The organism is Pseudoalteromonas sp. NCIMB 1079, from assembly GCF_040567695.1.
GTDB classification, from domain to species: domain Bacteria; phylum Pseudomonadota; class Gammaproteobacteria; order Enterobacterales; family Alteromonadaceae; genus Pseudoalteromonas; species Pseudoalteromonas distincta.
In genome coordinates this window covers 2537543-2595213 of sequence record NZ_JBEWZA010000001.1, presented here as the reverse complement: position 1 = coordinate 2595213, position 57671 = coordinate 2537543, and the positions used below count along the sequence as shown (strand labels likewise).

60 protein-coding genes and 2 pseudogenes (2 of these 62 running past the window's edge) are annotated in these 57671 nt (G+C 41.6%); 47 read left to right on the top strand and 15 right to left on the bottom strand.

Translation table 11 applies throughout. The annotated features are described in order from the left end of the window. The 10 genes and pseudogenes from ssb to ABX891_RS11915 form a co-directional block, all read right to left on the bottom strand. On the bottom strand, positions 1 to 320 hold the 5' portion of the coding sequence (gene ssb, locus ABX891_RS11960; protein WP_354629602.1) for a single-stranded DNA-binding protein. Its footprint begins 316 nt before the window's first position; only the first 320 of its 636 coding nucleotides appear in the window; its start codon is at positions 318 to 320; the stop codon falls past the left edge of the window. A 10-nt stretch (positions 321 to 330) separates the two neighbouring features. Then, the gene (locus ABX891_RS11955; protein WP_354630137.1) at positions 331 to 594 is read right to left on the bottom strand and encodes a DNA translocase FtsK; all 264 of its coding nucleotides are present in this window, start codon (positions 592 to 594) and stop codon (positions 331 to 333) included. 3 nt (positions 595 to 597) lie between these two features. Next, a pseudogene (gene rdgC / locus ABX891_RS11950) lies at positions 598 to 1482 on the bottom strand (recombination-associated protein RdgC); the annotation flags it as partial. A 151-nt stretch (positions 1483 to 1633) separates the two neighbouring features. Beyond that, on the bottom strand, positions 1634 to 2392 hold the full coding sequence (locus ABX891_RS11945; RefSeq protein ID WP_354629601.1) for a hypothetical protein: 759 nt from the start codon (positions 2390 to 2392) through the stop codon (positions 1634 to 1636). Positions 2393 to 2401: 9 nt separating this feature from the next. Beyond that, positions 2402 to 2641, bottom strand: coding sequence for a DUF1317 family protein (locus ABX891_RS11940; RefSeq protein ID WP_354629600.1), 240 nt, complete (start codon positions 2639 to 2641; stop codon positions 2402 to 2404). A gap of 58 nt (positions 2642 to 2699) precedes the next feature. Next, the gene (locus ABX891_RS11935; protein ID WP_354629599.1) at positions 2700 to 3923 is read right to left on the bottom strand and encodes a hypothetical protein; all 1224 of its coding nucleotides are present in this window, start codon (positions 3921 to 3923) and stop codon (positions 2700 to 2702) included. Between the two features lie 3 nt (positions 3924 to 3926). Beyond that, complete coding sequence (locus ABX891_RS11930; protein ID WP_354629598.1) at positions 3927 to 4865, bottom strand: Rad52/Rad22 family DNA repair protein; 939 nt, start codon at positions 4863 to 4865, stop codon at positions 3927 to 3929. A 4-nt stretch (positions 4866 to 4869) separates the two neighbouring features. Next, positions 4870 to 5163 (bottom strand): hypothetical protein, encoded by a 294-nt coding sequence (locus ABX891_RS11925; RefSeq protein WP_354629597.1) that lies wholly within the window; start codon positions 5161 to 5163, stop codon positions 4870 to 4872. 151 nt (positions 5164 to 5314) lie between these two features. Beyond that, entirely contained in the window at positions 5315 to 5761 is a 447-nt protein-coding gene (locus tag ABX891_RS11920) for a hypothetical protein (protein ID WP_354629596.1), read from the bottom strand. A gap of 6 nt (positions 5762 to 5767) precedes the next feature. Then, entirely contained in the window at positions 5768 to 6445 is a 678-nt protein-coding gene (locus tag ABX891_RS11915) for a LexA family protein (protein WP_354629595.1), read from the bottom strand. Positions 6446 to 6757: 312 nt separating this feature from the next. Between ABX891_RS11915 and ABX891_RS11910 the strand changes: the two genes are divergently transcribed. From ABX891_RS11910 to ABX891_RS11855, 12 genes are all read left to right on the top strand, one after another. Further along, positions 6758 to 7294: a phage regulatory CII family protein gene (locus ABX891_RS11910; RefSeq protein ID WP_354629594.1), complete on the top strand. Its 537-nt coding sequence runs from the start codon at positions 6758 to 6760 to the stop codon at positions 7292 to 7294. Beyond that, entirely contained in the window at positions 7294 to 7512 is a 219-nt protein-coding gene (locus tag ABX891_RS11905) for a TraR/DksA C4-type zinc finger protein (protein WP_354629593.1), read from the top strand. Before ABX891_RS11910 ends, ABX891_RS11905 begins: the two co-directional genes overlap by 1 nt. 59 nt (positions 7513 to 7571) lie before the next feature. Then, positions 7572 to 8483 (top strand): replication protein, encoded by a 912-nt coding sequence (locus ABX891_RS11900; protein ID WP_354629592.1) that lies wholly within the window; start codon positions 7572 to 7574, stop codon positions 8481 to 8483. Next, on the top strand, positions 8483 to 9052 hold the full coding sequence (locus tag ABX891_RS11895) for a hypothetical protein (protein WP_290192437.1): 570 nt from the start codon (positions 8483 to 8485) through the stop codon (positions 9050 to 9052). Before ABX891_RS11900 ends, ABX891_RS11895 begins: the two co-directional genes overlap by 1 nt. 3 nt (positions 9053 to 9055) lie before the next feature. After that, complete coding sequence (locus ABX891_RS11890; RefSeq protein WP_354629591.1) at positions 9056 to 9487, top strand: hypothetical protein; 432 nt, start codon at positions 9056 to 9058, stop codon at positions 9485 to 9487. Positions 9488 to 9496: 9 nt separating this feature from the next. Continuing rightward, a complete protein-coding gene (locus ABX891_RS11885; protein ID WP_354629590.1) occupies positions 9497 to 9835 on the top strand; it encodes a hypothetical protein in 339 nt (112 codons plus the stop codon). Next, entirely contained in the window at positions 9835 to 10287 is a 453-nt protein-coding gene (locus ABX891_RS11880; protein ID WP_354629589.1) for a recombination protein NinB, read from the top strand. The genes ABX891_RS11885 and ABX891_RS11880 overlap by 1 nt, the downstream gene beginning before the upstream one ends. Further along, positions 10274 to 10576, top strand: a complete 303-nt coding sequence (locus ABX891_RS11875) for a DUF1364 domain-containing protein (protein ID WP_354629588.1) — start codon at positions 10274 to 10276, stop codon at positions 10574 to 10576. The genes ABX891_RS11880 and ABX891_RS11875 overlap by 14 nt, the downstream gene beginning before the upstream one ends. Further along, on the top strand, positions 10573 to 11013 hold the full coding sequence (locus tag ABX891_RS11870; RefSeq protein ID WP_354629587.1) for a hypothetical protein: 441 nt from the start codon (positions 10573 to 10575) through the stop codon (positions 11011 to 11013). The genes ABX891_RS11875 and ABX891_RS11870 overlap by 4 nt, the downstream gene beginning before the upstream one ends. Then, positions 11006 to 11200: a hypothetical protein gene (locus tag ABX891_RS11865; RefSeq protein WP_354629586.1), complete on the top strand. Its 195-nt coding sequence runs from the start codon at positions 11006 to 11008 to the stop codon at positions 11198 to 11200. Before ABX891_RS11870 ends, ABX891_RS11865 begins: the two co-directional genes overlap by 8 nt. 1 nt (position 11201) lies before the next feature. Further along, positions 11202 to 11762, top strand: coding sequence for a hypothetical protein (locus ABX891_RS11860; RefSeq protein WP_354629585.1), 561 nt, complete (start codon positions 11202 to 11204; stop codon positions 11760 to 11762). A 488-nt stretch (positions 11763 to 12250) separates the two neighbouring features. After that, on the top strand, positions 12251 to 12628 hold the full coding sequence (locus ABX891_RS11855; protein WP_354629584.1) for a hypothetical protein: 378 nt from the start codon (positions 12251 to 12253) through the stop codon (positions 12626 to 12628). A gap of 33 nt (positions 12629 to 12661) precedes the next feature. Here ABX891_RS11855 and ABX891_RS11850 read toward each other — a convergent pair. Beyond that, positions 12662 to 12868 (bottom strand): annotated as a pseudogene (locus tag ABX891_RS11850) (IS110 family transposase); the annotation flags it as partial. A gap of 323 nt (positions 12869 to 13191) precedes the next feature. Between ABX891_RS11850 and ABX891_RS11845 the strand changes: the two are divergent. From ABX891_RS11845 to adk, 33 genes are all read left to right on the top strand, one after another. Continuing rightward, on the top strand, positions 13192 to 13680 hold the full coding sequence (locus ABX891_RS11845; RefSeq protein WP_354629583.1) for a hypothetical protein: 489 nt from the start codon (positions 13192 to 13194) through the stop codon (positions 13678 to 13680). Between the two features lie 306 nt (positions 13681 to 13986). Beyond that, positions 13987 to 14169, top strand: a complete 183-nt coding sequence (locus tag ABX891_RS11840; RefSeq protein WP_354629582.1) for a hypothetical protein — start codon at positions 13987 to 13989, stop codon at positions 14167 to 14169. Beyond that, a complete protein-coding gene (locus ABX891_RS11835) occupies positions 14169 to 14909 on the top strand; it encodes a hypothetical protein (protein ID WP_182734374.1) in 741 nt (246 codons plus the stop codon). Before ABX891_RS11840 ends, ABX891_RS11835 begins: the two co-directional genes overlap by 1 nt. Positions 14910 to 14917: 8 nt before the next feature. Next, positions 14918 to 15298 carry a LexA family protein gene (locus ABX891_RS11830; RefSeq protein ID WP_182734378.1) on the top strand — a complete coding sequence of 127 codons (381 nt, stop codon included), beginning with the start codon at positions 14918 to 14920 and terminating at the stop codon, positions 15296 to 15298. 51 nt (positions 15299 to 15349) lie between these two features. Further along, positions 15350 to 15634: a hypothetical protein gene (locus tag ABX891_RS11825; RefSeq protein ID WP_182734380.1), complete on the top strand. Its 285-nt coding sequence runs from the start codon at positions 15350 to 15352 to the stop codon at positions 15632 to 15634. A 146-nt stretch (positions 15635 to 15780) separates the two neighbouring features. Then, positions 15781 to 16335 carry a hypothetical protein gene (locus ABX891_RS11820; protein WP_354629581.1) on the top strand — a complete coding sequence of 185 codons (555 nt, stop codon included), beginning with the start codon at positions 15781 to 15783 and terminating at the stop codon, positions 16333 to 16335. Between the two features lie 65 nt (positions 16336 to 16400). Then, positions 16401 to 16826, top strand: a complete 426-nt coding sequence (locus ABX891_RS11815) for a DUF5675 family protein (RefSeq protein ID WP_354629580.1) — start codon at positions 16401 to 16403, stop codon at positions 16824 to 16826. After that, the gene (locus ABX891_RS11810; protein WP_354629579.1) at positions 16823 to 17326 is read left to right on the top strand and encodes a hypothetical protein; all 504 of its coding nucleotides are present in this window, start codon (positions 16823 to 16825) and stop codon (positions 17324 to 17326) included. The genes ABX891_RS11815 and ABX891_RS11810 overlap by 4 nt, the downstream gene beginning before the upstream one ends. Then, complete coding sequence (locus ABX891_RS11805) at positions 17319 to 17660, top strand: phage holin family protein (RefSeq protein ID WP_182734388.1); 342 nt, start codon at positions 17319 to 17321, stop codon at positions 17658 to 17660. Before ABX891_RS11810 ends, ABX891_RS11805 begins: the two co-directional genes overlap by 8 nt. Further along, positions 17660 to 18373: a hypothetical protein gene (locus tag ABX891_RS11800; RefSeq protein ID WP_354629578.1), complete on the top strand. Its 714-nt coding sequence runs from the start codon at positions 17660 to 17662 to the stop codon at positions 18371 to 18373. Before ABX891_RS11805 ends, ABX891_RS11800 begins: the two co-directional genes overlap by 1 nt. After that, positions 18373 to 20106, top strand: a complete 1734-nt coding sequence (locus tag ABX891_RS11795) for a terminase large subunit (protein WP_354629577.1) — start codon at positions 18373 to 18375, stop codon at positions 20104 to 20106. The genes ABX891_RS11800 and ABX891_RS11795 overlap by 1 nt, the downstream gene beginning before the upstream one ends. Positions 20107 to 20109: 3 nt before the next feature. Next, positions 20110 to 22206 (top strand): portal protein, encoded by a 2097-nt coding sequence (locus ABX891_RS11790; protein WP_354629576.1) that lies wholly within the window; start codon positions 20110 to 20112, stop codon positions 22204 to 22206. 2 nt (positions 22207 to 22208) lie between these two features. Then, on the top strand, positions 22209 to 22607 hold the full coding sequence (locus tag ABX891_RS11785) for a RyR domain-containing protein (protein ID WP_354629575.1): 399 nt from the start codon (positions 22209 to 22211) through the stop codon (positions 22605 to 22607). Continuing rightward, positions 22604 to 22804: a crAss001_48 related protein gene (locus tag ABX891_RS11780; RefSeq protein WP_354629574.1), complete on the top strand. Its 201-nt coding sequence runs from the start codon at positions 22604 to 22606 to the stop codon at positions 22802 to 22804. The genes ABX891_RS11785 and ABX891_RS11780 overlap by 4 nt, the downstream gene beginning before the upstream one ends. A 67-nt stretch (positions 22805 to 22871) precedes the next feature. After that, a complete protein-coding gene (locus tag ABX891_RS11775) occupies positions 22872 to 23966 on the top strand; it encodes a hypothetical protein (RefSeq protein WP_354629573.1) in 1095 nt (364 codons plus the stop codon). Between the two features lie 9 nt (positions 23967 to 23975). Next, complete coding sequence (locus ABX891_RS11770) at positions 23976 to 25190, top strand: N4-gp56 family major capsid protein (protein ID WP_354629572.1); 1215 nt, start codon at positions 23976 to 23978, stop codon at positions 25188 to 25190. Between the two features lie 58 nt (positions 25191 to 25248). Then, positions 25249 to 25629, top strand: coding sequence for a hypothetical protein (locus tag ABX891_RS11765; RefSeq protein WP_354629571.1), 381 nt, complete (start codon positions 25249 to 25251; stop codon positions 25627 to 25629). Between the two features lie 65 nt (positions 25630 to 25694). Further along, the gene (locus ABX891_RS11760; protein ID WP_354629570.1) at positions 25695 to 26150 is read left to right on the top strand and encodes a hypothetical protein; all 456 of its coding nucleotides are present in this window, start codon (positions 25695 to 25697) and stop codon (positions 26148 to 26150) included. A gap of 2 nt (positions 26151 to 26152) precedes the next feature. Continuing rightward, entirely contained in the window at positions 26153 to 26713 is a 561-nt protein-coding gene (locus ABX891_RS11755; RefSeq protein ID WP_354629569.1) for a hypothetical protein, read from the top strand. Further along, entirely contained in the window at positions 26713 to 27366 is a 654-nt protein-coding gene (locus ABX891_RS11750; RefSeq protein ID WP_354629568.1) for a phage adaptor protein, read from the top strand. Before ABX891_RS11755 ends, ABX891_RS11750 begins: the two co-directional genes overlap by 1 nt. Before the next feature lies 1 nt (position 27367). After that, on the top strand, positions 27368 to 28435 hold the full coding sequence (locus ABX891_RS11745; protein WP_354629567.1) for a hypothetical protein: 1068 nt from the start codon (positions 27368 to 27370) through the stop codon (positions 28433 to 28435). Next, positions 28435 to 29127, top strand: a complete 693-nt coding sequence (locus tag ABX891_RS11740) for a DUF4376 domain-containing protein (RefSeq protein WP_354629566.1) — start codon at positions 28435 to 28437, stop codon at positions 29125 to 29127. Before ABX891_RS11745 ends, ABX891_RS11740 begins: the two co-directional genes overlap by 1 nt. 1 nt (position 29128) lies before the next feature. Then, positions 29129 to 29539, top strand: a complete 411-nt coding sequence (locus ABX891_RS11735) for a YiiX/YebB-like N1pC/P60 family cysteine hydrolase (protein WP_354629565.1) — start codon at positions 29129 to 29131, stop codon at positions 29537 to 29539. A 50-nt stretch (positions 29540 to 29589) separates the two neighbouring features. Beyond that, positions 29590 to 31200 carry a hypothetical protein gene (locus ABX891_RS11730; RefSeq protein WP_354629564.1) on the top strand — a complete coding sequence of 537 codons (1611 nt, stop codon included), beginning with the start codon at positions 29590 to 29592 and terminating at the stop codon, positions 31198 to 31200. Further along, positions 31200 to 35339, top strand: a complete 4140-nt coding sequence (locus ABX891_RS11725) for a phage tail tip fiber protein (protein ID WP_354629563.1) — start codon at positions 31200 to 31202, stop codon at positions 35337 to 35339. The genes ABX891_RS11730 and ABX891_RS11725 overlap by 1 nt, the downstream gene beginning before the upstream one ends. Before the next feature lie 38 nt (positions 35340 to 35377). Then, positions 35378 to 35794 carry a hypothetical protein gene (locus ABX891_RS11720; protein ID WP_354629562.1) on the top strand — a complete coding sequence of 139 codons (417 nt, stop codon included), beginning with the start codon at positions 35378 to 35380 and terminating at the stop codon, positions 35792 to 35794. A 5-nt stretch (positions 35795 to 35799) separates the two neighbouring features. Continuing rightward, positions 35800 to 36432: a hypothetical protein gene (locus ABX891_RS11715; protein ID WP_354629561.1), complete on the top strand. Its 633-nt coding sequence runs from the start codon at positions 35800 to 35802 to the stop codon at positions 36430 to 36432. A gap of 9 nt (positions 36433 to 36441) precedes the next feature. Next, positions 36442 to 36876 carry a hypothetical protein gene (locus ABX891_RS11710; protein ID WP_354629560.1) on the top strand — a complete coding sequence of 145 codons (435 nt, stop codon included), beginning with the start codon at positions 36442 to 36444 and terminating at the stop codon, positions 36874 to 36876. Further along, on the top strand, positions 36876 to 37112 hold the full coding sequence (locus ABX891_RS11705) for a hypothetical protein (protein ID WP_354629559.1): 237 nt from the start codon (positions 36876 to 36878) through the stop codon (positions 37110 to 37112). Before ABX891_RS11710 ends, ABX891_RS11705 begins: the two co-directional genes overlap by 1 nt. A 10-nt stretch (positions 37113 to 37122) precedes the next feature. After that, the gene (locus ABX891_RS11700; protein WP_354629558.1) at positions 37123 to 38298 is read left to right on the top strand and encodes a hypothetical protein; all 1176 of its coding nucleotides are present in this window, start codon (positions 37123 to 37125) and stop codon (positions 38296 to 38298) included. A 1-nt stretch (position 38299) separates the two neighbouring features. After that, positions 38300 to 46813 carry an LPD38 domain-containing protein gene (locus tag ABX891_RS11695; RefSeq protein WP_354629557.1) on the top strand — a complete coding sequence of 2838 codons (8514 nt, stop codon included), beginning with the start codon at positions 38300 to 38302 and terminating at the stop codon, positions 46811 to 46813. 457 nt (positions 46814 to 47270) lie between these two features. Continuing rightward, complete coding sequence (htpG, locus tag ABX891_RS11690) at positions 47271 to 49187, top strand: molecular chaperone HtpG (protein WP_354629556.1); 1917 nt, start codon at positions 47271 to 47273, stop codon at positions 49185 to 49187. A gap of 191 nt (positions 49188 to 49378) precedes the next feature. Next, complete coding sequence (adk, locus tag ABX891_RS11685; RefSeq protein WP_024605322.1) at positions 49379 to 50023, top strand: adenylate kinase; 645 nt, start codon at positions 49379 to 49381, stop codon at positions 50021 to 50023. An 88-nt stretch (positions 50024 to 50111) separates the two neighbouring features. On the opposite strand, the gene tpx is transcribed toward adk, so the two are convergent. Continuing rightward, positions 50112 to 50693 carry a thiol peroxidase gene (tpx, locus tag ABX891_RS11680; protein WP_354629555.1) on the bottom strand — a complete coding sequence of 194 codons (582 nt, stop codon included), beginning with the start codon at positions 50691 to 50693 and terminating at the stop codon, positions 50112 to 50114. A gap of 232 nt (positions 50694 to 50925) precedes the next feature. Between tpx and ABX891_RS11675 the strand changes: the two genes are divergently transcribed. Together ABX891_RS11675 and ABX891_RS11670 are read left to right on the top strand one after the other, a co-directional pair. Further along, positions 50926 to 51930 carry a response regulator gene (locus tag ABX891_RS11675; RefSeq protein ID WP_354629554.1) on the top strand — a complete coding sequence of 335 codons (1005 nt, stop codon included), beginning with the start codon at positions 50926 to 50928 and terminating at the stop codon, positions 51928 to 51930. 3 nt (positions 51931 to 51933) lie between these two features. Further along, complete coding sequence (locus ABX891_RS11670) at positions 51934 to 52905, top strand: sensor domain-containing diguanylate cyclase (RefSeq protein WP_197098503.1); 972 nt, start codon at positions 51934 to 51936, stop codon at positions 52903 to 52905. Between the two features lie 115 nt (positions 52906 to 53020). Here ABX891_RS11670 and ABX891_RS11665 read toward each other — a convergent pair whose 3' ends face one another. The 3 genes in view from ABX891_RS11665 to ABX891_RS11655 are tightly spaced (at most 31 nt apart) and all read right to left on the bottom strand, a layout consistent with a single transcriptional unit that may run on beyond the window. Then, positions 53021 to 54535 carry a SpoVR family protein gene (locus ABX891_RS11665; RefSeq protein WP_354629553.1) on the bottom strand — a complete coding sequence of 505 codons (1515 nt, stop codon included), beginning with the start codon at positions 54533 to 54535 and terminating at the stop codon, positions 53021 to 53023. A gap of 19 nt (positions 54536 to 54554) precedes the next feature. Then, positions 54555 to 55838: a YeaH/YhbH family protein gene (locus tag ABX891_RS11660; RefSeq protein ID WP_354629552.1), complete on the bottom strand. Its 1284-nt coding sequence runs from the start codon at positions 55836 to 55838 to the stop codon at positions 54555 to 54557. Positions 55839 to 55869: 31 nt separating this feature from the next. Then, a protein-coding gene (locus ABX891_RS11655; protein WP_007375848.1) for a PrkA family serine protein kinase crosses the window boundary here: on the bottom strand, positions 55870 to 57671 show its 3' portion. Its footprint extends 121 nt past the window's final position; the window shows 1802 of its 1923 coding nt (coding positions 122–1923); its start codon lies beyond the right edge, outside the window; it ends in the stop codon at positions 55870 to 55872.

Below are 57671 nucleotides of genomic sequence, written 5' to 3'. Positions count from 1 at the left end.
GTGAAGCCATCAACAACAATCTCTGTGGTGTACTTTTCCTGCCCTTGCTGGTCGGTCCACTTGCGAGTTTGTAATTTACCCTCAACGTAAATTTGTGAACCTTTGCGGCAGTATTCGCCCACAACTTCCGCTAATTTTCCAAAGAAAATAACGCGGTGCCATTCGGTTTTGTCTACCATTTGGCCTGTGTTTTTATCCTTGTAGCTGTCACTAGTTGCAAGGCTGATTTTTGCTACTGGATTGCCGTTAGGCATGTAACGCACATCAGGATCTTCGCCTAAGTTGCCAATAAGAATTGCTCGATTTATACCTCTAGCCATGATTTACTCCTTATTTAATTAAAACAGTGCGCTGGCCTTTATAGTCAGGCGCACTAACTATGCCGTTATCTTCAAGTTGCTCAATTAATCGCGCAGCGCGGTTGTAACCTATTCTAAATTTGCGCTGTGTTCGTGATATGGATACCTGGCCTTGCTCTATGGCAAACGCTTTTGCTTCTTCATAAAATGCGTCATTGCCGTTGCTGTCTTTATGCTTTGCATTGTGTTCGGCAATTAATGACTCGTTCCCATCGTCTTGTTCGCTACTACTCAAACCGCTATCAATAAGCTCGGTAACCAGTTGAACGATTTCGCCAGCGACTAAACAAAAGTCAGCATCAAGTTTGATAGGCATATCTTCATTAGGTATGTCGGCATTTTCTTCTTTGATGGTGTCTGAGTAATTAACTTGCTTAATAGCGCCATCGTTTTGAAGGTTAAACTTAATTCTATCGCTCCAATTAAGCGCTAGCTTGGTAACTCGCTTACCTTGCTCTAAGTGTGTTTTAACTTCATCACCATCAAGCTCATGGCCTTTAAGCTTCACACTTGAGCCGCTATCATCTGCGTGTTGCATTTCTGCGTCAGAGCCAATAGCAAAGCCTTTAGGGGTGCTAAAGTTAGTAAGCCAATCTGTTAAAAATACGTCTAGATCGTGGTTAGCAAATGCCGGTGTTATTGGTAATGAGCCAAGTGATTTGCGTAGTAGGGCGGCTAGTTCTTCTGCTTTATTAAAGCTTGAGCTGTTAATCACTAGCAGGCCGCTATCCATATCAATGAAAGCGTATTGCAAGTTTGATTTAGTAAACGCCTGTGGCAATAGCGTGTGTAAGGCATTTTCTTTTAATTCGTCACGCTCTTTTTTTCTTACTGTGCGGTTTTCTTCAAGCTCAATTTGCTCTACTTTTTCAGCTACCATTTCGTTAATAACGGAAGCTGGTAGGATCTTTTCTTCACGCTTGGCGCAAACTAAAATTCTACGGTTAGAAAAATGCGCTAGTGACTCGCCATGTTTGCCAAACGCTTTAGTCCAACCAAAAGTTGATAACTCTTGCTGTCCGCAATGACGAAAAGTATCTTGCTCAAGCGCTTTGTTAAATTCTTCGCATTTAAATTCAGCATCTTGCTTGAATTTGTAAATTACTAGATTTGTGAAAAACATATAAAAACCTACTTAGTTGTTATTAAAACGATGATGGCAACCACTAAAACGCGAACGCTGTTTGCTGCTACCATCTTTATAAAATCTCTGCGCTTCTGCTTTTCCTGTGCGCTTGAGCTGTTTCCGTTTATTGCCATGTAGTCGTGCATCATTAATAGTGATCCCAACGTGTTTCGTAATCGTCAGCATCAAGCCCTTGGTCTAGCTCTATCTGACCTTTCATTGCGTACACATTGAAAAGTATTTTTTCCATGTTATATAAGCGGCCCATAGCTAATGACTCGCCAGCCTTTTTATCATCAACTTTAATGCTCAAAATTTCGTACTTGCCCGTTTCCTCGCCTTTACTTAGATGCAAGTCAAAGGCGCAGTTATACTTTTCCTTGTCTGCTTCTTTATCTATGTAGACTGATAACCAACGGCTACTATTGGAATATGAATCTTCTTCTATAATTAGCGTTATCTCACCTTCTGGCTCGTTATCCTCTTGCGCTTCTTTAACTAGCGAATCAACAATGTAAGAAAGCGTTATTTTTTCTGGCACTTCGGCTAATATTTCTGCAAGCTCTTTATCTAGCACCTCGGTTAAACGTGAGTCGTAGAATCCTTGCGCCGCAGTTTTCAGGCGGTTTAAAACAAAGTCGTGATAAGTTGGCAAGTCGTCTAAACTTTCAATTTGCGGCATAATTGCCTTGGTCATTTTTTCTTTTAGCGCCTTGCCTAAATCGCTGTAGCTACGAAAAACATTTTCTGCAGTATCTTCGATAAGCGAATCGACCTTTTTGCTTATTGCCACTTCTAGCGCACCAGCTTGAATTTTTTCATTTAAAATACGGCCAAACATTTCTTGAACTGTTGTGCTGCTTGGATCGATTGTTGGTTCAAATACTTTTTCTTCGTTGTTGCTCATTTTAAATCCTTACGCTGCGCGCTTAACTTTTGCTACTAATGGGATACCGCCGGCGGCTTCAATTATGTTGTGTATCTTTTTACACACGTTATAGGCTTCAATTCTATTGCGAGTGAATTTACAGCCAGGCAACGTCCAGCCTTCTGAGCCCTGGAGCTTAGACGCTTTAACGATGGCTAGGCCAAACTGAATATCATCACAGCGTAAATGCTCGACCATTCTTAATTGTGGAGCTCTTGAATCTTTCATATAAACCTCGGTTAAAAGAGCTGCGCCCGTAGGCGCTTGCTCGGTCGGAGTTGGAAACTTATGCTGCGTGCGCTTTGTTTAAGCGCTGCTCTAATACTTCGATGTAGCTTTCTGCTATGTCTAATTGGTCACAAACACGGTCTAGCTCGTCATTGTCTGCGCGGTCCTGGCTGCTAGGCCATAATGAAAGAGGCGTATAACCTGTAGGCGCGCTTGTATTTTCAAACACTGCTGACTTAAACTCATTGCCAAGCAAAGGCTCGTCTTGGTCTAACATGCGGTTTACTTCGGTTAGCGCTTCATGCTCTTGCTGTTCAATAGGTGCGCTTTGCTCAACCGGTTCTTGGCTTACTTGAGCTTGCGGCTCTGGCGCTGCAGTGACGGCTACAGACTCAAGTTGTATCTTTTGTTGGTGCATCATTTTTAGCTGTTGAATAACTTGAGCTAACACTTGAATAACTTCATCAAGGCGATTACCAAATTTTTCATTGGTAGGCGTGAACTGGTCTAACTTCTCAATGCGAGCGGCTATCTCTGCGCTAGATTTATCGAAGTAATTCATTGGATCATTGCGAAGGTTGTTAATGCGTTCGCCAATTTCTTGCGCTTGCTTTTGTAAGCGCTCTTGCTGTGCAATGGCTTCTTGCTGAATGCGTAACTGCTCGCGCTCTGCTGCTACCGCTTCTGCTGCTTTAGCCGCTTGATACATGCTGTTAAGCGCTTCAATAATGTTTTTCTTGGTGTCGATAGCTTCGTGAATAAGCTCTTTGTCGAACGCTTCGGTATCAACAAGATCAACGGCCTCGATTGTGTCAGCAATAAACTGTGAACCTTGATTTTTGCATTGGTCAACAAAGCTGCTCATTTGCGCTATTTCTTCACGCTGCTTATTTAAAAATACTTCACGCTCTTTTGCGATGCGTGCGGCTTCTTCTTTGCGGCGTTTATCTTCTGTTTCAAACGCTTCAATGTAAGGAGTGTAAATTTTATCAATGTCACCGATCAGCTTGTCGGCATACTCTTTAACTTCGGCGCAATAAGCCTTACGCTTCTCGTCTATCGCTTTTGTAATTTTGTTGCGCTCAGTTCTGATTTTGCGCGCTTCTTTAAAGTCATCATCATTGCTCATATCAAGCTTTAACTTACGTGGGTACTGCTTGCGTAAATCTTTAAGCGTGGTTTCTGTTACGCTTTCAGAAAAAACAAACGGTATAATTTGAGTTGATTCAACTAACTCAACTAATTCGCCGTTAACTTCTTTTTCAATTTTATTGACAGTCATTTTCTATACTCCGTTTTTAAGTTTGTTTAGCGCCTCTGTATGCGCTTGGTTGACTTGAGCTACAAAGTTACTGCTATCTACTTTGGTTGCTCGACAATGACCTTTTAGCTCTTGTAATAAGTGCTTATGGTTCAAATTTAATACTGATTCGTTTTCCGCAGTTACAATGCGATCTTTGATAGATTGATTAAGCCAGGCGTGAAACTTCTTGTTTTCGTTCAAGGTGTTTTCTTGCTCTTTAGCTTCAAGCTCTGCTTTTTTGCGATCTTTTATTTCAATTGCTTTATCGCGTATATCAATGCGATTAACGACAGCGGCAAATTTATAAGCCTGCTCGTAATGTTCGCGCAGTGTTAATAAGCTGGTTGCTTGCTCGATAGCATCTAGGTACTTATCAAACTTAGCTTTAGGTAGCGCCCAATCAGGTAATTCAGGCGGGAACCACTCTGCACTCATGCGAGGGCCGTTTTTATTGCTCTTATTAAGCGGTATGTTGATAAACTCGCCGTTAGCTACAAATCGGCTTTCAACCGGTGCACATGTTGCAAACTCGGTGTCAAGTGAGTAAAGGTAGCGACCAATGCCAAATTGCACCGCTGTACGCTTCATAGCGCCAGATAAAGCACCTTTTAACGATTCAATTTGCGAATACTCTGAACCGTCCCATTTAGTGATCCAGTTATCGCCAAAGCGAACACTTAAACCACACAAGTAGCCTTTGCCGCCCGCGGCTTCTTTATATTCGTTTTTCCATCCATCAATGCCGACAACATCGTCTAAGCGTTGTTGAATGGCGCGGTTAGTGATGTAAGGGATAACCATTACCCAAGGCTTACTCTTGCCAGATACGCCACTTTGTTGAACGCGCCATTCAATATCGTGCGCTTCAAATGGGTCGGCTAATAAGCGTTGGATCTCTGCTGATGTTTTTGCGTTGCTCATTGGTCTAGCTCGCTAGTAGAGTAGGTAGGGTGTAAGTGCCTATGCGCTTGCTTTCTCTTGTCGCATCAAGCACTTTTTTTAATTCTGTTGCCGCATTTTCTTCGTTAAGCATTGTTAAGAAAGACTTTTCACACTTGCCGTCAACATAAATAAAAACACTAATAGATGGGTCATTTGCATTAGTAACAACGTTTACATGCACGCGACTTCTAAAGTTGAATGATTCAGCCGTAAGCGTTGCTATAAGCGTTTTTACTTCAAGTGATAATCGACTAGGTATTTGAGAATTGTTATCCATTCTTGCCTCAATGTTTTCTTTTGGAAACTTTCAAGCAAGTTTACACAAGGAAACCGAAAGGTCAACAAAAAAGTTTCTTAAAGTTAACTTTGAGGTGAAAAAAAAGCGCCTTTGTGTGGCGCTGTGTATTTTTGTTAGGCTTTAAGGTAGGTTATTTAATTATATTTCTTTTTAAAGCTTCTTCTAAAAGCTCTCTTTCTTTCTCGCTCAAATCACCGGTTACGCACTGTTCTAATGATTTTAGTGCCAAGCCACTAAGATTACGCGCCTCGCAATTGTTAGCAGGCTCATCCAGCTGCTGCATGATCATCTTATTGTATTTATCATTCACTGCTTCAAGCTTATCTCTTTCGCTTAAGGCATGGCCTGACAAGATGACAAAAGATATAAATAAACTTAAGTTTTGGAATAGATGATAGTTAAATTTACTCTTAAATATTAGGGGTAATGAGGCCACTAAAATTGGGGTAGCCACCATTGCAAAAGAGGAGCCAAGCCAAGCGGTCGCCGCCTCAATAGAGTTTAGGTTGAAGTTGTTTATAATTAGCGAACTGGCAAGAGGAGCGGCTATGCCTACAAATATTTTATCTTTCATCATTAAGCCTCAAAAGTCCTGTATCACTTGCTTAACAACGCCGACTATTGTGCAGTTTCCGTTGATAGGCATTGTCGGATAGCTAGAATTGAAAGGCTTTAAGTATTTAGATCCGCCGTCTATAACAAGCTGCTTTAGTGTCGCTTCTTCGCTGTCGTCAAGCATAGCGACAACCACTTTACCATGTTCAGCTTGGAGATTCGGATCAACAATGATAACGGACCCTTCCGGTATAGATTTGCCACCGCTGCTACTGGTCATGCTGTCGCCTTTTACACGCAGCGCAAAAGAATTTTCGCTTACATTTGCCGTGTGCTGGTAGTAAGTCGTACCTAGATTTTCCCTAATCATGCTCACATCAATTTCTTTCCACTTGCCAGCCTGAACCCATGATATAAGGGGCGCTTTGCCTCTTAGGTCTGGACCTAATTCCAATTCAATATTTTTTTCCGGTGATCCTTTCCCTTCAATTAACCAGGAAACATTGCAGCGCAAAAAAGCAGCAAGTTTAACTGCGTTCTGACCTTTTGGCGTGTTTAGCCCGTTCACCCATTTACTAACAGTGCTTTTAGTTATTCCTAACCGCCTATGAATATCAGCCGCTTTTATGCCGCATTTTTTCATTTGGTTGTTGAGTCGATCTTCAAATGACATATTTTTTATTTCTGAGTTTATATAAGTAAACATAATAGTCTTATTTTGGTTTCTTTTGGTTGACATAAGCAGCGAGCAAGGCGTACACTTTTGGAAACTATTAATGTATAAGGTTCCCAATATGAGAACGTGTGACGCTATCGACTATTTCAACGGAGATCGCAAAGCACTAGGCGAGGCTTTCAGATTTCCAGCAAACAAAGCAACAATTAGCAAGTGGTTTAAAGCTGGCTTCCTTCCTTATGGCCGCGCATTAGAGCTTGAGAAGGAGACCAAAGGGAAGCTAAAGGTTGACTACTCTTGCTACCCAACCGAACAACAAACCGCAGCATAGGAAAACTATAAATGCTTTTATCTAAAAATAGTACGTGCAAAAGCTCACCAAGTACCCGTTGCCCAATGGCGGCGGCAGCTAGCTATGTAAGCGATCACAATATATCTGATATTGCTCGCAAGATTGGTGTTGGTGAAAAAATACTAATCAACAAGCTAAACGACAACTGTGACTCGCACCACCTTAATTTGCAGCAGGCGGTTGCGATTGGTGATGTAACAAATGATCACCGAGTTTTAAATGCGTGGGCTTACAGCCTTGGCAAAACAATTATTGACCTGCCGGACGTAGGACTTTCAGAAGAAGAGTTTGCCGATCAGGTTTTGAAAGTTGGCGAAGCTAGCGGCGGTTATTGCAAGGCAATTCGACTGGCTAGAGAGGACGGCATTATTGAACAGTCGGAATTTAACGATATACAGAGCAAAGCGCTTGAGGCGATTGTGTCTATTTTGCATGTAACAGCAGAGCTTGAGCAAATGGTTCGCCCTGGCCCATCCACAAACCCACCAAACAGCCCTGCAAAAACAAATTTAAAGGTTGCTTCGTAATGGCTGATCACGCAGACGTAGCGCAATTAGAAATAGAACAAGCAGAGTCACGCTTGATTGCCAACTTAAAGCAGCCGGAAGTTACTCCGACAGATGATTGCATTGAATGCGGTAATGAAATTCAAGAGGCCCGTAGAAAGGCTATTAAGACCAATTTATGTATTGGTTGTGCAGAAATGCGCGAGTTACGTAGTAGAAACTACGCAACTCGCAGGTAAAACAAAACCCGCATCAGCTTAGGAGGCACGATAGCGGGTTTCAATTTAGCGAGATAATTATGAACAATTTAGCAGAAGTTTACAAGTTCCCTGATAAACGAGGGGACGAAATTAATCAACATGACACAGGTGGTTATGTGAAAGCAGATATTGAGCAAGGTTATGACAGGCTAGCCCAAAAGCTAACTGACACACTTGCAAATCCACCGGTAAAGCTAAGCGCACGCGAGTATCAAATTGTATTTGCTGTGATCAGTAAAACGTACCGCTGGCAGAAAAAAAATGACTGGATCACGAATACGCAAATTAGCAACTTGACCGGAATTGACAGCACAAATATCGGGAAAATAATTAAAGGTTTAATTGCTAAAAAAGTGTTATTTCGTGATGGCAAAAACACTGGAATTAACCCTGTTGTTAGTGAGTGGCAGGAAATAGGAACTAGTCAAAAACAACTAAAAACTAGTCAAAAACGACTAGTTAAAAATACCCCTAAAACTAGTCAAAAACGACTAGCTAACTCGTCAAAAACGACTAAAAAACTAGTCGAAAATGACTGCCACATAAGAAAAAAAACTAATACAAAAGATAATATAAAAAAAATAAACAAAAAAAGTCTGCTTGAATCTTTAGATTTTTCTACTTGGCCAGCCATGCCTAGCAATCAAATTTTTGATGACTGGATTGCTATGCGTAAATCCAAAAAAGCGAGCGTTAGTCAAACCGTGATTAACAACTTTGGGGCTCAGTTTCAAATTGCTTTTCAAAACGGGCTCAGTGTCGATGAGTGTTTATCCGAGTGCATAACGCGAAACTGGCAGGGTTTTAAATATTCTTGGATAGCTAACGCGAACCAAACTCAATATTCAAACACTGACCAACGTCAATCAAACAACATTGGCGATCAGCTGGCTTACTTGCAGGACTCACTTTCTCACATTCCTTCACCACATGACGACGAGGTGTTGTGATGAATAACCAGTTACCAACAATCCAGCATGGCGATAAGCCACAAGCAAACAGCGTGCTTATTAAAATCATTGGTGACGAAGTGTTACCAGGACTTAAAGCTTACTACCCAAACAGCGATTTTAATTGGCGCGGTAACCTAGCGTTATTTGCAAATGAGTACGCTAGCCAGCTTTACGGTATGGGGATTGTTGCTAAGCACGTTCGCATGGCGCTTGATGCTGCCCGATTAAGATCAGCAACGGAACGACACGCACCAAATCCTATCGAATTTAAAATTTTATGCTTGCAGGCACGCGGAATGCCAACACTAGAACAGTGTATTGCTGAAATGAACGAGCAGCGCATTAAAAATTACGGCAAGGATAAAGAATGGTCGGAGCCTTTAGTTTATTGGCTTAACCAGCAAATCGCAGCAGCTCGCGCAACGCTAGCGGATAGCTCATGGCAAAAGATGGCTAAGGACCGATATACAAAACTTGCTGATAAGTACGGCAAGAATGAGTTAAGTCCGATACCGCTAAAAATCGAGTTTAACGAGCCACCGGCTTACTTGAAGTATGTGGGTTAATTCATGGCTAAATCATACGAGCAAGATCAAAAAGAATTTATTAGAGCGCTAAAAGAAATTTTAGGTGTTCACTATCAATCGGCCCTGGCAGATGCGAAGCAAGCAAAGGCCGCAGCTTTACAGGGAATTAAAAACCCGACACCAAAGCAATTAGGCTTTGCAACAGCAGAAGCTAATCGCGCAATGGCAAAAGCAGCTAAAGCGTGTGGAGTTGATAGCGTACCGCAGTACATCAAGGACCAAAAAGAGGCCGCAAAAAACAAACATGCACAGCGTAACAAGTCGCACAGCCAAAACAGGCAAGCGGCTAATCGTATGCAAGACGTTAAAGCGAGCCCTGGCAACTTCACATCAAAGAAGGTGCCGGCTAATCAAGGTTTCTCACTTAACGAGCAGCTAGAAAAAACATTCAACAATGCAAGAAAAACAGCTTAGGAGCTAATTATGACTATCAAAAAAAGCACACTTACTCAGTTATCACCAGCCGGCGAGGTTTTTTGTGATGGGTTTATCTCAAACTCAAAAGCGCAGGCATCAAAAGCGATTAAGGACGGCGCAGCGGTAAACCATGATGCAGCATTTGCCAGCTTAACTAAGTCCGCCGCTGTATTAGCTGAAAAAAATTGCTTAGACCGTCAAGTGCGTGATGCGCTTATATCAATTGGCGCACACATTTTAGTGCAAGCTCAAAAAGAATTAGTGCAAGCTCAAAAAGAAGCAGTAGCAGCACAAGAGAGCGAGACAAAGGCCGAACCAGCTAAAAAAGCAGATAAGGCCGCGTAATGGCAAAGAAAGTAGTAACCACTACTAACGCCCAATACTTCATGCCTCAAATAGGGCAGGCGGTAAGGGCGCTTTTAAAGCAAGGCAAAAACGTTGTCATTGAGTTTAAAGAGCATAAAGCTAAGCGCTCTTTAGCTCAAAACAGACTGCTTTGGATGTGGAACCAGATAATTGCTGATTATTTTCGTGAGCACTACGGGCAAGAAAATAGCTCAGAGGACGTACACGAAGTATTTGTGCGTAGAAAGTTTGGTGTAAAAGTTATTCAAGCCGGCAACGAGGAACCAATTATCGTGCGCAAGCGAACGCGCAAGCTAAGCACAAAAGAGTTTTGCGAGTATCTAAATTGGTTAGAGCAATACTGCGCTGAATATTTAGAGCTTTTACTACCACAGCCGGACGATTTATATCACTTGGCTATGTACGGGGAGACAAATAATGTCAGTCATTAGTAAAAAAATAAGAAATAGTGCACGCGGCCAGCAATGCCAAGTGCGTATACCTGGCGTATGCAACCGCAACCCTGAAACCGTAATACTTGCACACGTTGGCAAAGGCTCAGGTATGGGCCAGAAGTGTGATGATATTCACGCAACTTACGCATGCTCAGCGTGTCACGATGTAATTGATGGCAGAGTGCGAATAGGGGATCCAAGAATAAACCGGCTCTATGCCTATGAAGCCATGGTTAGAACGCAAAAGCTTTTACTAGAGCAAGAATTGATACAGGTGGCTAAATGAATTTAACGATAGGCATTGATCCCGACTTTGTAAAAAGCGGTGTTGCTGTTGTCCAGGGCAAAACAATCATTCACCTTGAGTCGCTAAGCTTTGTCGATATGTTTGAATACATAGCCGCAGCAGGGCCAAAAGAGAATATTTTAATAAAATTAGAGAACCCAAGCGCTATAAAGCCTCTTTTTGGTAAGAAGGTTCAAAACAGCCGCGCTGTACGCGAAAAGATATGCCAGGACGTAGGTAAGTGTAAAGCGACAGGCTCACTAATTCAGCAAGTATTAGAAAGCCAGGGCTATCAAGTAAAACTGATTACACCACTAAAAGGCCCGGTAAAGCGAGAAGCTAAAAAAAGCGATAAGTATTTCAACCAAATTACAGGTTGGAAGGGCAGAAGTAACGAAGATAAGCGCGATGCCGCTTTGGTGGCGCTTTATGGATGATAAACCGCTACAACTAAGAATGACTCACGCACAGCATGTTTATGGGTGGATGCTAAAGCGGGGCGGGATTGAAACTTACGACTTATCTTGGCCGTGTTTAGCGCTTGAAGGTTTACTTGCTAAACCCGCAGATTTTAAGGCTCACAGCGAAGTTACCGCTATATTTAAACGCATGGGAGTGAGATAATATGCAACCAATTAAGCTACTTGCAAAGCTTACAACTAAAACGCTTAACCTCACTGGTACATTTGGTGGAAGTGGACAAGATGTTATTGATTGGCGAACGGCAGCCCATGCTTTAGCAGGTTTGCCATCTTGCCAAACTAATTGGGCTTACTTTCGCTATGTGGGTGAAGAAACGCGACTTAACCGTGTTGTACGCTCGCTTACTATGCACATAACGTTATTCGTAAAGATAAAGCATTACAAAGTTAAACCGGAAACACTAAACGGTATAGTAATGGCTGCGATACATGAATTTGTGCAACCTGTATGTGGTGAGTGTGATGGTAGTGGTTTAGTGCCAGGGCAAAAGGCGAATAACCTAAACGCTGAAATATGTATTAAATGCCATGGCCGGGGCAGAAAGACAGTATCAACCCGCAGTAGATGCAAGATTATAGGTATCGGGCATAAAAGCTACACTGATAGCCATGATGACATTACGAAAGAGCTACTGCGTTTAATAGCCTGCTGGGAAAGCGATATATTTAAGAATATACGCGTAAAAATGGAGGACGTTGCTTAGTGTAAGGTATTTGGTTGGAGTTAGTTCTAATCTAAACATTGCGTACTAAGAGTATTTCCGCAAATTAAAGTGCGCAATGTGCGCACTCCTAAGTTGTTGATATTTTTATAATAATAAAAAATTAACTATACTTGCTACGCATATGAGCGATTAAATACGTATAATGCGCAGCTTTAAGTTGGAGTCGCTTAAATCTGTTTTCTTGTTCATTTGATGAATAAGTTTGGGTTTCATTAATTTTTTGGGGTTACCCAGGCAGCTATGAGCGAGAACTGGTCATTTATAGTTAATTGCCATTAGCTAAGTAAGACTGAGAGGATACTTTTCTCTTTTTTACATGTTTATATAAACTACAGAAAGCATAATATTTATAACTGGCAATAACTTAAACTGTTTGTTATTAATGTAAGTTCACAAAATAAGGACGTTTTCGCGGTAAAATGGGGAAAGTGTCCTCTGATAAAGTTGTTAAATTACTTTGGAGTAATATGGAACTCAAAGATTTTATTAAAGAGGCAATTAAAGATATTTCTGAGGCAATTGTTGAGTGTAATGACGATTTAAATGAAATAGGTACAATTGTAAATCCAAGAAGAGTCTTAATTGAAAAAAATGCTAAAGACAATTTAATCGGTTATATGACGACCCCTCGTGATGATCCTGATCCGAACTATTTAAGACCTGTTCATATGATTAGTTTTGATATGTCAGTTTCTACTACTACGAAAAAAGATGGGAAAGAGGGGATTGGTGTAAATGTGGTGGGTATTAAACTGGGCAAAGATAAAACGGATACGAATTCCGATAATACAGCGAGTCGTTTAAGTTTTTCAGTGCCAATTGCACTCCCAACGCATAAAGCATAATTTAACAACACGTCCTTAGGTGGACAGCAAGCGCTAAAGCTCATTTTCCACCGCAAATTTTAACAGCGGTGATCCTTTACTTTTCAATGCGGTTAAGTAAGTCGATTCATCGTAGGACGTATGTGTTTTTCAGCACCTAAATAGGATTCGTATCCACTTAAATGCCAATGATCTGATGATGGTATTATGAGGTTTTCCTTATGCTTCTTGCTGCCGATAATATGCTTTTGCCCAAAATGAATCACGGAAGAAGCTGAGTTATGTAGACAAAATGAAAGTAAATACGTAATGGCAACTGTATTGCCTTGTTAATAATATAGAAAAGCTGCAAAACACGATGCATTAAGGGGAAGCCCTTTTAACCTAAAATAAAGCCACTGAAGTACCCGTAACATCTTAAAAAACGCCAATTAAAACAACAGTAAACCCTTTTTATATTCTGCATAACAGTACAGTAATAGGTTGAACCAAAATAAGAATTCAGCTATGGTTCATCAATAAAAACAAGTTATTCTACAGGCTCGTTAGATTATCAATCAAAATATGGAGATAAAAGGTAGTATATGAAAATTAGAGTAGGATTTATTATTTGTTCACTTATTCTTTCAAGTAATGCTATGGCAAATGGAAACCCTGATTTTACTGCTTTTGCTTTAAAGCAAGCAAATTCAAAAGGGTTTTATGGTTGCGATACAGCAATAAAAACCACGTTTCAATTTGCTTCGGGTACTGATATAAGAGTTTTTACAGATCAATTTGATGAAACTAAAAGTGATTCATTAAAGCTCACTGGTATATATGGTTCAAAAGGAGACACTGTTTATTTAGAGGCTGAATACAGAGTAAAGGACTCTAAATGTTATGTTACCAAAACATCTATGATTACTTCTTTAAAATCATGCACTGCATATGCAAGTGAAATGAAAGAGTTTAATTTTGTGGCAGAAACAGGTGACTACATAGTGTTGCAAAACAAAGGCAAAGTTCCTATGTTTCTTAAACCATTAGCTACTTCTTGCGTTGTCACATTTCAAAATACGCTAACTTTTTAAAAATAATCTAGCAGAGATTATGGCGTCAATAGTTAATTTATAACTTTTGGCGTTTCCCATAAAACACCACCTCTACGGAAAACATTTAATTTTTTACGTTCAATGTCCTCAAATGAAAAACTGAATGTCATAGCTCTGATTAACTGCGAAAATAGTAAACTTAACTTTAGGCTAACTTTTTCTATGACGATGCCAATATAATCGGTTTATTAGAATAATTACCGCTAAGTTTATGATATAAAAATGAAGAATATAAATTCTAGCGATTCGCTTATACAGAATAGAGCATGAAGTAAGGATATAACCATGCAAGATAAACTCACCAACATAGAAGTTCAGCCTGTAGGGTGTGGCGAACATTGTCATTTTACACTGCGCATAGACACTAATTCAGAACATCTCGAAGCATATTTCAATAAAAATGACACAAAGGTAACGCTTGCTTATAAGCTTAGGGGTTTGGCTGATAAAATAGAGGGCGAAGAGTAGTGGAAAAGTTAGGTTCTTGGGTTAAATGTGTATCGTTTGTTTACGTATTGATTCTTTTTTTACTTCTATTTTTGTATGACGCTTTTGTTCCTACTGGTTCATGGGGGTCATTTAGTGATGTAGCCATTGCTGCTTTCACGTTTTTAATATCTTTAGCGACTTCTTTGCTATTCATTGCGGCTTGGTTTGCAGGTAAATCATGGAAGGTTGAAAGGGAGTTTGACCAAGCTTCAGAGGTTATTGGAAAATTTGTTCACTTGTACTCCCATTACTTAGATGCAAGGGATTTACAAGTTAAAACATTTATTTACCTAGATGAAATTAAAGATTCAAATTTAACAGAAGCTGAGTTATATGAAAAGCATAGTGGAAATAAGATTGAGTTAAATAAGGCTATTGATAAGCTAAGATCTCAACTAGCAGCTAAATCGAAAGCAATGGCAAGGGCAGAGCAAGATTATCAAAAGGTCATACTTACTATAGATGCTTTAGAAAAAGACATTTTAATTATAAGTATACATTTTGAAAGGTCCAAGGCTTTAATTTTGCAAGAAAAACTTCATGACCTAAGAAAAGTCACAGTCAACTTCCATGATAATTTTAATAAGAGGTTTGCAATTATATCCAAGTCACTTCTTGGCACAGAAAGAAGTTTACCTAAATTGATTGAACCTGAATCTTTTAAAAAATATGAACAGTTTGATGATTTTTTAGATGTTTTATTTAATAGAGATGATTAGAGGAAAGTATGGCTCTAATAATTAGTAACTTGAACAAGTTGAATAACTACACCGACTTACCTAGCGGCGTATCAGGCTTAATCGAAAAGAATAAAGATGCTACTTTTTACGGTATAGCTAGCGGCCGCTCAATGGAAGGTGTAGGTATATTTGATGGTGATGTGCTTTTGATTGATAGAAGCTTGAACGTTGAGCCTGGTGACGTAATAGTTGCTGTACTAAACGGTCAGTATGTTTGCAAAGTAGCAGACCTTAAAAACAATCAATTACTGTCTGCAAGTGATGAATACGAACCTTACGTACTCAAAGGTGGTGACGAATTCACTTTAGAAGGTGTTGTAGCCAGCTCTGTGCGCATGCATCGAGGAAGTATAAAAAATACTATTTAAGGTAAAGCTATGTTGTTTAAAGTAGAAGTTTGGAATGAGAATAGAGACAGTATGCAAACCGTGGAATTAGGGTTTGTGCTTTGTGGCTGGGGAATTGGTGGAACTGGATCTATATGGGACAACAAAGACGCTAGCCCTGATGGTGATGAGTTATTTAAAATGTTACGTAGTAACTTTTATACATACCTACCAGAGCAAGCTCCCGATGTTTTATTAAGTATATGGGAGTCTATTGATTTAGGGAAAATAGATTACGAAGAAGCGGAAGCACGTTTAGCTCAATTGTTTAATTGGATTAATCATTGTCATATATCAAAACCAAGGTGGGATGATTAACTTGCAACCCCCCCAATACTGATATACTATTTCCCATATTGAAGAAATCCGCTTAGTTTATGACTGAGCGGATTTTTTTTGTGTCTATATTCTTTAGTTAAAATTACCATGCTACTATTTATCCTTCAGTTAATTAAAGGGATAGTATGCAGAAAATAGATTTTATAACCTTTGTTGCCGTTATCTTATGTATTTTTGCTGGGGTTATTATAGGGCAAAGCTTTACTTTTGAAGTGAAGCTAAGTGATCTAATAGCTCTTACAGCAACACTTATCACTTTTTCATTTGCCTACTTTGGGTTCAAGTCGAATAATGCTCAGTATTTAAATTCGATTACGCCGATAATCAATAAGTATGAATCTGGACATAGCAATAATTATACATATGCTATTTTTGTTAATAATCATGGAACTGGCCCGGCACTCAATTTCAATGTTGACATTTTGATAGACAATGATAAATATTCATTAGCAGGCTTTCTAAATTTATTAGTTGCGCATTGCGGGAATATGGAAACTAGGTATAGTCATCCTGCAGTATTAGCAGCAAGTAAAGAGCATGAGGTTTTAAGCCTTAAAGCAAAAGATCAACTTCAGTACATTAAAGTACATGATATGTTGAAAAAATCAGAATTCATCATACAGTTTACTTCAATCCAGAAACATGAATTCGAAGAAAAGTTTTTATTAGGCTTTCAATAGAAATACTCCTATTTAACACGCCCGCTTTTAGCGGGCTTTTTTATGCGTGAAACAAAAGGCCAGCTATGAAACTTGTACTTAAACGCTTTCCAACTCCTAACGGTATATTTGGCACGTTTGGTGAGTTGTATGTAGGTGATGAGTTTATTTGTTACACAGTCGAACGCGAGTGGAATAACAATAAACCTTCCGTTTCCTGTGTTCCTTGTGGAATCTATGAGCTAGTGCCTCACGAAAGTCCAAAGCATGGAATGTGCTACGCGCTACAGCAACAAAGTTTAGGCGTAACTATCTACGGACCGTCATTACGCACACACATTCTTATTCATGTTGCAAACAAAGCAACCGAATTGGCAGGCTGCATTGCACCAGGAAAAGGCCTTGGCACTGTTGGCGATGAGTGGGCAGTTTTAAATAGTGCTGGCGCATTCAATGAGCTAATGATTTTGCTTGATGGTAAGCCTGCAACATTGGAGATAGTAAACGCATGAGCAATATATTAACTAAAGCCGTTGATTTTTTTAGTGGCGGCTTGGGTTCGTCAGTTGTTCAGGCTGTTAAGGATTATTACCCACCAAGCATGAGCGAGCAGGAAAAGGCTGAATTAGATTTACGTATCAAAACTTCGGTTGATGAAAATGCATTAAAAGTTCAAGAGTTAGTTATCCAGGAGCAAACGATTTTTAACAATCGCATTGCTGAACTGGAAGGTACTGCTAAAGATTTAAAAGCAGTGCCGTTACTTGGTCCCTTAATGCTTTTTTTACGCGGTTGTCAGCGCCCTATTTGGGGTTATGCAACTCTGTACATGGACTTTAAAGTTTTCAGTGGCAGTTGGGGGGCATTAAGCGAACAGCAGGAAGGTGCTCTTTATATAATCAATTTACTTGTGCTTGGATTTTTGTTTGGTGAGAGAGCAATTAAAAACGTAACACCGCTTATTGAGCGCATGATAAAAGCCAAGACAGTTAAGGAAAAAGACAATGCCTAACGAAACAGGGCCAATATTAAAGGGTTTGATTGACTTGGGCCTTGGTTACGTTTGGTTTCTATTGCTTGCCATTTGGGGTGGTACAGTGAATTACATTAATCGTAGAAAAAGCGATAAATTACCTTTTAGCGTTGTTGAACTTATAGGTGAATGGGCTGTTAGCGGCTTTGCAGGAATAATTACAGTATTGATATGTCAGGAAATGGGCATGTCAGCCACTATTACAGCTGCTACTGCAGGTATATCAGGGCACATGGGTGGTAGGTCAATCTTTTTGCTAGAGCGCTATTTTCAACAGCGCATTGGCATCAAGGGCGGTAACGGTGACAAGTAGTGTCAAAATGGGACGATTTAAGCGAGCTATTTCTAAACGAGCATGAGCTAACCGGTATTGGACCACGTGACTTTTGCGAATCTAATGGGATTAACTACGCCACTGCTAGGCGTTACATAAAGCTACCTAAAGCTAATTTAAAAAACATACCAAAAGCTAAAGAGCGTAAAACTAAGGAAGGAAAGCAAAAGCCGGGTGTTAAGCCCGGCAGTAGAAATCTGCATTTAGTTAAGCATGGCGGATACACAAAGTATTTCAATAACGATATTAACGAACTCGTTGAAGCCACATCATTAGAGGATGAGCTAGACCTCTGTAGATCACGCATTCATTTAGTAATGGATGCTATTCATGGTATTCAAAAGCTATTAGATGATCCCGACACTAATAACGAAGCAAGAACGCGGCTCTATGAGTCAATGTTTAAGGCTGAGAATGCACTTGATAGGAACGTTCAGCGCGTTGAGTCGATAATTAAAACGCTGTCTAGCCTTGAAACAGATACGTTGGCACGCGGCAAGTTGATTGCTGAAACGTCACGCATTAAACAACAAACACAAGCGCTGGTTAACGCAACCAAGCGCGGCAAATATCAAGCAGAAATTTCAGAGCATGAAGCAGCTAAAGCACGCAAAGAAGCTGGCGGCACTAGTAAGCTTGATGATTTCATTGATAAGCGCACAGGCGGTTTAGATACCGTGGTTAGTCAGTAATGCAACCCAAACTAGCTAAATACCCTAAAAGCACCTGGTTAACACCAGAAGAACGCTTTGAACTAGACGAAGTTGAGCTATTAGAGCGTTGCGAGCCATACCTTGATTGTTGGTGGTGGCGAATAAACAACTTATACATCATTGCGGACGAGAAAGGCCGTGAAGTTTTATTTCGTTGTCGTATAGCGCAAACCGTGTTGTTTATGACGATGTGGTTTTTAAACATCATCTTAAAAGCGCGTCAATTGGGGTTTAGTACAGCAATACAAGTTTTTATCCTGGATCATGCCATGTTTAACGACAACAGGCAGTGCGGGGTAATCGCCCAGGGCAAGGACGAAGCGGGGGCAATATTCTCATCAAAGATATTGTATCCCTACGAGCGACTACCAAGTTGGTTAAAAACAGGTAAGCGCTCAGTTAAAAGTAAAACTGGCACCGGCATTAAGTTTAATAATGATTCATGGATTCGAGTTGCTGTTTCTTTCCGTTCGGGAACACTGCAGGTTTTGCATGTATCTGAATACGGCAAAATATGCGCTAACTACCCATTACGAGCAGACGAGGTTCAATCGGGCTCACTGAATGCGGTACATGAAGATTCTTATATTTTTATAGAGTCAACAGCAGAAGGCGCAAGCGGCAATTTCTTTGATATGTCAGTCGATGCGATGGAACTATTAGCGTCAGGTATAGATTTAGGTCAGCAGGACTTTAAATTTCATTTTTATCCTTGGTTTGATGATCCTAAGTATGTAGCCGCAGTACCACCAAGCGGTTTAAAGCTATCAAAGGAAAAAGCCAAATACTTCAAAGCGGTTGAAAAAGCTAACGGCGTAACGCTCACAGACGAGCAAATTAGTTGGTACATAGGCAAGGAACGCAACCAAAAAGGAAAAATGAAGCAGGAATACCCATCTACACCGATGGAGGCATTCTTAACATCAGGCCGCAAAGTGTTTGATAGCGAAGATTTGATGCGCGTTGAAGGTAGATGCGTTAAGCCATTACTTGTTTATGATCTTGAGCCATACACCGGCAAGCGTAAAAAAATGAACGGCAAGGTTAACTTAAGCGCCAAAGGTGGCGATACGCTGGCTCAATCAACACTTGGTTACCTTCTTGTGTGGGAATTGCCGGACGAAAACGAAGATTACGCCATAGGAAGTGACGTAGCAGAAGGACTTGAACACGGAGATAGAAGCTCATTAGACGTTGTTGCCAGATCGGACGGGCGACAGGTAGCACATTGGTTCGGTCATATAGACCCTAAGCGGTTTGCACACATAAACAAGCATATCGGACTTATGTATAACAAGGCCTATATCGGCATTGAGCGAAACAATCACGGTCATGCAACACTTCAAGAGCTTGTTGAGATTTACCCAACCAGCCGGATTTACACGGAAGAACACATTGATCGTGAAGATACGGACGAAGAAACACGCAAGGTAGGCTGGCATACAAGCGCACAATCAAAGCCAATTTTAACGAGTGGACTTGATGAACTGCTTACTCACGATAAAGACGGCATTGTTTGGCGCGGCACAGTTAACGAGCTCAATACGTTTGTTTACGACAAAAAAGGTCGAATGGGCGCGCAACCAGGCGGCTTTGATGACCAAGTAATGAGTTATGCAATTGCACAAGAAATGCGAGTAAGAATGCCTAAGCGACTAATTAAAGATAATACACCTGCACCACATAACCCTAATCATTGGATGGCACGATAACAAATGGCTGATCACGTAAAATCAAATAAAGACGGCTTTACGCTAGATAAGCTGTTAACGCTACTAGGCGACATAGATAGTCAACCAGATTGGCGCACAGCAGCAACTAAGGCTTGCGCTTATTATGATGGCGATCAATTGTCTGAGGATATAAGAGCGGTACTTAGACGCAGAGGTCAGCCAGAAATAGTGCACAACATGATTGGGCCTACTATTGATGGCGTGCTTGGTTTAGAAGCTCGCTCACGCTCTGATTTAATGATTGTGGCCGATGATGAAAACGGCGAAGAACTAGCAAAAGGCCTAAATGAGAAGTTTAAGGACGCTTGGCGTTTATCTCATGCTGATCGCGCTTGTTCAGATGCGTATGCTAGTCAATTAAAAGCCGGCATTGGCTGGGTAGAAGTAACAAAAAACCCTATTCCTTTTGCCGCACCTTATCGTGTTAAGTTTATTCACCGCCGCGAAGTGTGGTGGGATTGGAACGCACAAGAGGCAGATCGCAGCGATGCACGTTGGATGCTGCGTAAAAAATGGATGGATCTGGACGAAGCGCTTGCAACTTTCCCTGATCACAAAGAGATTTTAAAAAACTCAGTTAATTTGTGGGAAGATTTTTACAATACAGTTGATAAAGAGCACACAGAAGAACACGCGTTACATTCAGCATGGCACGACAGTCAAAGTTGGACACGCGGACAAAGCGAGTGGCTAGACCAAACTCGTAACCGCGTATTACTGCAGGTTATCTACTACAAAGTATGGAAGCGTGCACACGTTATCAAAATGAGTGACGGGCGTATTATTGAGTACGATAAAAACAACCAGATACACCAAGCGGCAGTGAAAAGCGGTAAAGTACAACTTGAGTACGCTTCTTTCCCTAATGTTCGTGAAGCATGGTTTGTTGGCCCTCATCGTATTATTGATAGACCTAGTGAAGCGCCAGGCGGAATGTATAACTTAATACCTTTTATTGGCTACCAAAAAGATGCAAGTGGCGAGCCTTACGGCCTTATTAGTCGAATGGTGCCAGCGCAAGACGGTATTAATGCGCGTGTTATACGCCTTAACTATCTACTGCAAGCACGCAGAATTGTTGCTGACGAAGATGCTACACAGCTAAGCAACTCACGATTAAAAGAAGAAGTTGAAAAGCCGGACGGCTATATACCGCTAAACCCTGAGCGTAAAAACAAGATAAAAGCCTCTGACGCGTTAAGCATTCAAAACGATGTAGGCATAGCAGCGCAGCAATTTAACCTCATGCAAAACGATATGAAGTTAATCCAAGATACAGCCGGCGTTTATAATTCAATGCTAGGGCAAGATAGTAACGCAACAAGCGGTGTTGCTATTTCTAACTTGGTTGAGCAAGGCACTACAACACTTGCTGAATTAAACGATAACTTCCACTTTTCACGTAACAGAGTAGGCGACTTACTACTTGCTTACATTATCGAAGCGTTAAAACCTCAAAACAACGTGCAGGTAACTGTTAATCGTGATGACAAGGCCAAGCGCAAGCAAATTGTACTTAATCAGCCTAACGAAAATGGCAAGCGCAATAACGATGTTGCACGCTGGAAAGGTCACTTAGCATTGGCGCCGGTTAAAGCTACGCCAACGTATCGCCAGCAGCAAGCAACGCTATTAAGCAATGTAATGGCGCAAATACCGCCAGAAGCACAAGCAGCAACAATGCCTATGTTCGTTGAACTAATGGACCTACCAAACAAAGAAGAATTTTTAGCGACTCTACGCCAGGCGTTAAACATTCCTAAGCCTCAAGAAGATATGAGCGAAGAAGAACTTGCACAAGCACAAGCCCAAGCTGAAAAAGCACAGGCTATGGAGCAACTACAAATGCAAGAAATTCAAGGCAACCTTGAAAAGCTAACTCTTGAGCGGGAACAGCTAAAAGTTAAGATCATCGAATTACAGAAGAAAACTGAAACAGAAGAAGTTAAAGACGACAAGTTGATAGCTGAAACTGAAAAGATTTTAAGTGAAGTACGCAGAAGCAATGCTGAAATAGCGGCGATGAAATCAAACGTACAAGCAAACATTCAACAGCAACTAGACGCAATACAGGTGTAGCAATGAAGCAGCTAGAGAGCATAGACCACATACCAGAAGGTCACATTGAACAAATACAAGCCATTGCAAAAATGTGTCACGAAGTTAATCAAGCTTACACAGCGGTAATACGTGAGCCATTAAAGCATTGGCATGAGCTAGAGAAACCAGAAAAAGACGGTGTTATTGAGCATGTGGCGTTTTTAATTATCAACATCGATGCTGACGCTAAAGCATGGCATGACGCATGGGTGGCAAAAATGATTGTTGCCGGCTGGAAGTATGGACCTAAACGCTCAATCAAAAACAAAACGCATGAGCACTTAAAGCCATTTCACCACTTGCCAGAAAAACAGCAAGTCAAAGATGCGCTATTTCATAGCGTAGTCAAGCAAGCCATTCACGCGGAGCAAGATAAATGAGCAATAACCACGTAGAAAGAATGAAAGACGAACACAAAGAGCTAACCGTTAAGATAAAAGCACTTAACACTTTCATTCATAGCAATGAGATATTTAAAACGCTTGATGATTTGGAGCAGGCGAGAATGATTAAACAGGCTGGATTTATGGAGGCTTACGCCGAAACGCTAGCAAGCAGAATATGGGCCAATCAATAGGCCGCATAAAACACGTACTACGCAGAAATGAAGCCGCTTTGTTAACTCAAGGCGGCTTTTTTGTGCGATGCACAAACTCGCAAGGGCAGCGATACGCCTAAATTTTAATTTTCGTAACCATACGTTAAATGGTCGATGGGGTAATAAAGTGGACGAACTAGACGAGATATTAGCAAATGGCACTGATGAAGAAATCGAGGCGGCACTAGCTGGTCTTGATATTGATGGTGACACATTATTTGGTGGCGAAGATGGCGAAAAAGAGCCTGTAGTAGAAATCAAACAAGAAGCACCAGCGGCAGAGCCAAAGCAGGAAGTAAGCGAAACACCAGCTAAAACAGACGTAGAAGGGGAGTCGTCAACCAAAGAAGGTGAAGCACCAGAAGGTTTTGTTGAAATCGATGGCGAGTATTACGTAAAAGCAACGGACGTAAGCAGCAAGAACGGTCAGCACAGTTTACCGTATGACGTACTTGTGCAAACGCGAGAACGCGCAGCAGCAGCCGAAGCCGAACGTGAAAGACTAGCCAGCGAAAAAGCGGAGCTTGAAAGTCAGTTTGCAGAATCTAAGCGTGTGGCAGAGCTACACAGCAGCCAGTTAAAAGAGGCTGGAATAGATCCACGCAAACTACCAGGTGAAATGCTTAAAGATCCTGAGCTAATGGAACGCATAAAGGACGAATACCCGGAGCTAGGCGAATTAGTTAGTGAACTTGCTAACCAAATTCAGCAATACGGCACCAAAAACCAGCCAGCACCACAACAACCACCTTCACAAAATGAAGTGCAAGACGCGTTTTCTAATTCACAGCACTTAAAACAGTGGATGGAAAGTGACGTTGATAAGTGGGATATGGCAAAGGTTATTGATGACAAGCTCGCAAAAGACCCATCGTTTGCAAACAAATCTGTAGCAGAGCGATTTAAAGAAGTTGAAAAGCGCGTACAAAGCGCCTTTGGTGAACAGCACAAGCCTAAGCCAAGCAATGCAAACTCTGCACCAATCCCAAATACACCCACTGACGTAGGCTCACAAGCCAGCGATCTGAGCGCTAATGCAAACTTACTAGACAAAGATGCTGCGACTATCACAGCAGAAATGGAAGGTATGACCGAAGCGCAAATTGAAGCGATGCTTGAGAGCGCGTCAGATTTTCTCTAGGAAATTAAAATGAGCACAATTACAAAAGCACAAGCGGCTAAAGCGTTTGGTGCTGCCCTGTTTACACATACACGCCGTCAAAATACGTTCGTGAACATGCTAACCGGCTCTGCACCAAAATCGGCTAAAGCTGATATGGCCCACGGCAAAAAGCAAAGTGAAAAGGGCGCGCCAGTGGTTATGATTAACGACTTGCAAAGCCAAGCCGGTGATGCGGTTGAAATGGATTTATTCCACAACCTAAGCGGCTTACCAACAATGGGCGATAAAAAACTGGAAGGCCGAGGCGAGAGCTTAAGCAAAACAGTATTTGAATTGCGCATTGACCAAGGCCGTAAGATGGTTGATAGCGGTGGTAAAATGTCGCAAAAGCGTACTAAGCATAACCTGCTTAGCACTGCTAAAACACTATTAGGTAACTACTACAACGATCTGAAAGATGAAGTTGCTATGTACCACCTGGCCGGTGCGCGTGGTTCTTTTGCACCGGACGATATTATTATCCCACTTGAAGATCATGAAGAATTTAAAGAAATCATGGTTAATGACGTTACGGCTCCAACGTATGACCGTCACCAGTTTGGCGGTGATGCGACAAGCTTTGAAGCGATTGATGCTGCGGATATTATGACGCTTGAAAAGCTGGACGATTTAGCGCTTATCTTAGAAGAACAAGCTAACCCAATGAAGCACATTAGCTTTGAAGCTGACCAAATGGCTAACGAGTCGCCGTTCTTCTTGTTATTCGTAACACCGCGCCAATGGCGTGACCTTTGGGCTTCTGCGACTGATAAAAAGTTACAAGAGCTACAATCACGCGCTATTAAACGCGGCCAAGGTTTTAATCACCCGGTATTTAAAGGTGATGTGATCATGTGGCGCAACATTCTTGTTCGTCTATACAAGAAACCTGTACGTTTCTATGCAGGTGATAAAGTGACTGTATCGAACAACGATAAACTGGCGACAACTAAAATTGTTGAAGCGGGTACAACTATCGATCGTGCAATCCTTCTTGGTGGTCAAGCGCTTGCGAATGCTTACGGTAAGTCTGATTCAGGCTCGCACTTCTCTATGACTACAGAGAAAACCGACCACGGCAATGCGAACGAAACAGCTATCGTATGGATGAATGGTTGTAAGAAAGTACGCTTCTCTGACAAAACAGGTCGCGTAAACGATTACGGAACGATGGTAATTGATACGGCTGTATCTCTACAGTAAGCCCTTTATGCCGGAGCAATCCGGCTTTCACTTTAATTTTTAGTAATTGGATAAAATTATGAAAGAAACATTTTATAAAGGTGCCGCTGGTAACCTATCGCTACACGTAGCAACGATTTCACTTGCTGCCCTAGCCGTTGAGGCTACAGATATTGCTTCAGATGGCTTGCCTATTGGTACTCAAATCACTGGCGTTCGTATTATTAACGATGCGCTAGGTACTGACACTGAACTAACAGTTCAGGTTGTTGATCATTCAGGTGGTGAAAAGGACTTAGCCGCTTTTAATACTGCTAGCGCTGGTAATGCAGGCGAATTTATCAAGCCTGTTTATATTGGTGATGAAGGTCCAAGCGACTTAGCTGTTAAAAATACGGGTTCTTCTGCGGCAACCGGAGAAGTTGTACTTCAACTAGAGTACCGCTACAAAGGTTACTAAGCCTTTTCGGTACACGTTTAAATAAAGCCTCGCTAATTGCGGGGCTTTTTTATTGGGGAATATCCATGAGCAATACAACAAATATCGTTTATATCGGTAAGAAGCCTTTTAAAAAAGACACCGTATGTAATACCCGTACTATTTTCAAGCAAGGCGAGCCAACGGCTGTACCGTCTGAGCTTGTTCAACGATTCTTAGACTTTAACCAAGTTTGGGTTGCTGAAAAAGATGCTAAAGCCTTTGTCGAGCGTCAAAAGTTCTTAGAAGAACAGGCCGAAAAAGAACGCATTGCACGCGAAGAAGCTGAAAAGCAAGAAGCGCTTGATGCAAGTATGTTAATCACCGTTGATGGCGAAGAAATTGACTTAGGCAAGTACAGCTCAAATCAACTTAGTACATTCGTTGAAGCGCACGACTTAACTATTGAAGGCGCTAAAAAGCCAGTACCAGCATACTGCAAAAAAGTACGTGATGCGTTCCGCGCTTCTGTTGCTGACGAAGATACAGACCAGGGCGAATAGTCATGGCGCAATTATCTAGCTTGATCCCGTTAGTTCGCGAACGCTGCGGGGGCGTTCTTGATCAGATGGCGAGAGACCAGCTAGGTCGCGCCTATCAAAAGTTTTGTTATGAGTCTCGTTTTTTAGCTCGCACTCAAGAAATTGAGAAAGGGCAAAGCGGGGAGCTTAGCATTGATAGTGATCACGTATTTGTAAGTGTTGATTTTGTTTTAGATGCCAATGGTAACGAGCTAAAAAGCTCAGATGACTACTTGGTATCGCCAAATGGCACTGTAACCGTGATCAGCACATCGCCTAAAGTGCGTGTGTTTTACCATATTGCCCCGCAATTCCTGCTACCTAATGACTTTGAAGCGGATAACACGATAGTTAACCGGTGGGCAGATGCTATCGCAGATGGTGCCGCGTCAACTTTGTTGATGATGCCTAATACTGCATGGACTGATCTGGCAAAGTCTGATTACTTTAAACGCCGTTTTACCGATGGCTACCGCGATGCTTTTCAAGTTGCTATCGAAGCACTAGACGAGCAAAGACCTACACAACAAAGAGTGTTTTACTAATGGCTATTATTACATCAAACGAAATCTTACAGCGCGTAAATAAGTTGTTAAACGATCCGGGCTTCACTCGCTGGCCTAAAGACGAGCTATTGAATTACTTAAATGACGCACAGCGCGCCATTGTACTGCGCCGGCCTGACTCTTATACCGTGGATATTGACGACTTTGCGTGTGTTGAAGGTGTTAAGCAATCGCTCCCAGCGGATGCCTTAAAGCTTATTGATATTCCTCGCAATGAATCCGGTAAGGCTATTCGTGGTCCATACAACCGACAAGTATTGGATGATAACTACGATACGTGGTACGCAGGTAAAACAGCGGTAGAGGTAGAGCTTTACATTTATGACGAGCGAAACCCTAAAACATTTTACGTTTACCCTGGCGTTGTTGCTGATATTAACCTAACCCTTGTTTACTCTAAAGCGCCACCGGCTATTGATACCGCCTCCAATGACTCAGGCGAAGTAATTGCGCTTGATGATGTGTACGTAAACGCAATCATTGAATGGATTTTATACCGTTCATACATGAAAGATGCTGAATATGCAGCCAACCCAAATAAGAGCCAAATGCACATGAACGCATTTAGAAGTCAGTTAGGCGAGAAAAGCCAAGCAGACGTTGCAATGATGGCGCAAGAGAAAGGAAACTAACATGACAGCAAGCGCAGGCGCGTGGTATCGCGTAGGAACAGTAAGCGTAAAAAATAATAACGCAGCAATTGTAGGTGTTGGTAGCAATTGGCAAAACGATTTTATTGCTATCGCCATTGGTGACGCGTTCACAATTGATGCAAAAACTTGGTATGAAGTCATAGCCGTTAATAGTGACACAAGTATTACACTTGATCGTGGCTTTGAAGGCTCAACAGCGAGCGATGTTGAATATGCAATATTAAGAAACACTTCGGGAACCATACTTACACGTATTGCAGGTCAAATAGCGGTGCAGTTTAACCAAAAGCAATTGTTTTTAGATGAATTACGTAATTGGTTAACGTCAGATGATGATACAACAACGCTCACTGATAGTCATGGAATTGCGCATGTTGTTAAAACGGTCAATAAGATACAAGCCCTAACTGGAACTGCTGCAACAGCAGACTTAACAACCAGCCCAACAGACACCACCCCTGGTAGGGCGCTAAAAGTTGGCGACTTCGGGGTTGGCACTACGGTCGGCATATCTTTTGCTGGTGAGGATTTAGACCTAGTAAGTGCTGCTCTTTCTGGTTATTACACAAACACCACATTGAACACCCCTTTTGCTAATACGTTTGGGGCGTTTTCATTTATACCAATTGGTACTGGTGGTGTAATGGTAGCCATAAGCACATCAAGCGAAACAATGTTTTATAGAGCCAAGGTTTCTGGCTCTTGGCGCCCGTGGCAGGAATTGTACAGTAGCAAAAACACCAACTTAAATGACTTTACGTTCTCCCAAGGTGATGTCAAGTCTGCTTACGTTAGGGGTGGTATTAAATTACTAGTTGATTTACCTACAAGCTCGTTTACATCACCTACCAGCATAACCGCGACTGGCACATTTAGCATTATAGACATATCCAATGGTCAAACCGTTTTTAGTGGGTTAACACCAACAATAGACTCAATCTCATCACCAAAAAACCTAGTCGTCTCTTTTTCTGGTGCTTTCGATAGAACTCTAAACTACATAATATCCGCTGATGCGGGTGGTGCAACTATTAAGGCGAACTTCTAATGTTAAGATTCATAGATGAAAAAGACTTTTTGTTAGTCGATAAATACAAGCAAAACGAAGATGGCTCAGTTGGATGGTCTTATAATGATGGTGTGTCCATTCACAGTGGCTTTTTACGTGAAGGCATGAGCAGAGATATTCAAGTTCAAAATGGCGCAGAACAAGTGAAAGTAGGTGAGCAATTGGCTTTAGACAGCGAGGGCTACAATAAGCTAGATGACGATGGACTGCCGTTATTCGAGCCTGTTTACGAAGAACAACCAAAGTACGAAACTGAAATAGTTGATATTTGGGCCAAGTTTCAATCTATGATAGCTCAAGGCAAGGTAGTCGTTGATAATTCTCACTTGGTAGACGAACTAAAGCTTACAGCAAAAGGAACGATTAATTCGACACGCGATAGACTAAACAATTCAGATATTGAATATGGTGATCATATATTCCAGGCCGACTCAATATCAAAAGGCGATATTATGGGTGCCGTAGTAACTGAAACAGACACTCTTTGGCTAACGCGTGAAAATGAAGAAGTTGAAATGTCAGCTGAGGATATGAAAGGCCTAGGCATTGCTATTGCTAACCGCAAAAAGTTTTTAGTTTACAAGGCGCGCCATTTTAAAGATGCGCTGGACGCACTAAGCGATGAAGCTAGCATAAAAGACTTTATCAACAACTTAGATTGGAGTGCTTAATATGCGCGTGATATTTTGCACAAACAACATGCCGTTTAGTTTATTGATAAAATTAGTCACTTGGTCACAGTGGCACCATTGCGGCGTGATAGTAAAAGAACAGGGTATTGACTACGTTATTCACGCAAAGGCTAGAAAGGGCGTGATAAAAGAGCCGTTAGATAAATTCAAGCTAGATTACCCAAACCATGAGATCCGCATTATGAATGGCGAGTCTACAGATGCCAATGAGCTATTGGGTCACAAATATGATTTTGGTGGCGCTATTGGTCATTACTTTAGCGCATGGAACGATCCTGAAAAGTGGTTTTGTTCTGAGCTTGTCGCTTACTGTCTTGATTATGTAAACCTAGATTTTGTAGGTCGATTCACCCCGCAAAGATGCTACTCACTTAGCCTTCCTATTGAGTAATAAAAACAAAGTCACTTAAAATTAACCGTAATTTCAAATAAGCGATTCCTATGCCTGCAATATCCGTTAAAACTTTTGCCGGTGAACGGCCTAAAGTCGATCCTCGTTTACTACCTAATGAATCATCCTCTAAATCATACGGTTGTCATTTTGATAATGGCAACCTTTCACCTTTAAAACTCCCAGCACTTACCGATATATCTCTAATTCCAAACGCCAAAACAATTTACCAGCACTTAAATGAATATTGGTTTGCTTGGGACAAAGTGGTTAACGCTGTTGCAAGCCCAATTGCTGACGATCCTTGGCAGCGTGTTTACTTTACAGGCGATGGCTACCCTAAAGTAACTAACAACGCTATTTTTAGCGGCTCCAATATGCCTGCTAGCGCTTACCGCCTTGGCGTTCAAGCGCCAGAGATAGCAATAATAGCTGTTGTTACCGATGCGGCAACCGATGAGATAGATCCTAACGATGATGAAACGCGCTATTACACGCACACATTTTTAACCGAGCAGGGCGAAGAAGGGCCACCAGGGGAAGCTTCACAGCGCATTGATATTAGATACCCTGACGAAGAAGGCACATACGTAACGCTTGCTTTATCACCGCCAAATGTAAACGCGTCAAATATAACACACCGCAGAATATACAGAACAGCGACCGGCGGGGGCATTGCTGATTATTTATTTGTGGCAGAGATACCAATATCACAAAACCAATTTGTGGATAACATTCCAACGGACGAGCTAGGTTCATCCCTTGATACCTACGACTATGAAATGCCAAACGAAAACATGAAAGGCTTAACGTCTATGGCAAACGGTATATTGGCAGGATTTTTTGATAGCACTGTTTGTTTTAGTGAGTCGTACCTTCCTTATGCTTGGCCTAGCGCTTATCAGCTAACGACTGAGCATGAAATAGTAACCGTTGCCGCACTTGGCAATACGCTAGCTGTGTTAACTAAAGGCTATCCATATTTATTTAGCGGCATAACGCCTGACTCAATGGCCGGCCAAAAATTAGAGTCTAACCAATCGTGCACAAGCGCTAGATCTGCAGTCATTGTAAATGGCACGCTTATCTACGCTAGTCCTGATGGTTTAATAGGATTAACAAGCGGCGGCTTAACTATGCTAACCAATCAAGTTATTACGCGTGAGCAATGGCAAGAATATGAGCCAAGCACTATTGAGGCTTATCACCAAGAGGGGCGTTATCTTGCTTTTTACGGTGAAAACTTAAATAAAGGTTTTATGTTTGATCCTGCTAATGGTGACTTTAGGCATTTTACATTGGCGGCAAATTGCGCCTATAACAGCCTAGAAGACGATGCTCTTTATCTATGTGAAAACGGTTCAGTTAGTAAGTTCAATGAAGGTTCGGAGCTTATGAGCTACATATGGCGCTCTAAGGAGTTTTCAGCTAACGACCTAAGCTTTGCGTGCGCAATGGTCAAAGGTGTTAATACAGAGCTTTCAGGGCTGAGAATTTACGCCGATGAAGCAGAGGTATTGCACTTAGAACCCGGCAATATACCTAAGACAGCATTTAGGTTACCGCCTACACGCGGTAACTCATGGTCATTTGAGGCATACGGGAAAGGAACGATCCACAGCGTTTCTATTGCCACAACTATGCGCGAGGTTGCTGCTTAATGGCAAAATTAAAAAAAGGCGTTTTCCCTGGTATCGTCCGGCAAGGAAAGCAAAAGCCGGCTGATAGCGCCATGGCCGAAAGCATTGAGATATTAACAGGGCAACGCGGTAAAGGCGACAATCGGGCGCTATTGGTTAGTGATCTAGTTAACCTAGATGATATGAAGCGTAACGCATTGATAAGTAGCGCAAGAGGTGGCAATAATGACGGTGGCTTACCCATAACCACCGGAGGGGTTGAAAGGCCGCACGCACCTGTAAATCTAAGTGCTACAGGGGGCTTTACATTTATTGCCGTTAGCTGGGATCATCCAACTTACAGAGGTCATGCCTACGCTGAAATATGGCGCAGTGAGACAAATTCATTTGACAGCGCAGCGCTTATAGCAACCGAAGTAGCAGATATATTTAGCGACTCTGTAAATATGGGGGCTGAGTATTATTACTGGGTTCGCTTTGTAAATGTTGCTGATATGAAAGGCCCAACACAAGGCGCGGCGGGTATCTTTGCAAAGACACAAAAGTCAGCGGAGCTAATACTTGGTGAAATTGGTGGGCTTATTGAGAAGTCTCATTTAAGCATTTTTTTATCTACCGCAGTTGATAAAATACCAGGGCTGGAATACCTAATTGAAGATGTTGCTTTTAATGAAATACCAGCATTAAAAGTAGATATAGATAATTTTGATTTAGACATAGACGAGTTGCGAGCCGATGTTGACCAGCATTTAATTGATATTCCAAGCATACAAGAGCGCATAGAAAGCCTTGATGTTATTACGGAGCAGGCAAAGCAAGATGCTGAGGATGCTATAGACAGGGTAGCCGCTTTAGATTTTGATACAGATTCATTAGCTAGGCAGTTAATCGAAAGCGCACTTATAGGCGATCTTAATTGGGAAGCTAACGCAGTTAAGCTCTATGAGTTTGAGTCAACATTAGGTAACGTTAATGCAAGGATTGAAGCTGAGTTTTTAACAAAGTCAGAAGCAAACGAAGCGATAGCAGCCGCCGCAGAAACTATACAGGTAATGATAGAGGAAAATGGAACCGCGTTAAGTGGCGACATTGCAAATACCTATTACACCAAAGCAACAGCCGATGAAGTCATTGCAGCCGCTACCTCAACACTTAAATCGGCCATTGAAAACCCCGAAGGCGACAGCGTAGGCGCTACGCTATTTAACGATTACTACACATCAACTGCTACAGACAATGCAATATCAGCTTATGGCCTACAGTTAAAAAGCGAGATAGAAGATCCAGACGGGGAGAGCTTAGGCGCACTTATAAAGCAAGACTATAGCACCACTGTAGAAACTAATTCAGCAATTAGCCAAGCAACAACACAGCTTAAAACAACGATAGACGAAGAAGTAAGCGCGACACTCACGCAAGATTACTACACCAAAGTAGATGCCAATAACGCAATAGCATCATCTGCTCAATTGCTAAAGTCAGAAATTGAAGATCCTATGGGTAACAGCATAGGCGCTACGCTATTTCACGAATACAGCACAAAGGCAAGCGTAGATGAGGCTGTATCTAGGGCTATATTTCAGGTTAGCAGTGAAGTCGAGCTTGCTAGTGAACCGTTAGCAAAAGCTGTTATTGAAAACGCGCTAGCTAATGATCAGCAGGCAGACCAACAAAGAATTGTTACCGCCAGCATACTAAGGACTCAAGAGGCTACAACCAGCCAAACAGAGGCGTTAGCGCAATCAATCACGGTTATTGAAACAAATTTTCTCGAAAGCGAATCAAAATTAACGCAGTTAAGCGCGGCATTCTCTGACGCGACCAGTTCAACAGCAAGTGACATTTTACAATTAAATACAAAGGTAGATGAAAACAAGACATTTCTTGAGGTTAATTATTTAACTAAAGTCGATACAGAAAGCGCCATAAGCCAAGCAACAAGCACGCTACAAAGCGCAATAGAAGGGGCTACCTCTGATATTTATGATAATTTTTTAACTACTGTAGAGACTAACCTAGCGATAAGCCAAGCGACCACAGTATTAAAAAGTGAGATAGAAGATCCGCAGGGTAATAGTATTGGGGCTACCCTATTTAATGAGTATGAAACTAAAGTAGACGCGGAGCAATCAAGCGCTTCAACAAACCAGCAATTAAGGGCCGAGTATGAAACAAGCGCTATAGCCGTAATAGAAAACGCTTTAGCTAACGACTTGGAGCAAGAAAGAAGGACCATATCAGAGGCAGATATAATACAAAGGCAAAATGTTTTTGCAGATGAGCAAAGCGCTTTTGCTGAGTCATTAACTGTTTTGAATGCCGCGCTTGGCGAAAATAACTCAACACTTTATGAGTTACAAACAGTATTTGCTAGCAATACCGAGACAACCGCAGAGCTAATAGAAAAGCTAGATAGTGATATTGCTGGCGTTTCAGCTGATCTTTTGAATAACTACTTAACTAGCGCAAAGGTAGGCGAGGCAATAGCTAGTGCTGATACTGCGCTACGTGCAACTATTGAAGATCCCGAAGGTGATAGCATTGGCGCTGATTTGCAGCTTAACTATTACACAAAAACGGATACAGAAAGCGCAATAAGTTCGGCAACTAACGTACTCAGGTCACTTATCGAAGATCCTGAAGGTGATAGTATTGGCGCGCTTCTTATTAGCAACTACACAACAAAAACGGAATCAGATCAGGCAATAGCAACGGCTTCTGAGACATTGCTATCAGAGGTGGGCGGGGTTCGTTCCTCTTTACAAACAGTAAGCGAGACAGTCGCCACTAATAAGGGTGAGTACAGCGCGTTGTGGGGGGTTAAATCAACTGTAAACAAACTAACAACGAGTGTCGGCCTAGTTAATGATGGTGTTGAACCTATATTCGCAGTTAAAGGCGCTAAGCTTGCGGTTATTACGGATCAAGATCCTACCAACTTAACACCTGTATTTGCTGTGTCAGACGGCAAAACCGTGATTAATACCGCCATTATTGATGAGGCATTTATTAAAAGCCTAGTTACTGATGATTTACTTGCCAATAGATTACTGGTTGGCTCAAGACTTACAACACCGTCAATTAACTACAATCCAAGCAACGGCGCCCGAAGCGGTAACTTTTCAATTGACCCGAACGGAAACATGCTTGCCAAAAGCGCAACTTTGGAATCAGTAACAATAAAGGACAGTAGCGGCACTGTTGTTATGTCATCTACCGGCGCTGTTATATGGGACAGGGTTTCGGGTAGCGGGAAACCAGCAAGTAACGCTGATGTAACAGCGCAAAATAAAGCGCTTGGCATAAGCATTGAAGATACGCGATACGAAAATCACACGCCCAATTGGTACCGAACGGTAAAAGGTGTAGGTGAATTTACCGAGTTAAAACAACGGTCTCAGATCGGCGCGCCCGGCGGCGGTGTGTATGGCACATTAAAAACAATTGTTGGCTGGACTACAGATTCAGGAGGAAGAATAACCCAGTATTTCTATAGTGACACCGGAACATACAAAAGGCGTTCAGATGGGAATGAAGCATGGACTGGATGGATTAAATCTTTTGACGAAAATAACAAACCGTATATTTCAGATATACCCGATGCAGGGCCGTTCGCGGGGCTTAGTAAAATTTTGAGTTCTAATGTAACTACGTATATTGCCAATGGTGCCATAGGTTCAGCTCAAATAGATCAGGCGTACATAAATCAGTTGTTTGGTAATAACGCGAGCTTTTACGGCACTGTATATGCCCAAAATATAGATGGTGATGTATATGACGCGAAAGCAAAAGAAATAAGCTCCGTATATAGCACCGACACAAACGATACTGTTGTGACATTCACCGTATCTGCTCTACCTTTTGCAAGAAACATTGTTATATCAGGACTGCAAGCTAACGGGCAAGGCTATGATTCATCATCAACATTCCAAGTTACCGCGTCACTTTACGCAAGTGGATCATCATCCGCAGTGGGCTCAAGCACATGGTCAGGCCGTGGTGATGGGTTCTTGTCGTCTGTACTCCCCGCCTTTGTAACAACGCTACCGGCGAACACATCAAGAACATTCACCGTCAAGTTTGCTAGCGGAAGTAATGATACTTACATAAATGGAACAGCAATATGCGCCGCTTTTAAGGACGGCTCTACAATTTCATAATGGATAAACCCCCCAATATAGGTTAATATTTTATCACAATGGAAAAGTCATACCTGCAATGCGTATCATGGGATAAACACCGTGATCGGCTTAAAGAGCCAATAACTCGAATAGGTAATATTGCAAACGACCCACACCTATACCAAGAAATCGACAAAGCCTGCTCAAACGAGTGGGCTTTTTTGTTTTTGGTGCCGGATGGTTTTTTTATTTTGCGCCCTCGCCATATTGAAAGCCAAACGTTTATCGAAATAACAGTAGCGTCTTGCCACGGCGGGAATGCTACGCAGCGTTACCTACATCACATCATTAGACTTGCTAAGTGCGGCAAGGCTCAATTTATCGAATTTGCAACCGCTAGACGCGGGTTTAACAAAGTAGCTCCCTTGCATGGCTGGGCTCACGCTGGCGTGCGTGATGGTTTAACCGTGTGGCGACACTTTTTAGGGGATTAAGATTCATGGGTAAGTCCAACGAAGTCAAAGAAACAGAGTATGAGAAAGAGCTTGCCAAAGTATACGGCGAAGAATGGGGTTACTACCAAGACAGCATTGTACCGTTTGAAAACCAAGTTATTGACGAAGCAAAGCAAGCCAATGACGCAAGCGTTTACGATGACATAGCCGAGAATACAAATCTTGGTTACAAAAAATCGTTTTCAGAAGCCAGTAATAACGCACTTTCAAGTATGGAAGCGAACGGCATAAACCCAAATAGCGGCAAGTTTAAAAACGTTGTTAGTGATATGGCCGACAACGAAGCGTCAGTAACAAGCGATGCAAAATCACGTTCACAGGTTGCAGGGCAGGAGCGTTACACAGGCAAGATGGCAAATGTAATGGCTATGGGGCAAGGGCAGTCACAGGAAGCGACAGCAACGCTTAGTGATATAGCTGGAAGCTCACAGCAAAAAGCATTTAACGATGCAAATAACAGCAGACAACAAAGCGACTCTATTTTAGGTGCGGCTGGCGCGGTAGCTGGTGCGGCAGGCAGTTATTACAACAACTTACCAGCGGAAACCGGCCTTGCTGATATGGACAACGTCATCACTGGCACGCCAAATAACGACCCTAACAACTGGACTACATAGGAGAAATCTATGGAAGAAGAATTTGATTACGACATTTACAGTGTTGATAGCTCTGATATTAGAACCGATAAATATCAAAACGCTTTAGCCGATCTAACGCGCCAGCAATTTGAAGATTATAAAACGCGCTTCTTACCGGTCCAGGAGGAGTTATTTGGTTTAGCGACAAGCGACAAGTTGCTAAATGAACAGATGGTTCGCAATGAAAAAAATATAAACACCTCTTTCAATCAATCAAAGGTGGCCGAGTCTCAGCGCATGGGGCGATACGGCTTAACGCCAGATGAAACAAAGCAAAGCAGCGCCAATACAGGTTTATTAAAAAGCCTTACAACGGCCTCTGTAAACAACGAAACACGCGAGTCAGTAGATGATTTGCAAAACTCAATTTTAACGGGGCAAGGCGGCGCGCCTAAGTCTCTAGCTGATATAGGTGGTAAATAATGGCTTATTCAATCATGCAGGCTGGGCAGAGCACAAAAAGCAAAGCCACAGGTTCGCTTAAATCTCTATCTGATATGGAACAAAACCGCGATATGACTAACGAAAACTTAGACCAGCAGCAGAAAAGCGCACAAATGAGCGGCGCCGCTTCTGGAGCAATGATTGGCACTCAAATAATGCCTGGCTGGGGAACAGCTATTGGTGCGGCGGTTGGTTTTGTTGCGGGTTCACTTTAAGGGGTAATGTATGGCAGGCGCATTTGTAGATGGGGCGTTAAAGGGCTTTGAAATGATGGAACGCCATCAAGCACGCAAGGACAATAAAGCTCGCCTTGCTGATATGGATAAGCGAAACGATCAGCGTTATCAAGACGGCCTTGATAGACAAGCTCAGCTTGATAATGAGCGCGTTCAAAACCGCAAGCAGGACGTTAAGTTTCGTGAAAACCAAGCTAATCAAAATAGTGAATATCGCAATAAAACACTAGAAGCTAACCAGCAACAAAGGCAGTGGGAGCAAAACTATAAAACGCAACAAGATATATGGGAAAAAGACCAGCCAGCAATACCTTTAGCGTGGCAGTCATTCAGAGAAACAGGCCAAATACCGGAAGATTTAAACGATGTGCTTTCGCGCAACAAAGGCATGGACCCGCGTACTTACATGAAACCTGAATATCGTGAAGCGGTAAAAGGATTAAGCACAAAGCTTGATACCGTTATTAAAAGTGGAAATATGGCACAAGCCAACTCCCCTGAAACCATCAAGCTATTTGATGGCGTGTTTGGCGACAAAATAAAAGCGTCCATTGGCCAGTATGACGAAGCTGTAAAGTCAAAAATTGCTAATGTTGAGTTTGCTGGTTTTGTGCCGGCAGAACGTGAAGATGGAAGCGTAGCCCTGGCGTTACAAGTTACCTATGAAAATGGCTCAAAAAAAGTAAAGCCAATGACTAAGGGCCGAACGTCTGAGGGCGATGATCCTGTAATGACCTACACGCCTAAAGAGCTAGTTAGCACCATCAAAACACGCGCAATGATGGCAGATATGATAGAGCGCCCGGAATATTGGGACAAAATGGGGACCGAAGTTGCTGCAAACTTTGGCCGTGGCACAAAAGCCAGCTCAAGCCGTGGAAGCAGCAACGATTACCAAAAACAACTTAACTCTATTCAAGATGAAATGACCAAAGCACTTGCCAAAATAGAAAGTGAAGGAGTGATGGTATATCCAGACGAGACAGCACGAACGGCGGCTAAAAAGCGAGTATCAGAGCTATATGAAAGCAGAGTTAACCAGTTGAAAAAAGCTTATGGCGTTGAAGTATCTAGCGTTGAAGGCACAGACAAGGGGGTTGATCTAGAAGGGCTTAGCGATGAAGAATTACTACAACAACTTACCGGTGCGTTAGGAGCGCAATAACATGGCAGATAAATTACAACTATTAATTGAAGCTAACGAACGCGGGCTATTAAAAGGCAAGCATAAAGCCATGTATGATGAAGCACTGAACCGTGGCCTTATAAAACCAAGTAAGCCAAAAGCCGAAGGTAGCTTATCTGCAGCATTTGGCGCAGGCGTTGATAAAGTACAGGAGCTAGGCTATCGAGCGGTTAAGGGCTTTACTGACGTTGGTGTGCCAGAAGAAGAGCAAACAGACGCAATAGGCCGCACTGTAGGTCAGGGCGGTACATTATCTAAATGGGCTCAAAAAGGGATTGATCGCAATGTTGAAGAGCAGCAAGAATACGAACCAACAGTTAAGTCATATAAAGACATTGATGGTCTTGGCAGCTTGGGCAGTTACACCGGCGAGCTAGTTGCAGGTTCTTTACCTTATATGGCTGGCGCGGCTACCGGTGTTGGCGCGTTTGGTATGGCTGGCGGTTTGTCTAACGAAGCATACGAGAAACAACCAGAAGGCGAAAAAGACGAAGTTAAAGCGGTTGCGTCCGGTGCCGGCCAAATTTTACTTGAGCGATTAGGTATCAAGGTGAGTATGGGCCAACTTGGTAAAGATATTTTAAAAGATGGCGTAGTCGAAACCGCAAAACGCATGGGTAAAGGTGAGCTTGTTCAAGCTGTGCGTGATCCAAACTTTGCTAAACGTGTGCTAATGAGTGCCGGTGCAGAAGGTTTGACCGAAACAGGGCAAGAAGCATTAGCGCAATGGGGCGCAGGTAAAAGTATTGATGAATTTGAAGGTTTAGATGAGGCTTTTGTAGGTGGCGTACTGGTCGGTGGCGTGATGCGTACGGGTTCAGAGACAGCGCAAAAGGTTATGGGTTACCAACAAAAGTCAGCCGAAGCAGTTAAAGACGGCGTTGATCAGCTTGTAGAGGCAGGCGCAGCAACAGAAGAAGCAATTGAAACAGTTAAAAAGCAGCAGTTTGACTCAGCAATAAAGCAAGGCTTTAAAGAGGTTGAAGCCTCAGCGATTGTTGCCCGTACCATGAAAGAAAAGTTTGGTATTGATGATCCTGTATTTACAGCGGCGGCAGAGCCAGCGCAGCAAGCGGGACTACAAGCAGAACAAGCTCAAGCGATACCAGAAGATACGCAAACGCCAGAATTTAAAAGTGATGAAGTTGATTATGATGCACCAACAGCCGCAAGACAGGCAGGCTTTGATGAAACAGTAAAATCGGCCGGTCAGTATGGCGATATGCTTACAAGTCCCGCACAGCAATCGTTAAGGGATTTAGATGCAGGTAATAATGCGCCTACAGTAGATGAGCGAGTAAAAGCAGCCGCATTTGATAAATCGCCAACGCCAGAAGATCGTTTTAGCCCGATTAAATACCAGCATGAAGGCGAGTTGTTATCGCAGGAAGCACAGAACGCGCAAAACGTGCAAGGCATAGACAATGCACCTATAGACGGCCAAGTAGTGCCAGAGCAAGGCAAACTACCAACGACAGAGCAAACTAAAAACCGTGAAGTGCGCGAGCAAGCACAAGCTGATCTTGAGTCACAGCCTAAAGGTATTGAGCTAAAGGATATTATTTTTGGTGAAGATGGCCGACCACAGCAGCGCGCAGCAGAGCAGGTTAAGCAAGCCGGTAATGACTCGCAAAACTTATTACCACAAAAAGATATTATCTTTGCTGATAACGAAAGCGGCGTTAACGTGGCTAAAAATGGTGAAGTATTTAAAACCAAACGCGATGCGCTATTAAGCAAAGAAGCGCGAGCAGCACGCAGAGCCGGCCACAAAACAAAAGCTGTAAGTTTTGATAATGGTTTTGGCTGGAAGATTAAAGGCGATGATGGCACCAAGAAAGATTCAGAACAGGCAGCAGCGGAGCAAAGTCCCGAAACTGATATGGTTGCGCAAAATGAACAGGGCGATCAAGCGCAACCAGCCCAACAAGCAGGTGAAGCGTTATCGCTAAACGTTAGTGCGGCACCTGGTAAAGATGAAGAAGATGATAAAAACATCGCTGTTAATGATAAGGTTGACGGCGTTCAAGTTATCGACACGCCAGTAAGTGAGCTATCATTATCTAAAGATATTCCGCAATTCAAATCGGGCTCAAATTCTGACGGTGTTGTCGAACCGTTGACAGGTAAGTTTGATCCAGTGGGTATGTCACCGGTTCAAGTTTGGGTGCGTGAGAATGGTAATAAAGAAATAATCACAGGCCGTCACCGCTATGATTTAGCGAAACGTGATGGTGTTGAAAATATACCGGCGCAGTATCATTATGAGTCAGATGGCTTTACCGCAGAAGATGGTAAGCGCCTGGACGCAATATTAAACATTCGAGAAGATAAAGGGCAGGTAGAAGATTATGTTGAACTCTTTAAACAAGACGGGATCACAGAGTCAGAAGCAAAACAGTACGGATTACTCGACAGAGCAACAGGGCGAACAGCCTTCAAAATCGCAAATAGTGCGACTAATGAAACAATTGAAGCACAGAGGACAGGGCGGATCAGCGCCCAAGCAGCCGAAGCAATAGCCGAAGCTGCGCCAGGAAATGAACGTTTGCAAATATTGGGCATTAAATCAATTGCCGATGATCAGCGTTCAATTACTTTTGTCAAAAACTTAATTCATGCAGTATCAGCGTTAAATACAAATCAAGACCAAGGCGGTCAGAGTGGCGATCTGTTTGGCTTTGATGATTCAGCAATGCAAGAAGCCGAGCAAATGGCGAAGGTGGCCGCAGCTAATCAGCGCGATATTAGAAATCGTTTATCTGCTATCCGTGGAGCGGCCAATAAACCTGAAATAGCTAAAGCCGAAGGTATAAACGTCAAGAACCCTAAAGCCTTGAAAAAGCGCACAGACGAGCTAGCAAACGAAGTTAAAGCATGGGATAACTGGCACACCAACCCTGAAATGGTCCAACAAATACGCGATTCAATATCCGCACCTAAAGATGGAAAGTCCGCACTTAGTACCGCACCTATTACAGAAACTGCAGCAGAGCCAAAATCTACAGAGAAAACGAACGATCCGGAAATCCCAGATAGTTCAAATCAGCAAATTAAAAAAACAGAACCGCCTAAGAGCGGTTTTTCTTTGCCTGAATCAAAGAGGCCAGAGCAACTTAATAGCGACACGATCCCAGCGGAAAATAGTCAAGCAACAGTGAAGCAGCCATCAAATAAGACAGAACAAGCTAGCCTACAAGAAAGCATTGATGACTTTGGTGAAAAGCTAGGCGGCGCACGTAAAGATGCATGGGGTGGTTTTAGTGAGGCAGTACAAGATCAGAAAAGCACGACTGAGTTACCATTAAGCAAAGCATGGCCTGAGCCTAATTACAAAGAGCTTGTAGAAAAAGGAGCTAATGCGGAGTCAGCAGCGCTAATTGCTGCAATGAGAAGTGAAATACCATCAAAGCCACGAGTTGCTCGTAAGGTTGCAAGATGGGCTGAAAAAGTTAATACGTTAAAGTCATTTGCCGCAGACTTAATGAATGGTGATCGTAACGTAGCAAGCGTTATGCAAAGAATGCGTAATCATAGCTCAAAGCTAGCCGCTGTTGTTGACGCTATACCTTCTATTGCAAAGGCTGATATTGACACCTTAAAAAACGTTGCAGATTACCGAATTTCTTCTGGTAGTTTTTCTATATTTGGCGGTAAAACATACTCGCCTAGCAAGGTGTTTTATTTTATAGAGCGTAATGGGCGCCCCGTTTACGATGGTGCAAGTGAAACGTTAAGTGACGTACAGGCACTGCTAACTAAAGTAATCAAAGCCGAACAGACTGACAATGCTAATGCGACAAGTGGTAAGAAAAGCAAAATAAGTGTTTACCGTGATCGATACACTAAAGATATTTATTTAGGGTGGAAAGGTGCAGGTGGTGTTTTAAAAATAAAGTCATTTGATGATTTAGGTGCAGCCAGAGATCACCTTAAAAATAATCGCGAAGAAGTCGAGCAAACGCTACAGAAAATAAAAGAAACACCTAGTATGCGTAAGCCGGTTAATGCCGAACGCATAGGGCCAGAACGCTATGCTGAAAATGTAACGCCTGATACGTTTGGTGAAACGTTTGGCTTTAGAGGTGTAGAGTTTGGTAATTGGGTAGAACAAGCTAAGCGCCAAAAGAATCTAAACCAAGCTTACGATGGATTAATGGATTTAGCTGAAGCATTAGACTTACCACCAAAAGCATTAAGTTTAAACGGTAAGCTAGGGCTCGCATTTGGTGCGCGAGGTAAAGGTGGAAAAAATCCTGCAGCTGCACATTACGAGCCAAACAGCGTTGTTATTAACCTTACTAAAAAAGCCGGTGCAGGTTCTCTAGCGCACGAATGGTGGCACGCACTGGATAACTACTTTGGTAAGCAAAGGCCTAACACAGAGTTTATAACGGAGTCGCCATACACACTATCCACAGATGAAATTCGCCCTGAAATGGCAAACGCTTTTAAACATGTAAGAAATGCCATCGTGCAAAGCGGATTGCCTGAGCGCTCAAAGCAATTAGACACCAGGCGCTCTAAAGCTTATTGGGCAACGACTATCGAAATGACAGCGCGATCATTTGAAACTTACATTATAGATAAATTAAAACAGCAAGGCATAACTAACGACTACCTTGCAAATGTAGTGCTTGATGAAGCGTGGACTGCTGCGGAATCGCTAGGTTTAGAATCAAATAGTACCTATCCATACCCAAACAAAGCTGAGCAAGAAAAAATAAATCCTGCTTACCAAACCTTGTTCGACACAATTGAAAGTGAAAACACCAGTGAGGGGATACGATTATTCTCAAAATCGAAGCCCGGTAAAAAAGCTAATGGCGTAAACGCCAAGCAAGCGCAAGCGATAGCAGATGGCTTCATAACGTCACTGAAAGGCGCTAACGGCATAACTGTTAATATCCTAGAAGATACCGCCACCGCTGAAAAGCTATGGCGCATGAGCTTGGACGGAGCAACAGTTAAGGGCGCTTATAGCGAAATATCCAATACTGTTTATGTTATTGCTGAAAACATTGATAGCGAAACAGACTTAAAACAAACGCTAGCACATGAAACTATTGCTCACGGCGGTCTTGATACTGTTATTGGTAAAGAAGCTAAGCAAGAATTTATTGATCGTATTAAAAAGACCAAGGGCCGTAAAGCGTTTGAGAAATACTGGAAAGATGCGAACAACGATTATTGGGATGCAAGCGAGGACGTTAAAGCAGAGGAAATTTTTGCACGCTTTGTAGAGAGCGAACCCAGCAAAGGCGAAGTTAAGTATTGGTGGAATGCGTTAAAACGCTTTATTCGCAAGCAGCTTGATAAGCTTGGCGTTGTTTATCGTGAGGATGATGAAATAACAGCAATGCGTGAAATGCTAGAAAGTATAGTGAAGGGATTTAAAGCACAGAGGGAAACATCAAGCAATCAAGATGCTAGTTTGGCCTACAGTCAATCAGGAAAAAAATTAAGCAAAAAATCACAAGGGTTTAAAGGTGAAATAGGTAAGCCATTAAAAGCGAGCCTAGTAAGAAAGCCACTTGATTGGATAATAGATAACATAGATAGCTTTGCGCAATCTGATATTGAGTCAGTGTTAAATCAAATTGACTCTAACGGTGATTGGAAGGGCATTGACTCATTCACAGCTAAGAAAGCGTTAAAGTCGCTTACATCTGATTATTCAGCGCTTGAAATGCAAGTAAAGAAAAACGGTTTAAATGTTCGCGATGTTGAGCCAATTATTGCGGAGCTTGACGCTAAATCAAACAACTTCTTTAGCAGTGACTATTCCGAATTGTGGCCTAATATGAAAGACGAAATTCTAGGCTATCTTGAGCGTGATGGTGTAAGCGATTATGAAGCTCATCAATTATCAGGGAGTACAGAGCCATTTAAGTTTAGCCGCACCACAGACGAAGATACCCGCACAGCCAAACAAAAGCTTGGCCTTGAAGAAAAAGCAGCGAAAACTTTTTCAGATATAGCTAAAGATAAAGTTAACGAAACAGTTGATACATTAAAGAGCTCGCCGTTTTGGAACCGATTAAACGAAGGGATATTTGATGGCTTGTCCGGTATAAAAAATGCCGAGATAGCAGCCGGAGTAACTGATCCAAACAGGCAGGGTTATGTAAGTGCACGACTTGCGTCAGGCTTGGCCGATGTTCTACACGGTGTATTTAACTTTGGTGCGCCGCAATGGCGTGATGGGATAGTACAGCGCAAAGCTGGCACTAAAGGTTTGTTAGAAGTATTTGGTATGGTTGGCGATGATCTTAACAACTGGCTTGCATGGATGGGCGCGCACAGGGCTGAACAGCTAAAAGCCCAGGGCAGAGAAAACAACTTAACCGATAGTGATATTGCAGAGTTAAAAGCGCTTGCCAATGGCAAAGAACGCCTATTCGAGCAAACGCGCTTAGAATACAACAAGGTCAACTCAGCTATTCTTGATATGGCACAGGAAGCCGGATTATTAAGCGAAGCCCAGCGATCAGGGTTTGACGAAGAATACTACGTGCCATTTTTCCGTGATATGGGTGAAACAGATCCAGAAATGGACGACATAAAGCGCATGATAGTGGAGCCTCATACCCGCAAAGGTATTTCAGGGCAGTCGGCACAACTTAAAAGCTTAAAAGGTGGTACGCAATCAACTAAAGATCTACTTGAGAACATTATATCTCGACAAAGTACATTTATTGATGCGTCATTAAAGAACAAAGCAATGCAAGAGGTTGTTAATAATCTTGATGGCACTGACTATATGAAAGCTGAATCAAGCGAAGATATAGCCAGCCTAAGCCAACAGGATTTAAACAAGCTTGGTAAAGTTAAAGTGATGGTAGACGGCAAGCCACAGGCTTATGTTGTTAGCGATCCAGCGTTGCTAAGAGCTTTAATTCAAGTAAATGATGTAGGTAGTCAAAGCCTGTTTAACAGGCTTGGAAGAAGCGCTAAACGCTTTTTAACAGCAGGTATAACACTGTCACCAGATTTTATATTTAAAAACTTCGTGCGTGATGCCGCTCACGCTTGGATGATCAACAAGGATGGCTTTAAGTTTGGCAGCGATAGCATAAAAGGGCTTAAAAAAGCGTTTAAAGAAGATGAATCGTACCGTGATTTAATATTCAGCGGCGCAGCGTTTCAGGGCGGTTACATTCATGGCGCCGATCCAGAAGCAGGCGCGCAGCAAATGCGCAGAGCCCTAAGATCCAAAGGATTAACAAGCAAAGAGGTAGAGGGTTACATGGCGACTGTTGTAACCAGTGGCGCTACTTTATTAGAGAAGTACCGTGGCATTAGTGACAAAGTTGAAAATGCAAACCGATTAAGCACGTATGAAGCGGCTATTACTAACGGTAAAAGCAAGCGACAAGCTGCTTATGAAGCCAAAGATTTAATGGACTACAGCTTAAAAGGTAACTTTAAACTGATCGGCACCATGATTGATATGTTGCCATTCTTTAATGCGCGGTTGCAGGGTATGAGCAAGCTTGTTCGAGCGGCCAAAGCAAGCAATGACGATAGAGCATTGCGTGTACTAAGCGCTAACTTAGCAATGAAAGGTGTTAAAGTGGCCGCGTTTAGCATGGCGCTTGCGGCAATGAATGATGATGATGAAGATTATCAGCAGTTGCCAGATTGGGATAAGGATATGAACTGGCATATTTTCGCAGATGGGGAGCACATAAGAATACCGAAACCGTTTGAGCTAGGCATTGTTTTTGGCACGCTACCAGAGCGCCTATTCCATTACGGAACAGGAACACAAACCGATAAGGATTTAGGTAAGTCGGTTGCCAATGCGGTATTTAATACAATGGCATTAAACCCAATACCACAAATGGTATTACCTGCAGCAGAGGTTATGATAAATAAATCATTCTTCAAGGGCTCGCCAATTGAAGGTATGGCAGATCAAAACAAGCAGGCAGAGGACCGTTACAACGCTTACACAAGCGACACGGCCAAAGCAATTGCTCAGCAGTTTGGCGTATCACCTAAAAAGGTAGAGCATTTAATCAAAGGCTACACAGGTACAATTGGCGGTTACGTATTGGGCGCAAGTGATATTGTGGCTCGTCAAATTATGGGTAAGGAGTCGCCAGAAACACCGGTTAGTCGTTACCCTGTAGTCAAGGCGTTTTATCAAGGAAGTGGGCCAAAAACCAACACCAAATTTGCAAATGATTTTTATGAAGCCCTGGACGCGGCAAACCAGGCTTACGGAAGTTATAAACGTGCAATGGAGTTGGGCGACACTGCAAGGCAGCAAGAGCTTATAGAAAAAGACGGTAAAAAGTTAAAGTCTAAAGCAACGCTTGCTAAAGTTCAGCGCATGATCTCTAAATTACGAAAAATGCAAAAAGCGATAAATGATAATGACAAATTAGACGGGAAACAAAAGCGCGAAAAGCTTGACGATGTTCAGCGCAGAATTAACGCCATTTATCACAAAGCTTATGTGACTTTGAATTTAGGGGAGTGGTAGAAATAAAAAGCCCTCAATTAAGAGGGCTTTTAACAGAGTATCGGATCAATCAACCTACCATATTAAATTAGAGACAAAGATAAGTGCGCCACAGCATAAGCCAAAAAACAATGCGAAGGCTTCTTGTCTTTCACGCCATGCCGCAGAACCCATATTTAGGAACAGCAAACTAAGCAACATAACCGGCAAACCAAGAAGCCAAGTTAAATTGGTTCCAATTGATAAGCCAATGATCATCCCTAGCAGCATCGCAAATATGTGCATCTTAAAATTGCTCTTATTAATATTGCGTAAATAAGCTATATTAGGTTGATCGTTAAGTCTACGAGAAATTTATAACTTGCCCTTGAATTGTTCATCAAGCAGCACAATATTCTACACATGTTAGTTGGTCCACATTCGATGTAAAATTTGAATGAGTACCAAAGTGTGTACCAAAAGCTTAAAAGGCAACGTTATGACAGAAGAAAAAAACATTACAAAACATGAGTTTGGCACCGATGCCGGCAAGATACTAAACTTAATGATTCATTCTCTTTATTCTAATAAAGAGATATTTTTACGCGAACTAGTGTCAAACGCATCAGATGCGGCAGACAAGTTACGCTTTTTAGCATTATCTCAAGGTGACCTTTACCAAGGTGATGCTGATTTACGTGTACGTATTAGTGCAGATAAAGAAGCAAATACAATTACCATTTCAGATAATGGTATTGGTATGACGCGCGATGAAATCATTAGCTCATTAGGTACTATTGCAAAGTCGGGTACTGCTGAGTTTTTCAAAAACTTAACGGGTGATCAAAGTAAAGATTCACAATTAATTGGTCAATTTGGTGTTGGTTTTTACTCAGCATTTATTGTTGCTGATTTAGTAACTGTTCGTACACGTAAAGCCGGTGAAACAACCGCTTACGAGTGGGAATCTCAAGGTGAAGGCGAATACACACTTCAAGAAATTGAAAAAGAAGGCCGTGGTACCGACATTATTTTACATCTTCGTGATGAAGAAAAAGAATTTGCTGATGACTGGCGCCTACGTAGTATCGTTACTAAATACTCTGATCACATCTCAACGCCAGTACAAATGTTTAAAGCAGAAGTGCCAGAATCTGAAGGTGAAGACGGCGAAAAAATTCCAGCAGTACCAGGTGAGTGGGAAAGCATTAACCGTGCAACTGCATTGTGGACACGCGATAAATCAGAGCTTTCTGATGATGAATACAAAGAGTTTTACAAGCATGTAAGCCATGATTGGGAAGAGCCACTTAGCTGGGCACATAATAAGGTTGAAGGTAAAACTGAATACACTAGCCTTTTATATATTCCTAAAAAAGCACCTTTCGACTTATGGAACCGTGAACGTCAAAGTGGTTTAAAACTTTACGTACAACGTGTGTTTGTAATGGATGATGCTGAGCAATTCATGCCAAGCTACCTTCGCTTTGTAAAAGGCTTACTAGATTCAAACGATTTACCACTGAACGTATCTCGTGAAATCCTACAAGACAACAAAGTAACGCAAGCTATTCGTAAAGGGTGTACATCGCGTATTATTAAAATGCTTGAGCGTATGGCTAAAAACAAAGCTGACGATTACCAAGTATTTTGGAATGAGTTTGGTCAAGTAATGAAAGAAGGCCCAGCTGAAGATGCTGCAAATAAAGAAGCTATTTGTAAGCTACTTCGTTTTTCTTCGACACACACTGACTCAGAAACACAAGATGTGTCGCTTGAGCAATATGTTGAACGTATGAACGAAGGCCAAGACAAAATTTACTACGTAGTAGCTGATACATTCACCGCTGCGAAAAACTCACCGCATTTAGAGATTTTCCGCAAAAAAGGCATTGAAGTATTACTATTAAGTGACCGTGTTGACGAGTGGATGATGAGCCACCTAACTGAATTTGCTGATAAGCAACTACAGTCAATCACACGTGGTGACTTAGATTTAGGTAAGCTTGACGACGAAGAAACTAAAAAAGCGCAAGAAGAGTCTGAAAAAGAAATGGCTGGGCTTGTTGAACGTATTAAAACAGCACTAGGTGATGACGTTAAAGAAGTGCGCTTTACGCACCGCTTAACAGATTCTCCAGCATGTGTTGTAAGCGACGACAACGACATGAGCTCACAAATGCAAAAGCTAATGGAATCTGTTGGTCAAGCAGCCCCTGAAGCAAAACCTGTGTTTGAGCTAAACCCAGAGCATCAACTTGTGAAGCACTTAAATGACGAACAAGATGAAGATAAGTTTGCGCAGTGGTCACACGTTTTACTAGATCAAGCACTACTTGCAGAACGCGGTACACTTAAAGATCCAACAGGATTTGTTACTCGCTTAAATAAATTGATGCTTGAACTAAGTAAATAAGCAAATAGCTATTTACTCAGTTAATAAAGTATAAATTATGTACTTTAAATAAAAGGGAACGTGTGTTCCCTTTTTTAATGCCCTGTAAACACCCCAACGGCTCATCAATTAGTATAAGTTGCTTGAGTATCGGCGGCGCTTGTGGAAGAATTCAGGCTTTAAAATAAATATCCATACTAGGGGACAATAATATGCGCATTATTCTTTTGGGCGCGCCGGGTGCAGGTAAAGGTACTCAAGCTCAGTTTTTAATGGACAAATACGGTATTCCACAAATTTCTACTGGCGATATGTTACGTGCGGCAATTAAAGAAGGCACGCCACTGGGTCTAGAAGCAAAAAAAGTAATGGATGCTGGTCAACTAATTTCTGACGATATTATTATTGGTTTAGTTAAAGAGCGTATTAATAAAGCGGATTGTGAGAAAGGTTTTTTACTTGATGGCTTCCCGCGTACAATCCCGCAAGCGGATGCAATGAAAGAAAATGGCGTAGTGGTTGATCACGTTATTGAATTTGACGTGGCTGATGAAGTCATTGTTGAGCGTATGGGCGGACGTCGCGTTCATCCTGGTTCTGGTCGTGTTTACCACGTTGTTTATAATCCACCAAAAGTGGAAGGTAAAGACAACGAAACTGGCGAAGACTTAATTGTTCGCGCTGATGATACTGAAGAAACAGTACGTAAACGTTTAGGTATTTACCATGAGCAAACTATGCCATTGGTTGATTACTATCAAGCAGAAGCGGCTGCTGGTAATACTCAATACCATAAACTAGATGGTACACAAGCTGTTGAAACTGTCAGCCAACAACTTGGTGAACTTTTAGGTTAATTATAAAAGCACATTAAAAAACCGCCAATTGGCGGTTTTTTGTTTTAAGGCTATTTAGCATTGCTTAATTAGTGCTACTTAATGGACTTTACAGTGTTTTAAGTTTCTCAATTACGCTGTTGTATTCTGGTTCAGTTGAAAGGCTACTAACTAACTGTTTATAAATGACGTTATGGCTTTCATCTAAAATAAATACCGTTCGCGTTAGTAAGCCCATATCTTTAATAATCAATCCGTATTTTTGACCAAAATCACGCCAAACAGAATCTGATAACGTAGTGATTTTATCGATATTTTCAGTTTTGCAAAAACGCTTTTGAGCAAAAGGTAAATCAGCACTAATTGTTAGCATAACTACACCTGGGAATTGTGCGGCTACCTTTTCATTAAAATGCTTAGTTTGCAGGCTACAAATGCCGGTATCTAGGCTGGGTACTACACTTATTAATACAGCTTGGCCTTTGTAATCCTCAAGTGTCACTGGAATAAAGTTGTCATCAACAACTTTAAAATTTGGTGCACTATCTCCCACTGAGATACCTTGACCTAATAAAGTGACAGGTTTGCCTTGTGCGGATACTTTTCCTGCATCAAGCGTGTTTTCTGGATAGTCGGCTGCAATAGCCACAGAGCAAAATGCACTCAAAGCAAAGACAAGTGAACGTAACATAAGGTATTTCCTTTTAAATTAACGCAATGGGCGTCAGTGTATTATACTGCGCTATAGTAACCAAGTGATTAAACCTGCTAATAGAGTAGGTATAAGCTCTGCGATATAAAAATTGTAACTGGGCTAAACTTTGATTAACATGGAGTTACAAAAGATATCTTTAATAATAAAAATAAAAACCTTTATACAATGATTTTAATGCTCATGACGGGTTTAGAAACAGAGAGATAATATGTCAACATCAGTATTAATATGTGATGACTCAAAATTAGCTAGGCGTCAGTTAGCTCGTTCATTACCTGAAGATTGGGACATTAAAGTTGAATTTGCACTTGACGGCGTTGATTGTATAAAGCAAATAAAGTTAATTGAACCAGAGATACTTTTTCTCGATTTAAACATGCCAGAAATGGATGGCTATGAAGTATTAATAGCTATGAAAGAACAAGGGCTTAATATACTTACTGTTGTTGTCTCTGGTGATATACAACCAAGTGCACACCAAAGAGTGCTTGAGCTGGGTGCTATCGATTTTATTCAAAAGCCATGTTCCCCAGAAAAACTAGCCAGCATAATTGAACACCATGGAATTAAAGACAAAGCCATGCGTGAACGTTTCTCTCATTCATTAGGAGAGCAAGTTGACCCTGATGTACGTGACATATACCAAGAGCTCACTAACGTTGCTATGGGCCAAGCAGGGGATTTACTTGCACGTCTGCTTAATGTGTTTGTAAAGCTTCCAATTCCGAATGTAAATATTTTAGAAGTTAACGAACTCGATATGGCGCTGCGCTCTATTGATAATAACGCAGCTACATCGGGTGTGTGCCAGGGCTTTATTGGCGGTGGTATTTCGGGCGAGGCGCTATTACTTTTAAATGATTCAAGCTTTAAAGAAATCGCTTCATTGATGAATTATGATGGCGAGTTAAACGATAAAGTTGAACTTGAGCTGCTTATGGATATTAGTAATATTTTGATAGGCGCTATTTTAACAGGCCTTTCAAAACAGCTCGATATGTCATTTAGCCAAGGGCACCCGATTGTACTTGGTCAACACAGAGACGTATCTGAGTTGGTTAAATCGAATAAATCACGTTGGCAGCGCACCCTTGCTATAGAGATTAGTTACGGTATTGAAAACCATGATATAAATTGCGATCTCATGCTGTTATTTACTGAAGATTCACTTAAAACTTTGAAATACAAAGTTGCTTACCTATTAGAAGATTAAGTTATGGCCGCTGATTTAGAAATGAATGAGATCCATTGGTTAATGGATATGTTTAATACCGTTGATGTAGGCCTTGTGGTACTCGATAGGGATTATAAGGTGTGTGTATGGAATGGTTTTATGGAAAACCATTCAGGGCTTCTACCAAGCGCAGTAAAAGATAAAGATCTATTTGATTTATTTCCTGCAATAGACGAAAAATGGTTTAGAAGTAAATCTGAGTCGGTTTTTGTATTAAAAAACCGCTCTTTTACGATTTGGGAGCAGCAGCCATACATTTTTAGGTTTAAAAATTATCGGCCTATTACTGGTAAAGCTGATTACATGTATCAAAATGCGACATTCATCCCTCTTACCAATACGATGGGCGAAGTGAGCCACATTTGTATTATTTTGTACGATGTGACCGATGTTGCGGTAAATAAAAAAGAGCTTGAAGAGTTAAATAAAAAATTAGAACAAGTTAGTCAAACAGATAGTTTAACGCAGCTTGCAAATCGTGGGCATTGGGAAGGTACGCTACGCCAAGAGTTTTTGAGGGTTAAGCGAAGTGGTAGCTGTAGTACATTATTAATGTTTGATATTGATCACTTTAAAAAAATAAATGATGAATATGGGCATAGTTGCGGCGATGAAGCGCTCCGTCATCTATCAAACTTATTACGTACAACGCTACGCGAAACAGATATAGCTGGCCGTTACGGTGGTGAAGAGTTTGTAGTAACTTTACTTGATACTGATCAAGAGGGGGCGACTATATTTGCTGAACGTTTAAGAGTACATATAGAGTCAAATCCAGTTAAGTATAAACATTTTGAAATAAAAATGACGGTGAGCATCGGCTTTGCTGGCAATAGTAATGATTTTAAAAATCATGAGCGTTGGATAGAAGCTGCCGATAAAGCGTTATATCACTCAAAAAATACAGGCCGAAACAAGGTGACAGCCTATACAGATATAAAAAATGACGCTTAAGCGTCATTTTTTATATCTAGAATTTAGGAGTAAACAATACTGTATTTGTATAGTTTGATGAGCCAATCCAATCAGTATGGAAACCAATCAATATGAAAAGCCTTATTGTCCCTTACTATTGTGTTGTATGGCGAGAGTCATCGACTGGACACTGACCAATTATAGAGTCTTCACCAGAACTTGACTCCTGTTCTAGTTTTACTTTAAAGCCCCATAATCTGTAAAGATGCTTAAGCACTTCCTCGTGCGAGTTTGCTAAAGGAATATTGTTATGAGGTACATAGCGTAGGGTTAATGAACGGTCACCTCTAATATCAACATCATACACTTGAATGTTAGGCTCATGATTACTTAAATTGTACTGCGCTGAGAGTGCTTCTCTCACTGCCTTATAGCCGTTGTCGTTATGTATTGCGCCAATCTCTAAATGGGGATTATTAGTATGGTCAATAATAGTAAATAATTTAAAATCACGAATTAACTTAGGCGATAAAAACTGGCTAATAAAACTCTCATCCTTAAAGTTTTCCATTGCAAAATGCAGTGTATCTAGCCAGTTACTACCTGCATATTCAGGAAACCAGCGTTTATCTTCTTCAGTTGGGTGTTCACATATTCTGCGAATATCAACCATCATATTAAAGCCTAAAGCATATGGGTTAATGCCTGAATAATATTTACTGTTATAAGGTGGCTGATAAACTACGTTGGTGTGGCTTTGTAGAAACTCTAACATGAAAGAGTCGGTGAGCTTTCCCTCATCATATAAGTGATTAAGGATGGTGTAATGCCAAAAAGTTGCCCAGCCTTCGTTCATTACTTGAGTTTGTTTTTGTGGGTAAAAGTATTGCGAAATTTTACGTACAATACGTATCACTTCACGTTGCCAAGAATCGAGTAATGGGGCATTTTTTTCAATAAAATACAAAATATTTTCTTGAGGTTCAGAAGGGAAATGGCGGACTTTCTTTTTGGTTTCTTGCTGTTGCTCAGGAATAGTTCGCCATAATTCGTTTACTTGCGATTGAAGGTAGTCTTCGCGCTCTTGTTGGCGTTTTTGCTCTTCAAATAGCGATATTTGTTGTGGACGTTTGTAGCGATCGACCCCGTAATTCATTAATGCATGACATGAGTCGAGTAGGGCTTCTACTTGTGTAATACCATGCTTTTCTTCACAGCGGCTTATGTAGTTTTTAGCAAATACCAAGTAATCAATAATTGAACCTGCATCGGTCCAGGTTTTAAATAAGTAATTACCTTTAAAAAATGAGTTATGTCCGTAACACGCATGTGCCATTACAAGCGCTTGCATAGGTAGGGTGTTTTCTTCCATTAAGTACGCAATACAAGGGTCTGAATTTATCACTATTTCGTAAGCGAGACCCATTTGTCCGCGCTTATAATTTTGCTCTGTTTGAATGAACTTTTTACCGTACGACCAATGACTGTAGCCAATAGGCATACCAACACTTGAGTAAGCATCCATCATTTGCTCTGCGGTTATCACTTCAATTTGATTAGGGTAGGTGTCTAACCTATAGTGAGCTGCAACACGAGCAATTTCACCTTGGTACTCATCTAATAAATCAAAGGTCCAATCTGGGCCATCACTCAATCGTTTATCATTCATAATGTTACCTCGCTTTTGGCTATGCAGAGTTTTGCTGTTGACGACCTTTTTTAAATAGCTCCCTAAAAATTGGGTAAATATCTTCAACGCTTTGAATATGCTGTATGGCGAAATTATTATGGCTGTGTGTTATAGATTCATATTCGCGCCATAGGCTTTGATGAGCACGAGTGGTTATTTCAATATAAGCAAAATAACGTACAGCGCTTAAGAGCTTATTACGTAATATTTCACCACACTGCGGGGTGTCGTCCGCCCAGTTATCGCCATCAGAGGCTTGTGCGGCGTATACATTCCACTCATTTGCGTGATAACGCTCTTTTATTATTTCGTTCATTAATTTAAGAGCGCTCGAAACAATAGTGCCGCCAGTTTCTTGGGAGTAAAAAAACTCTTGTTCGTCAACTTCTTTAGCCTGTGTGTGGTGGCGAATATAAACAACTTCTATGTCTTTATAACTGCGCGTTAAAAATTGATAGAGCAAAATATAAAAACGCTTTGCCATGTCTTTTGTTGGCTGATCCATTGAGCCTGACACATCCATAATACAAAACATCACGGCTTTGCTGGTGGGGTGAGGGCGCTTTTCGTAATTACGAAAACGTAAATCGTAGTTATCAATAAACGGAACCGACTTAATTTGCACTTTTAATGCTGCAATTTCTTTTTGTAATAAAGCAATTGCCGCTTTATCGTTATGTGGACCAGCAAGCAACGCATCAAGTTGTTTTTCAAGCTCGACTAGTCGGCGTTTTTTACCTGCACTCATGGCAACACGCCGTGCAAGCGAGCCTTGAAGAGAGCGTACAATGTCAATATTACTTGGCATGCCGTCGCTACAAAAACCTGCGCGATGGGTTTTCATTTGCACTAACTTATCAAGCTGGTTCTCTTGTAAGTTAGGAAGTTCTAGATCTTCAAACAGTAAATCAAGGTATTCATCTTTTGATATTGAAAATACAAACTCATCTTGTCCCTCGCCCGAATCGCTGGCGTCACCTCCACCAGTACCACCGCTTTGTCCGCCTTTAGGGCGCTCAATTTTATCACCTGTAGAAAACTGATCGTTACCAGGGTGAATTTGTTCTCTATTACCGCCTTTTCCCTGATGAAATGTAGGTTCGCTGATATCGCGTTGTGGAATAGAAATACTCTCACCAGAGCTTGAATCGGTAACGCTGCGTTTGTTAATCGCATCTGAAACCGCTTCTTTAATTTGTTTTTTATAGCGCCTAATAAAGCGCTGGCGATTAAGCGTACTTTTATTTTTTCCGTTTAAACGCCTATCTATAAAATGCGCCATATTGACCTCCTAAATACTACGACTATGAAGGTTATTGCGATTTTCTAACCCGTAAATACCACTCAGAAAGCAAGCGAACTTGTTTTTGTGTATAGCCTTTTTCGACCATACGGTTCACAAAGTCTTCGTGCTTTTGCTGATCCTCTGCAGACGTTTTAGTATTAAACGAAATAACGGGTAGTAAATCTTCGGTATTAGAGAACATTTTTTTCTCAATCACCGTGCGTAGTTTTTCGTAGCTTGTCCATAGTGGGTTTTTACCGTTGTTGTGTGCACGGGCACGCAGTACAAAGTTCACTATTTCATTACGAAAATCTTTAGGATTAGAAATACCCGCTGGCTTTTCTATTTTTTCAAGTTCAGCGTTTAGCGCTGCGCGGTCAAATAGCTGTCCTGTATCGGGGTCGCGATATTCTTGGTCTTGTATCCAAAAATCTGCATAAATAACATAACGGTCAAAAATATTTTGTCCGTATTCCGAGTACGATTCTAAATAAGCGGTTTGCAGTTCTTTACCTATAAACTCGACATATTGTGGAATTAAATAGCCTTTTAAAAAGCTTAAATAACGCTCTTCTATTTCACTTGAAAATTGCTCGCGCTCTATCTGTTGCTCAAGCACATAGAACAAATGCACCGGATTTGCAGCAACCTCAGTGGTATCAAAATTAAATACTCTTGATAGTATTTTAAACGCAAAGCGGGTAGAGAGCCCTGTCATGCCTTCATCAACACCTGCGTAATCACGATACTCTTGATACGATTTTGCTTTAGGGTCGGTATCTTTTAGAGTTTCGCCATCGTATACCCGCATTTTAGAATAGATACTTGAATTTTCTGGCTCTTTTAAACGTGATAGCGTCGTGAATTGCGCCAATGTTTTAAGTGTACCCGGCGCGCATGGCGCGTTGTATAGCTCGCTGTGCTCAAGTAATTTGTCGTAAATTTTAATTTCTTCAGTTACACGTAAGCAATAAGGGACTTTTACAATATAAACACGGTCTAAAAATGCTTCGTTGTTTTTATTGTTTTTAAAGGTTTGCCACTCAGACTCATTCGAGTGAGCGAGGATCATGCCATTAAAGGGCAGGGCACTAATGCCTTCTGTGCCGTTATAGTTACCTTCTTGGGTTGCGGTAAGTAAAGGATGCAGCACTTTAATAGGCGCTTTAAACATTTCTACAAATTCCATCAGCCCTTGGTTAGCTAAACATAAAGAGCCAGAGTAGGCGTATGCATCAGGATCGTTTTGGGCAAAGTGCTCAAGCTGGCGAATATCGACCTTACCAACCAGTGCTGAAATATCTTGGTTGTTTTCATCTCCTGGTTCGGTTTTGGCAATGCCTATTTGGTTTAAAATAGAAGGGTAGCGTTTAACCACTCTAAACTGGCTAATATCACCATTGAACTCTTTTAAGCGTTTGCCAGCCCAAGGCGACATAATGGTTTTTAAGTAGCGCGGTTTAATACCGTACTCTTTGCTGAGTACGTCTGCATCTTCGATAGGATCAAACAAGGAGAGGGGGTGGTCGTTTACAGGAGACCCTTTAATTGAATAAATAGGCACTTGTTGCATTAAATATTTTAGTTTTTCAGCAATGGATGATTTACCCCCACCAACAGGTCCAAGTAAATAAAGCACTTGTTTGCATTCTTCTAGCCCCTGAGCCGCATGTTTTAAATAAGAGACTATTTGCTCAATGGCGTCTTCCATACCATAAAAATCAGCAAAGGCAGGGTAGCGCGCAACTACTCTATTTGAAAATAATCGACTTAGTCGTGCATCCGTTGCGGTATCTACCATGTGTGGTTCGCCAATTGCCATGAGTAGGC

Coding starts and splice junctions, on each gene's coding strand:
- ABX891_RS11740 (WP_354629566.1), top strand. CDS start 28,435: ATGTTAAGATTCATAGATGAAAAAGACTTTTTGTTAGTCGATAAATAC.
- ABX891_RS11755 (WP_354629569.1), top strand. CDS start 26,153: ATGGCGCAATTATCTAGCTTGATCCCGTTAGTTCGCGAACGCTGCGGG.
- ABX891_RS11775 (WP_354629573.1), top strand. CDS start 22,872: ATGCACAAACTCGCAAGGGCAGCGATACGCCTAAATTTTAATTTTCGT.
- ABX891_RS11830 (WP_182734378.1), top strand. CDS start 14,918: ATGGCTCTAATAATTAGTAACTTGAACAAGTTGAATAACTACACCGAC.
- ABX891_RS11715 (WP_354629561.1), top strand. CDS start 35,800: ATGGGTAAGTCCAACGAAGTCAAAGAAACAGAGTATGAGAAAGAGCTT.
- ABX891_RS11845 (WP_354629583.1), top strand. CDS start 13,192: ATGAAAATTAGAGTAGGATTTATTATTTGTTCACTTATTCTTTCAAGT.
- ABX891_RS11940 (WP_354629600.1), bottom strand. CDS start 2,641: ATGAAAGATTCAAGAGCTCCACAATTAAGAATGGTCGAGCATTTACGC.
- ABX891_RS11895 (WP_290192437.1), top strand. CDS start 8,483: ATGAATAACCAGTTACCAACAATCCAGCATGGCGATAAGCCACAAGCA.
- ABX891_RS11945 (WP_354629601.1), bottom strand. CDS start 2,392: ATGAGCAACAACGAAGAAAAAGTATTTGAACCAACAATCGATCCAAGC.
- ABX891_RS11770 (WP_354629572.1), top strand. CDS start 23,976: ATGAGCACAATTACAAAAGCACAAGCGGCTAAAGCGTTTGGTGCTGCC.
- ABX891_RS11725 (WP_354629563.1), top strand. CDS start 31,200: ATGGCAAAATTAAAAAAAGGCGTTTTCCCTGGTATCGTCCGGCAAGGA.
- ABX891_RS11665 (WP_354629553.1), bottom strand. CDS start 54,535: ATGAATGATAAACGATTGAGTGATGGCCCAGATTGGACCTTTGATTTA.
- ABX891_RS11930 (WP_354629598.1), bottom strand. CDS start 4,865: ATGAGCAACGCAAAAACATCAGCAGAGATCCAACGCTTATTAGCCGAC.
- ABX891_RS11820 (WP_354629581.1), top strand. CDS start 15,781: ATGCAGAAAATAGATTTTATAACCTTTGTTGCCGTTATCTTATGTATT.
- tpx (WP_354629555.1), bottom strand. CDS start 50,693: ATGTTACGTTCACTTGTCTTTGCTTTGAGTGCATTTTGCTCTGTGGCT.
- ABX891_RS11910 (WP_354629594.1), top strand. CDS start 6,758: ATGCTTTTATCTAAAAATAGTACGTGCAAAAGCTCACCAAGTACCCGT.
- ABX891_RS11765 (WP_354629571.1), top strand. CDS start 25,249: ATGAAAGAAACATTTTATAAAGGTGCCGCTGGTAACCTATCGCTACAC.
- ABX891_RS11735 (WP_354629565.1), top strand. CDS start 29,129: ATGCGCGTGATATTTTGCACAAACAACATGCCGTTTAGTTTATTGATA.
- htpG (WP_354629556.1), top strand. CDS start 47,271: ATGACAGAAGAAAAAAACATTACAAAACATGAGTTTGGCACCGATGCC.
- ABX891_RS11840 (WP_354629582.1), top strand. CDS start 13,987: ATGCAAGATAAACTCACCAACATAGAAGTTCAGCCTGTAGGGTGTGGC.
- ABX891_RS11760 (WP_354629570.1), top strand. CDS start 25,695: ATGAGCAATACAACAAATATCGTTTATATCGGTAAGAAGCCTTTTAAA.
- ABX891_RS11660 (WP_354629552.1), bottom strand. CDS start 55,838: ATGGCGCATTTTATAGATAGGCGTTTAAACGGAAAAAATAAAAGTACG.
- ABX891_RS11675 (WP_354629554.1), top strand. CDS start 50,926: ATGTCAACATCAGTATTAATATGTGATGACTCAAAATTAGCTAGGCGT.
- ABX891_RS11865 (WP_354629586.1), top strand. CDS start 11,006: ATGGATGATAAACCGCTACAACTAAGAATGACTCACGCACAGCATGTT.
- ABX891_RS11705 (WP_354629559.1), top strand. CDS start 36,876: ATGGCTTATTCAATCATGCAGGCTGGGCAGAGCACAAAAAGCAAAGCC.
- ABX891_RS11815 (WP_354629580.1), top strand. CDS start 16,401: ATGAAACTTGTACTTAAACGCTTTCCAACTCCTAACGGTATATTTGGC.
- ABX891_RS11880 (WP_354629589.1), top strand. CDS start 9,835: ATGGCAAAGAAAGTAGTAACCACTACTAACGCCCAATACTTCATGCCT.
- ABX891_RS11900 (WP_354629592.1), top strand. CDS start 7,572: ATGAACAATTTAGCAGAAGTTTACAAGTTCCCTGATAAACGAGGGGAC.
- ABX891_RS11790 (WP_354629576.1), top strand. CDS start 20,110: ATGGCTGATCACGTAAAATCAAATAAAGACGGCTTTACGCTAGATAAG.
- ABX891_RS11860 (WP_354629585.1), top strand. CDS start 11,202: ATGCAACCAATTAAGCTACTTGCAAAGCTTACAACTAAAACGCTTAAC.
- ABX891_RS11720 (WP_354629562.1), top strand. CDS start 35,378: ATGGAAAAGTCATACCTGCAATGCGTATCATGGGATAAACACCGTGAT.
- ABX891_RS11730 (WP_354629564.1), top strand. CDS start 29,590: ATGCCTGCAATATCCGTTAAAACTTTTGCCGGTGAACGGCCTAAAGTC.
- ABX891_RS11885 (WP_354629590.1), top strand. CDS start 9,497: ATGACTATCAAAAAAAGCACACTTACTCAGTTATCACCAGCCGGCGAG.
- adk (WP_024605322.1), top strand. CDS start 49,379: ATGCGCATTATTCTTTTGGGCGCGCCGGGTGCAGGTAAAGGTACTCAA.
- ABX891_RS11710 (WP_354629560.1), top strand. CDS start 36,442: ATGGAAGAAGAATTTGATTACGACATTTACAGTGTTGATAGCTCTGAT.
- ABX891_RS11745 (WP_354629567.1), top strand. CDS start 27,368: ATGACAGCAAGCGCAGGCGCGTGGTATCGCGTAGGAACAGTAAGCGTA.
- ABX891_RS11805 (WP_182734388.1), top strand. CDS start 17,319: ATGCCTAACGAAACAGGGCCAATATTAAAGGGTTTGATTGACTTGGGC.
- ABX891_RS11810 (WP_354629579.1), top strand. CDS start 16,823: ATGAGCAATATATTAACTAAAGCCGTTGATTTTTTTAGTGGCGGCTTG.
- ABX891_RS11870 (WP_354629587.1), top strand. CDS start 10,573: ATGAATTTAACGATAGGCATTGATCCCGACTTTGTAAAAAGCGGTGTT.
- ABX891_RS11695 (WP_354629557.1), top strand. CDS start 38,300: ATGGCAGATAAATTACAACTATTAATTGAAGCTAACGAACGCGGGCTA.
- ABX891_RS11925 (WP_354629597.1), bottom strand. CDS start 5,163: ATGGATAACAATTCTCAAATACCTAGTCGATTATCACTTGAAGTAAAA.
- ABX891_RS11905 (WP_354629593.1), top strand. CDS start 7,294: ATGGCTGATCACGCAGACGTAGCGCAATTAGAAATAGAACAAGCAGAG.
- ABX891_RS11750 (WP_354629568.1), top strand. CDS start 26,713: ATGGCTATTATTACATCAAACGAAATCTTACAGCGCGTAAATAAGTTG.
- ABX891_RS11890 (WP_354629591.1), top strand. CDS start 9,056: ATGGCTAAATCATACGAGCAAGATCAAAAAGAATTTATTAGAGCGCTA.
- ABX891_RS11915 (WP_354629595.1), bottom strand. CDS start 6,445: ATGTTTACTTATATAAACTCAGAAATAAAAAATATGTCATTTGAAGAT.
- ABX891_RS11785 (WP_354629575.1), top strand. CDS start 22,209: ATGAAGCAGCTAGAGAGCATAGACCACATACCAGAAGGTCACATTGAA.
- ABX891_RS11700 (WP_354629558.1), top strand. CDS start 37,123: ATGGCAGGCGCATTTGTAGATGGGGCGTTAAAGGGCTTTGAAATGATG.
- ABX891_RS11935 (WP_354629599.1), bottom strand. CDS start 3,923: ATGACTGTCAATAAAATTGAAAAAGAAGTTAACGGCGAATTAGTTGAG.
- ABX891_RS11920 (WP_354629596.1), bottom strand. CDS start 5,761: ATGATGAAAGATAAAATATTTGTAGGCATAGCCGCTCCTCTTGCCAGT.
- ABX891_RS11670 (WP_197098503.1), top strand. CDS start 51,934: ATGGCCGCTGATTTAGAAATGAATGAGATCCATTGGTTAATGGATATG.
- ABX891_RS11855 (WP_354629584.1), top strand. CDS start 12,251: ATGGAACTCAAAGATTTTATTAAAGAGGCAATTAAAGATATTTCTGAG.
- ABX891_RS11780 (WP_354629574.1), top strand. CDS start 22,604: ATGAGCAATAACCACGTAGAAAGAATGAAAGACGAACACAAAGAGCTA.
- ABX891_RS11825 (WP_182734380.1), top strand. CDS start 15,350: ATGCAAACCGTGGAATTAGGGTTTGTGCTTTGTGGCTGGGGAATTGGT.
- ABX891_RS11795 (WP_354629577.1), top strand. CDS start 18,373: ATGCAACCCAAACTAGCTAAATACCCTAAAAGCACCTGGTTAACACCA.
- ABX891_RS11875 (WP_354629588.1), top strand. CDS start 10,274: ATGTCAGTCATTAGTAAAAAAATAAGAAATAGTGCACGCGGCCAGCAA.